Consider the following 57,671-nt stretch of genomic DNA (forward strand, 5'->3'; position numbering starts at 1 on the left):
TTGTTTTTTATGCGCCGGTTTTCGGGGCAATGTCGGTTAATTATACGACAATGTTTACCCGGAAAGTATACATTCTGACGCATTATTTTCAAACCGCATTAACGGAAAAGTATCCCGTTCCCAGGGCAACACTCCCCGCCCGGATTCGTCAGAAGATTGGAAATCAGACGACGGATCGGATCCCCAACGAAATTTCAGAAATTTATTTTAACGGATTGAATTACAACCCCCGCCCGGTTATTCAATCCTATCAGGCTTACAACTGGTATCTCGATACGAAGAATCGGGAGAAATATCTATCCAAAACCGCTCCTGACTGGATTGTCTACTCCTACGAAAGTATTGACGGGAAATACCCGCTTGCGGATGAGACGCAAACGCTGTTGGCGGTGTTGCAACGCTACCGCGTGGCCGACGAAGCCAATGGTTGTCTTTTTCTGAAAAAAACGGATGATATCCGGGCGTTGCAACTTGTCAGAAAAGAAACCATCGGGCTGCGGATGGGTGAACAACTCCATTTTTCGGGAGGAGACTCCCTGTTGCACGTCATCTATACCAAAATTCACTATTCCCTGTATGGAAAAATCCTGAATGTCCTTTTCCAGCCTCCACAACTGACTATGACCATTGGGGCAGAAAATAACCGGGCCGTTACCTACCGGGCGGTGCCGGTGTTACTGGAGAAGGGAATGGTGGTGAACGCCCGGGTCGATCATCTGGCGGATGCCAAAGAGTTTCTGGAAACGTCACAGGTTCGTAATAAACGGGTTACTTCTATTGCGTTTAATGAAAAAATCCGGTGGAAACCCGGATTCGACCCGGTTATTGAGGTGACTCGGCTGTCCTATCGCCTGAAATAATGAGGTTCTGCGGGGAGCCCCCAGCGACCGGAATCCAGCCCCGGCGGCTCAGTTCCGCGCCCAGAAAATGAAATCGGTCAACGGGGCCTGGTCGAGTTGCGGGCGAATCAACTGGACAATCTGCCCGCGGTGGTAGGCGGCATGATGGCTCAACTGCGTCAGAATGTCGATCAGGGGACTTTTGAAAGGCTGGCCGGTTGAGTTGGTATACGAAATAATCCGGTTCAGGTTGTCGTCCGATTCACTGTTCAGGAGGGATTTCAAGCGCTGGAAATTTCGGTCGGAGGTTTCGCCCATCCAGGCAATCGGAATGTCTTCCCAAATGGCGACGTAACTGATCTCACCCGTTATCCGCGACAGCCAGATTTGCTGGGCCGACAGAATATGCCCCATCAGTTGCACCGCCCGAAGCGGAGGACTGGCCACGCTGTCGAGCGCATCGATCACGGTTCGGTTGGCCCACTGCTCGTAGTCAACCAGGCGAATCAGGTAGTTTTTCATCCGTAGCCGGGTGTTTTCCGCATTAGTCAGCACAAAAATACGAAATGGATTCCTTTTTACGGCGTCATCAGGATACTCGCCAGATTGGACGTTGGTCCCCGCCGAATCGCTTCGTACAACGCATCGGCGATGTTCGTCCGCACGCCCATCGTAATGAGCTTGGTGTGGCTCCGGCTCGGATAAACGCGGTTTGACATGAACACGTAGGAGGTGTTGTATTGCGGGTCAACCCAGATAAAGGGTCCGGTAAAACCGGAGTGTCCGAAACTCTGTGGACTGGCGTATTTAGGCGCATTTCCCGAATATTTGAACGTCGGCTTGTCGAAGCCCAAACCGCGCCGACTTCCTTTTTCCGGGAATTGATAGCGCGTAAATTCCGTGATGGTGGCCGGACTGACGAACTGCTTACCACCGTAATACCCCTTCTGCAAATACATCTGGACGAGTTTCATCAAGTCGTTGGACGAGCCGAACAAACCGGCATGGCCCGAAACACCGCCGAGCATGGCCGCTCCCTCGTCGTGTACGCGGCCCCAAACCAGCGTTTTGCGAAACACCGAATCGTATTCCGTCGGCACCATACGCGGCAGGGGATAAAACCGCAGCGGGTTGAACGTCAGCGTGGTAGCCCCCAGTGGTTCGTAGACATTCTGCTTCAGATAATCTTCAAAGGGTTGGTGCGTCATTTTTTCAACAATCTGCGGATACAGGATGAACGACAGATCGCTGTAGACGTAATCTTTTTTGGCACTGACCGGCGAGTCGCGAATCGTTTCGAAAATGGTTTTCCGGTATTTTCGGTGCATGAACAGATTATCCGTAATCTCTACTTTGTACGGGCCGTGTTTTTCGTCGTCAAACGTATGGTCTTTCCAGGTACCGTCGGGATTTTTGGTTGCGGTCCAGAAAGCAATGGAAGCCTTTAAACCCGCCTGGTGGGCCAAAACGTCCCGCCAGACCAGATTGGCCTTGTTCGAATGTTTGAAATCCGGCAGGTAGTCGCCCATGGTTTTGTTCAGATCGAACTTGCCTTCGTCTACCAGCCGCATCAGTGCCAGCGTCGACGTGCTGATTTTGGTTACGGAAGCCAGATCGAATAAATCGTCTTCTTTCGTCGGGGTCAACCCTTCGTAGGTGTGCGTTCCGTAGGCTTTCCGGAAAATTACCTTGCCGTCTTTCGCCATTTCTACGACGCAACCCGGTGTTGCTTTTTGCTCCATTGCTACTTTCACCAGCGAATCGATCTTGGCCGTCAGGAAATACGAATCGACGCCGACTTCTTCCGGAATGGTGTATTTCAACCGGGCAATGGCGGGCGTGGTAATGCCATCGTTCAGTTTGAATTGCGAATTGACCGTAACGGGCAGTTTGCCTTTTGCCGGAATGGCGCCAAAAATCAGTTGGGCGGCCAGTTCTTCCGTAAATTGAGTAAGCTGGTAGGCCATAATCAGACCTTTGGCTTTGTCCAGCCCTTCGAGTTTATCCAGCGCATAGGGGTTGCCAAAGACCGAGACGACGGCTTTGCCGGTTTCGCACAATTCTTTCAACAGCGCGACGGTTTTGGGCGTAACACCGTATTGAACCGCCGGGCGAATGTTGCTCAGATGTACGCCTACGAGCAGCAAATCGTACTGTTTCAAGTCGTTCCGAATCCGCTCAACGGTCGTATCTGCCGTTGTAGCTGCCAGATTGAAATGATCGATGGCCGTATAATTGGCGAGCATTTTCTGAAAATAGGTTTCGTTCGGGGCATCCAGCGAAACGGAGGCAATCCGTTTGGTACTCAGATTCAATACCGGAATGATGGGTTCTCCCGACGGTTCTTTGTCGTTTTTCAACACCGTCAGGGCTTCTTCCGTCAGCAGGCGATTAATCAGATTGGACTCAGGTTCGTTCAATTCCCGAACAAGGTTCATCAGGTTGACGGGTTTGTACCGATCCAGCCCGGCCCAGGCTTTGGCCGCCAGCACCTTGCGACAGCGGGCGTCGACGTCCGCTTGCAAAAGTCGCCCGTCGGCAATGGCCTGTTTGATCTCCGCAATGGCACGTGGGATGTCGAGGGTGTATTCGAGCACGTCCATACCCGCTTCGATGCCCATTCGGTCGGCTATCCCGGACGGAAAATATTTCGTAACGCCCTTCATATTCATGGCGTCGGAAAAAACCAGACCGCCAAAACCGAGTTCGTTTTTCAACAAGTCAGAAACCACCCGGCGCGAAAGCGTGCTGGGCAGGTTGGGCGTGGAGTCCAGCGCCGGAATGTTCAGGTGAGCAATCATGACCCCGGAAGCCCCCGCATCGATCAGTTTCCGAAACGGAAACAGTTCCAGCTCGTCCAGTTGCTGGCGGTTTTTCGAGATCAGGGGCAGGTCGTAGTGCGAATCCGTACCGGTATCACCGTGGCCGGGAAAGTGTTTCAGCGAGGTCAGCAAACCGTTGTCCTGCATGCCTTTCATGTAGGCCAGCGCCTTGCGGGCCACCGATTCTTTGTCTTCGCCAAACGAACGGAAGTTGATGACCGGGTTGTTGGGGTTGTTGTTGACATCGGCTACCGGGGCAAAATTGATGTGAATGCCCATCCGCTTGCTTTGGCGGGCCACGGCGGCACCCATTTTATAGATCAAATCGTCGCGTCCCTGAATGGCCCCCAGCGTCATTTGATAGGGAAACCGCACGGTGCTGTCGAGCCGCATACCCAATCCCCACTCGCCGTCGATGGCAATGAGCATCGGGACTTTCACGACGGTTTGCAGCCGGTTGACCAGCCGCGCCTGCCGGATCGGGCCACCCTGAAAGAAAACCGCCCCGCCAATCTGATGCGTTTGAATCAGTGCCATCAGCGAATCTTCGTAGCCTTTGCTGCGGTTGGAAAAACCGGCTACCATGATCAGTTGGGCAATCCGCTGGTCGGGCGTCAGGGCGTTAAAAACCGAATCGACCCAGCGCGGATTTGCTTTCAGAAAGGATGGAACCGTCTGGGAATAAGCGGATTGAAAGGAGACTAGAAAACAGAGCGTACAAGCCAGCAAACGTAAGCGGACGGAGAAAAGCATAAGCGATGGATTCCTGTTGATACAACGGTTCAGCAAAAGTAACAAAATCAGGGGCTTATTTGCTGCGGTTGTTGCGAGCCGCCTGCGCCTTTTGCGCCTGTTCACGTTCGTATTCCTGGCGGTGGCGTTTTTCGGCCGAGAGGTTGCGGTATAAGCCGTTCAGAACGTAGATGTCGTCCACTTCGTCGATGAGCAGGTGCAACTGTTCGCGTATTTCGTTGATGTTCATGCTTCTATTTCGCTAGCCCTCGGATTGCATTCGGGGTTATCCAGAGGCAACCCCTTCGGGGTTGAAGTCTGGCGATAAATAAATGGATGTTTACACATAGAACGCTGCTTCATTCATTTTGTCACGTTGCTCAGTGAAAAAAGAAGTATCCCAGCGCAATTCCGGCGATGACACCGGCGGCATCGGCAATGAGTCCGGCGACGATGGCATACCGGGTTTTCTTGATGCCGACCGACCCGAAATACAACGCGACGATGTAAAACGTCGTATCGGCGGCACCCTGAAAAATGCAGGACAGCCGACCCACGAACGAATCCGGGCCGAACTCCTTCATGGCGTCGATCATCAACGCCCGCGACGCGCTGCCGCTCAGGGGCCGCATGAGTGCGACGGGTAAGGCATCCGTGAAATCCGTGTTGACGCCCGTCAGTCCGATCAGGTATTTCATCCCGTCCACAATGTAGGCCATTGCTCCGGAATTCCGCAGCGCACTGATGGCAACCAGCATCCCGACCAGATACGGAATAATTCGGACGGAGGTTTCAAAACCGCCTTTTGCGCCCTCGATAAACGTGTCGAAAATATCGACTTTCTTTCGCATCGCACCGAGCAGAAATGCCACGATGATCACAAACAGAATGACGTTACCGACGACTTTCGAAATCTGCTCGATTTCCTCCTTCGGCAACGACGACAAATACCACAACGCCAGCGCGAGAAAAGCCGTGATTCCGCCCAGCCAGCCCATCACCAGCCCGTTAAACAGGTTGATCCGTTGTTTCAGGGCAACCAGAAACATACTGAAAACCGTGGCTACATACGTCCCGATCAGGCAGGGAATGAAAATATCGGAGGGGTCTTTGGCCCCCAGAATGGCCCGTTGCGCCATGATCCCCAGCGGCACGATGGTCAGCCCGGACGTGTGCAGCACCAGAAACATGATCTGGGCGTTGGAAGCGGTTTCTTTCTCCGGGTTCAGTTCCTGCAAACTCTGCATGGCTTTCAGACCAAAGGGCGTGGCCGCATTGTCGAGCCCGAGCATGTTGGCCGAAAAGTTCATGATCATCTGCCCGTTGGCGGGGTGGTTTTTCGGCACTTCCGGGAAGAGTTTGTTGAAAAAAGGGCCGATGATGCGCGCCAGAAAATTGATGGCTCCGGCTTTTTCACCAATGTTGAGCAGACCCAGAAAAAAAGTCATCACGCCCGCCAGGGGCAGGGCAATGTCCATCACCGCCGTCTTGGAGGAATCGAACAGCCCCTCGACAATGACTTTGAAAATCTCGGTATCGCCCAGAAAAATTAATTTAAAGAGCGCAATCAGAAAGGCAATCAGAAAAAAAGATACCCAGATGTAGTTGAGGGCCATGTTTACACGTTGTTCGTAGCAAAATAGGGGGTTTTTCGTTATTTCGCAACGAATTAACGCTGGTTCCCTCTGATGTTCTCTGATTAACTCTGAGAAACAGTTAAAAGAGTTGTATCGCAGAGTTAAGCAGAGAACATCAGAGTTTATCAGAGATTGTATAATGAGAAACCTCGCTTTGTTTCTTTTGTTATTTCCCCGGCTTCTTCTCGCTCAGGGGAAGCTGGAGCAGGCCATGATTCGGCAGGGGTTGGTTGATATTCAGACGGTTGATCGAACAATTCTGGTCGAGTTGAAATATTCTACGACCGATAATTTTGTAGGGAAAGACGTCTATGGCGATCTGACGCGGGCGTATTTGCAACCGATGGCGGCTCAAAAACTGGCGAAAGCGAGCAAACTTCTCCAGCAAAAACACCCGGATTTGCGCCTGTTGGTCTACGATGCCACCCGGCCCCGCTCAGCGCAGTGGGATTTGTGGAATACGCTGAGCCACCTGCCGCCGAACGAACGGGGGAAGTACGTTTCCAACCCGCGCAACGGCTCGGTTCATAACTACGGCTGTGCCGTCGATCTGACGCTGGCGACCCAGGCCGGAAAACCGCTTGATATGGGAACAAAATTTGATTACTTCGGCGAATTGGGACATCCCGATAAAGAACTTCAGCTATTGAAAAAGGGGAAACTGACCCAAAAACAGGTGGAAAACCGGCGGCTGTTGCGCTCGGTAATGCGAACGGCGGGCTTCTCGTCTCTGAAAACCGAGTGGTGGCATTTCAACGCCCTGTCCCGCGCCGAAGCCAAAAAGGGATATAAAATCGTGGAATAAGGCGGAAACCGGTGGCACCTAAACGCTGACCCGCCAGGTTTTGATCAGTCCGTGCATATCGTTCATCAGCAGCAACTCGAAAAGTTTTACCGTTGCGGCTGCATCGCCGTCGGCGCGGTGGCGGTTTTTGACCGGAATTTCGAGCGAACGACACAATTTACCGAGGCTATACGAAGGCAATCCCGGGAAAATCCGGCGGCTGAGCTGCACGGTGCAGAGCCGGTGACGCTCGAAGGGCAAGCCAATCCAGGCAAATTCTTTTTTCAGAAAACCGTAGTCGAACGGCGCATTGTGGGCCACAAAAACCGCCCCTTCCGTTACCCGCGCAATGTGGTGAGCAACGTCGGCAAAGTCGGGCGCTTCCTGCACCATCTCGTCCGAAATACCGGTCATGCGGGCAATAAAGGGCGGAATGGGGCAGTGAGGGTTCAAAAGCGAATGAAAGCTATCGACTACCTCAACACCATCATACCGAAAAATGGCCACCTCTGTCAGACGGGTTTGTCCACCGATTCCCCCCGTCGTTTCTACGTCAACAATTGAAAACATCGTTTCGCAAGATACACTATTTTCTTTTTTCAGTAAGATTTTGGGGAAGGATGCCCGAAAATAAGGTTGCAAAAGGAGGACGTTGCGAAAGTGACTCCCTAATGCTAAACAACCTGCCATGAACCGTCGCGAAGCACTTGCCTCCCTCGGGCTGTTGACCACCAGCCTGAGCACCTCCGAACTCCCCGAAACCTACCGGCGAAAACGCGTGTTGCGGGTGGCGCATCTGACCGATATGCACATGATGCCCCGAGCCAATGCCGAAGTCGCGCTGGCGAAGTGTTTGCACCGCCTGCAGTCGATGAAAGACCGCCCGGCGTTTATTCTGAACGGGGGCGACACGATCATGGACGCCCTTTCGCGGGATAAAAGCACCGTGCGGAAACAGTGGAACGTCTGGAACCGGATCATCAAAGCGGAAAATTCACTGCCCATTCATGCCTGCATCGGCAATCACGATGTCTGGGGCTATAACGGTTCCCAAAAAGATCCGCTCTACGGCAAGGCGTGGGCCGTGGAGCAGTTGGGACTGGCCAACCGGTATTACAGTTTCGACCACAGCGGCTGGCATTTTGTGGTCCTGGACAGCACACAACCCCGGCCGGAAGGCGGCTGGTATACGGCCCGGCTTGACGAAAAGCAGCGCGACTGGCTGGAAAAAGATCTGCGGAAAACCGATACGAAAAAACCGGTGCTCATTCTGTCGCACATTCCCATTCTGTCGGCGTCGGTGCTTTCCAACCAACGGGTGCAGAAAAACGGCCGTCGGGAAATTTCGGGCGGTTTGCTGCACACCGACGCCCCGGATTTGATCCAGTTGTTTCACAAACGTTCCAATGTAAAAGTCTGTCTGAGCGGCCACACGCACCTGCTCGACCGGGTCGATTACAACGGTGTGACGTATCTCTGCAACGGCGCACTTTCCGGCGACTGGTGGGACAAACCGACCTACCACGAAACCCGCGCCGGTTATGCCCTCATCGACCTGTTCGACGACGGTTGGGTCGAGCGGACGTATGTATCTTATTGAAAAGGTGGCTTTCAGTTCTTCTCCAGCTTCTTCAGTTCCTTCTGAATATACGCTTTCGACAGCCAATTGGTCCCGATCATCACGCCTTCGATGTTTTTGGTCTGGCTGATGTCTTTCAGCGGGTTGCCACTGAGCAAGACCAAATCCGACACATTACCGGTTTTGATGACGCCCGAATCCGGTTTTTTGAAGTACGAAGCCACATTGACGGTTCCGGTGCGCAGGGTTTCGTAGGGCGTCAAACCGGCTCCGACGAGGTACTTCATTTCGTGGTGAATCGAAAAACCGGGTACGTTGAAAACCTGGGGCGCATCGGAACCCAGGAGAATATCGACGCCGTTTTTCTGGCATTCGTAGAGGATTTTCCGGCGCATCTGGATGTACTTTTCCGCGCGTTCTTTCGTGAATTTCGGGTTGTTGTTGTAGTTGTTTTTGGTTCTCGTCCAGTTCTGCACCTCCTCCGGTTTCATGTATTTCATCTCGGGGTCCTTCGTGAATTCTTCCGCCGGCAGGGGCGAAAGCCAACGCTCGGCGAGGGCTTCGGTCGGAACCACCCGAATGTTCTGGTCGCGCAGGCCTTTCACCAGTTTCGGGATCATCGCCGGGTCGGCGCGGTAGCCAATCCAGGAGCCGAACAAACCGGTTTCCTGCTCCACCAGCGTGTCGGAACCCGGCGTAATGGCTTCCATAAAACTGTCTAAATGATCGATGGAAGAATAACCCGCGTCGATCGCCATCCAGGCGCCGACATTGAACGAAACGTGACCGACAAACGGAATGCCGACTTCCTTGGCGGTTTTGGCAATGGCTGGAAACGTTTCTTTGGTTAAACCGGGGTGCAATTTCAGAAAATCATACCCGGCGGCTTTCTGGTCGCGCACCATCTTGGCCCCCTGCTCCGCCGACTTGACGGTTTGCCCGCTGAACGACGGGCCGGACGCGTAAAAATGAGGTCCCAGAATGTCACCGCTGTTGATTTTGCTGCGGAGTTCGAGGTGTCGGGGGTGGCCCAGCATCCCGCGAATGGTCGTAATGCCGTTGGCCAGATACAACATCAGCACTTCCTTCATTGGCTCAATGTCGTCGATGGGCGGCACGTGGGCGTGGATTTCGGCCCAGCCGGGCGTCAGGTATTTTCCTTTGGCATCGACCACCTGGGCGTCTTTGCTGTATTTCACTTTTCCTTCTGCGCCCATTGCCGTAATCCGGCCATTTTTGACCACCACGGTCTGGTTTTCCAGAACCCGTTCCTGATCCATCGGAATAACGTTGACCGATTTAAACACGATTTCTTTCTGACGATTGCTGACCAGTTCCTGCGCAAAAACCGATGGCGTCAGGAGGATGAGGAGAAGTGACAAGAGGCTGCGCATGATCTGACCGGGTTTGGAATAGCTGGATAGGGGAACACTGGCCGGTGAGTAACCGATCAGGCGTTTAAAGTACAAAAGCGTTCGGAGATTTTGATAAACCGCCGAACGCTTTTTGCACTTTAAACCCGGATTTGATGGAGATGAACTGTCAGGCCGTTGCCTTTTCCGCTTCAAAACCCGTTGAAACCGTCACGTCTTTCCAGGTTTCCAGGTCGTTTTGAACCGCGTTGATTTTTTGGTATGCCAGATCATACGCGTCCTGACCCAAAAATAAATGCAGGGGCGGATTGGCTTCTGATGCGATCCGGATCAGGGCGACAACGGCTTTTTCGGGATCGCCCGGCTGGTTGCCGTTGATCTGTTGTTGGTGGGCCTGCTGCGAATTTCGCACTTCCCTGTACGCGTCGATCTGGTTTTTAGGAACCCCTAATGAGTTGGAAGTCAGAAAGTCTGTGCGGAAATAACCGGGTTCGACCACGGTAACGTTAATGCCCAGCGGTTTGGCTTCGGCCGCGAGTGATTCCGAAAACCCTTCGACGGCAAACTTGGTGGCGCAGTAAATCCCGAAACCGGGGAAGGCACCCGTAAAACCGCCAATGGAGGAGATGTTGATGATGTGTCCCGATTTCTGTTCGCGCAGATAGGGCAGGGCTTTCCGAATGACGTTCAGGGAACCGAAAACATTGACGTCAAAATTTTCGCGGGATTCCTCGTCGGTCAGTTCTTCGATGCTGCCGAGCAAACCGTAGCCGGCATTGTTGACCACCACATCGATTTGACCAAACTGATCGACGGTTTTCTGAATCGCTTCGGCCACGCTGGATTCGGTTTTCAGATCGACCGCCAGGGGTAGAAAACGGTCGTCGGTTGGGCCAACGGCCCGGCGCAGATCGTCCAGATTCCGGGAGGTGGCGGCTACCTGATACCCATCTTTTAACAATTGTTTTACCAGCGAAAGTCCCAGGCCTTTCGAGGCTCCGGTAACAAACCATACTTTTTGCGTGCTCATCATTTTGTTTGTTTTATGATGCAGCAAAAGTAGGCCGGTTTGGCAGGCCGGGCATTGCGGTTTTCAAACCGATCCTTGCGAAATTCAAACAGTGCGAAAGGCCGAGGGCGTCAGGTGGGTGTGTTTCTTGAAAAAGTTGTTGAAATGGGCCGGTTCTTCAAAACCGAGGGTATAGCTGATTTCGGAAATATTCCAGTCGGTGTGCTTCAGTAACGCCTTCGCTTCACTCGCCAGGCGTTCGGCGATGTGGTCGGTGGTCGTTTTGCCGGTGGTTTCGCGGATGGAGCGGTTGAGGTGGTTGACGTGTACGGCAAGCTGGTCGGCAAAATCCTTCGCCGACCGCATCCGGAACCGTTGCGAAGGCGATTCGATGGGAAACTGCCGTTCGAGCAGTTCCGTGAAAACGGCCGTAATCCGGGATTTTGCATCCGTATGCTGGTAGAGTGTTTCGGAGGGCTGCATTTTCAGCGCATAATGCACCAGTTCCGTTACGTAGTTTCGCAGCAGGTCATATTTATACAGATAATCCGAATTGATTTCAGCAAGCATTTTCCCGAATAACTGGCTCACCTGCTCATCCTGAACGATGTTCAGAACGTAAGCCGGTTTGCCGCCAATGGCATACATCGGCAGCTCGTTCAGGTTGCCCCGTATTTTTTCGGTAAAAAACGCTTCCTTGAAAATGCAGAAAAAACCGCTGGTATCCTCCGACAGCGATTCCCAACTGTAGGGCACCTGCGGGTTGAAAAACATCAGGGTCGTTCCGTTGACTTCCAGGCTTTTATCCGCGTAATGATACACGTTCCGGCCCCGGATCAGCGTGACTTTATAAAAATCCCGGCGGCTGTACTGGACCGGTTCTTTCCCTTCGCCAATGCAATCTTCCAGCCTGAATACGTTGAAATGCCCCCTGTCCTGTTGCAGGTTTTCGGGCAGCCAGTTGAACTTGATCTGATAAAAATCTTCGAGCGATTCTGGTTTTGACATAGTGCGAAGTTACAAAATTCAAACCAGATTCAAAATTAGGAGAGTTGCTTAGGATTGCCTGGAAAGTCAATGTCGATCCTTGGGTGGTGTAGACACTGCCCGAGGATTGGAAAGAGAAAAAGGATGAGTTTTACGGACAGGTAATCTTATAACCCGTAATTACTACGTCCGTACTGGTTAATTCGTTAGCTGAATTATATAGTTTTCTGAACCCTACACGATTTTTGACGTTTCCATTCTGATCATAAATATATTTATAATCAGTGATTGAAGAATACCCTGTTCCACTTGACTTTCCAATATTGAATTTTTCCTTAATAAGCAGATTACGGTTTCCTTTTCCGTTAAATATAGGGTTCGGGCTCGGTATTTTATTAGGCTGCGTTAAATCATATTCGTATTCGTAGGTTTGCTCAGTACCAGACTCTGTTCTTACGGCCTTTGTTACATTACCATCCGTAATGGTTTTATATAAATGCCAGAGATAAGCGTCACTATAATAAATTTGATAACCTTCAGAATCAAACTTACTCAAAGCGCTTGAAAAAAAACCTTGCGAATCTAGATTGAAGATATTCGTAGCCGACATGGAGTAAGGTAAGTCGGGGTCCGGAATACTGGTCCATTTGACAGCATTCGGCAGGTATTCGTAGAGAGAAGTAAACTTATGCTGATCGTCATATTGTTCAATCATTCGTCCTTGTTGGTCATACTTATAAAAAAGAGATGAGGTAGTTTTTATAGGGATTTTTTGACCTTCAATCTCCAGAATCTCTTCTAGATTAGATCCATCCATAACTTGGTATTGTTCAGAAACTTTAACAAGTAAACAGTTTGAAGTTAAAGGTTGCAAATGATCTTGCACCGTACAGGAACTAAACAAAAGAACAAAGCTTGCCAGCAGCAGGCAGGATTGAGTAAAGAGTTTCATCGTAATCTTGGAAATGAGTGTATGATAGACGAAATGACAATTCTTCGGTAAAGACACCCAAAATGCGTAGAACGTTGGAAATGCCTTGAGAAAAATAATGCATAAAAATGCAATGTTATTAGGACGCTGGAAAATCAAATAAGTAACATCGTTTTCTGTTTTTTTTCCGGGGGAAATGATCCTGGGTTGACAAATCCAGTAGAATACGGTAGCCGATTTGCAATCGGCGTTTTTACAATTTAATTGGTTTCAGGAGTAGAAACGTGGCCTTCCCCATTTTCTCAAAAAACACCCATCGTTTCCCCATGAAACATCTCCGTATCTTTCTCCTGACGGTTTTTCTGGCCACCAGCGTTGCCCTCCGCGCCCAAACCATCTGGACCGAAACCGCACCCGGCGTCTGGAAATTGTCAGTTGGCAAGCCGGAAGCCTATAACCTGCTCACGGCAGCCGGTGTTCAGCCCAACCGGGCTGCGCTCGAAAAATTGGGCAAAACCGCTTTCCCATTGCCCAAAGACGATATTTCCGTTCGGGTTCTGGATGGAAAAACCTATCTGCGGTTTCCGCTGGAACTCGGGGAACAATTGTACGGTTTTGGCCTGAACTTCCAGACGGTTCACCAACGCGGCAAGATTCTTACCCTGCACATGGATCATTATGGCAACCGCGACAATGGCCGAACGCACTCACCCACACCGTTTTACGTTTCGTCGAACGGCTACGGGGTTTTCATCAATTCGGCCCGATACATTACCGTCTATGCCGGTTCAGGGGTTCGACAGGATAGCAAAAATCCGCCCCGGGCCCAGGACCGGAATACCGACAAAGGCTGGTCGGCGCACCCGTATTCCGATGCCGTCGAACTGCTGGTTCCGGCCGAGGGGGTTGAGGTGTACGTATTTGGCGGTCCCAAACCGATGGAAGTGGTGCAGCGATTTAACCTGTTCAACGGGGGCGGTTGCCTGCCCCCGCGCTGGGGCCTGGGGTTTACACAGCGCGTTCACCGGCTATACACCGCCGATAGCGTCAGGAAAGAAGCCGCCGAGTTTGAAGCCCGGCAGTATCCACTGGATTTCATCGGGTTAGAACCCGGCTGGCAAAGCAAATCGTATCCCTGTACCTTCGAATGGGACAAAACCCGGTTTCCCGATCCGGCCGGTTTTGTAAAAGACATGCTGACCAAAAATGTCCGGATTAACCTCTGGACCAACCCTTACGTTTCGCCCGACGCGTCGATTTACGCGCAGATCAAACCGTTTACCGGCTCACACACGGTTTGGGTGGGAGCCGTGCCCGATCTGACGATTCCGCAGGCGCAGGCGATTTACTGGCGTCAGTTTGATAAAGATCACGTCGGAATTGGCGTAAGCGGTTACAAGATCGATGAGGTCGATGGCAACGATTCGTGGTTGTGGCCCGATGTGGCCACGTTTCCGTCGGGGATCAGTGCGGAGCAGATGCGGCAGACCTACGGCTTGCTGGTGCAGAAGCAAAGCACGGATTTGTACCATGCCCGCAACACCCGAACCTACGGACTGGTGCGGGCGTCCAACGCGGGCGGTTCGTCGTTTCCGTACGTGATTTACAACGACAATTACAGCCACCAGGATTTCATTACGGGCCTGATCAACAGTGGTTTTGCCGGGGTGTTGTGGACGCCGGAAGTTCGTGCGTCCAAAACCAGTGAAGAATGGTTGCGCCGGTTTCAGTCGGTTTGTTTTTCGCCGATGGCAATGATCAACGCCTGGGCCGATGGCACCAAACCGTGGTCGTTTCCGGACGTGGCCGGGCAGGTGAAGGCTGTGGCCCAACTGCGGATGCAGATGATGCCGTACTGGTACACCGAATTTGCCAGGTACCACTATGAAGGCATTCCGCCGTTCCGGGCATTGAACCTGGAAGACGGTTTTATCGAGAAGGTGGAAAAGCAAACCACCGTGACGAACCTGGGCGAAAATCCATATCAGGAAGCCAGTACGAAGGAAATTAAGGACCAATATATGGCGGGCGATCAGTTGCTGGTGGCACCGATGTTTACGGGGCAGACGTCGCGGAAGGTAATTTTACCGAAGGGCAACTGGTATGATTTCTACACCGGGCGGTTTGCCGGTGCCGGTGAGGTGATTACGGTGACGCCGGGCCTGGACAAGATTCCGGTTTTCGTGAAAGATGGTGGTATTATTCCGATGATGCCTCCGCTCTTGCATGCGCCCAAACCGGGTCAGAAAGTCGACCTGGAAATCCGTCATTACGGCCAAAAACCGGCTCAATACCGACTCTACGACGACGATGGCGAAACCTTCGATTACGAAAAAGGCCAGTTTAGCTGGCGACTGATTGAGGTTGAAAAGCAGAAAAACGGCACGCTGAAAGGCCGGATGTCGGCGGCTGAAAAAGGAAAACCGGATACGGTGGGGAAGGTGACGTGGCGGTTTATGACGGATTGAGCGACAGCGCCGGGTTTTGACGAGCGTTTTTCATTTGAATTGGGATGTCTGTTTTGGATAATTCAAAGAGAATGGCTCAAGCGGTGTTTCGGTGAAGATGCTCAAACCGCGACCTGTGATTCCGCAATGGTTTGAAGGAAAACGAAGCTCCGACCAACCATTTTTAGCCGTTTAAGTCGTCAGAATCATCCAATAATCAATACACCTCCATCTCCGGCTGCACATCGCGCGCCCAGCTGTTGATGCCACCCTGGAGATTCATGAGGTTGGTGAAATTGAATTCTTTTTGCAGGTAATCCACCACATACTGGCTGCGGATACCGTGGTGGCAATAGACCACCACCGGCCGGTCGATGGGGATGCGTTTGACATTGTTGGCGATGATATTGACCGGAATCAAAACCGCATTATCGAGGTGGCAAATGTTGTATTCGGGCCGCTCACGCACATCCAGCAGGAAAATATCTTCGTCCTGTGCCAGTCGCTCGGCCAGTTCAGTGGCGGTGATGGTTTTGCGAACGTCGGTTTTGACGGCAACCCGCTGGCCTTCTTCCCAGGCGTTTTGGGCCGCAGCTTCGGCATCGAGCCGACGGCGAACGCGGATTTTCTGGAACGACATCGCCAGCAAATCCACCATCAGCAATTCTTCGTTCAGCAGGTGGCCGATACCGGTGATGAGCTTGATCACTTCATTGGCCTGATAGGTGCCGATTACCCCCGGCAAAACCCCAATGACCCCCGTTTCGGCGCAATTCGGAATCTCCATCTGATTCGGGAACTCGGGGAACAGACACCGGTAGGAGGGACCGCGCCGGACTTCTTCGGGTTGTACGTCCGACGCGGCCAGCCGGGCGTTCAAAACCGCAACCTGGCCCTCGAAACGGTGAATGGCGCCGTAGATAAACGGTTTCTCCTGCATCACGCAGACGTCGTTGACCAGATAACGAACGGTAAAATTATCAGTGCAATCCACCACCAGATCATACTCCTCGATCAGCGAACGCGCATTGGAACGGTCGAGTGCATACGCATAGGAGTTGAAACTGATTTCGGGATTGATTTTTTTGAGTGAATTTACGGCAATCGTAGCTTTGGGTTTGCCCACCTGCTCGGTCGTATACAAAACCTGCCGTTGCAGGTTGCTGATGGCAACCGTGTCCGGATCGATGACGCCAATCGTGCCGACGCCGGCCGCCGTCAAATACAACAATACCGGGCAACCCAACCCGCCTGCGCCCACAACCAGCACACGAGCCTGTTGTAATTTCAGTTGGCCTTCCACGCCAATTTCGGGAAGATTCAGGTGTTTTTCGTAACGGGCGTATTCTGCAGGTCGGAGCATAGTCGATTTGTTGTTGAGTTACCGCACTACATTTTAAACGAAAAAGCAATTCGATTTACATTTTGCGTTCATAATTTATTTTACGACATCTCCTTAAGTAGAATTCCTGACTTTGGACTTGCAAACCTGCTTAGGCGGTTTAACTTTGATACTCAAACCATTACCTTTTCGTCATGAAACAAAAACTTGGATTTACGGCCTTTGCCCTGATGCTCTGGATGGCATTCAGCGGTTTTTCGATCAAACCCAAAACCGTTGCCCAGATGACGACGGAATGGCAGCGTGCCAAAGAGTTTACGAAGGAATACCTGGACGCCATGCCGGAAGACGGGATGGGCTACAAACCGACGCCGGAAATCCGGAGCTTTGCAGAACAGATGCTGCACTTAACCGCAGCAAACTACAATTTCACGGCGGCAGCAACCGGGAAAGCCAACCCCATGCAGGGCAAAAAGCTGGAGACGATGGATGAATTGAAATCGAAAGCCGCCCTGACGAAAGCCGTCATGGACAGCTACGATTTCGTGCTGGAGGGCATTAAAGGACTGAGCGATGCACAACTGGCCGAAAATGTGAAGATGGGCCCGCGCGAAATGTCCCGCGAAACCGTGTTTGCCAAAGCCTTCGAGCATCAGACGCACCACCGCGGCCAAGCCACGATTTACATTCGGATGAAGGGAATCAAACCGCCGAATGAGAAGCTGTTTTAGGGGAAAATTTCAAATGTAAAATGATGAATGCTAAATGTAAAAGGGCCTGGTTATGAAGCCCTTTTACATTTAGCATTCATCATTTTACATTTGAAATTAGTTACTTTCTCGCCACCGCAATCTGCAACTCATCCAACTGCCCCTGGGCAATGACGGAGGGAGAGTCGATCATGACGTCGCGGCCCGAGTTGTTTTTCGGGAAAGCGATGAAATCGCGGATGGAATCGGCACCGCCGAAAATGGAGCAAAGCCGGTCGAAGCCGAAGGCAATACCGCCGTGGGGGGGAGCGCCAAACTCGAACGCATCCAGCAGAAAGCCGAACTGCGCCTTGGCTTCTTCGGGCGAGAAACCGAGCAGATCGAACATGCGCGACTGCAAATCCCGCTGAAAAATCCGGATGGAACCACCACCGACTTCGGTGCCGTTGATCACCATGTCGTAGGCATTGGCCCGCACGGCACCGGGATCGGTTTCCAGGAGTTGAATATCTTCCGGTTTGGGCGATGTAAACGGGTGGTGCATCGCAAACCAGCGTTTTTCTTCTTCGCCGTATTCCAGCAACGGAAAATCGAGCACCCACAACGCACTGAACGTGTTGGGATCGCGCAAGCCCAGACGGTTTCCCATTTCCAGACGAAGCTCGCTCAGTTGTTTGCGGGCCTTGTTGGTTTCGCCCGACATAATGAGCAGCAAATCACCCGGTTCGGCCTGGAACTGGACCACCCAATGTTTCAGATCTTCTTCCGAATAAAACTTGTCGACCGATGATTTGACCGTTCCGTCTTCGTTATACCGCACGTAAATCAATCCTTTTCCACCGATCTGCGGCCGTTTGATGAAGTCGGTTAGTTCGTCCATCTGCTTGCGCGTATAGTGGGCGCAACCTTTGGCGTTGATTCCGATCACAATTTCCGCCGAATCGAACACCACGAAGTTCTTGCCCGACGTCAGGTCGACGGTATCGAAAGCGCCTTTCAGTTCGACGAACGGCATCCCGAAACGCGTATCCGGTTTGTCGGAACCATACAGTCGCATGGCTTCGGCGTAGGTCATCCGGGGCACTTCGTCCAGCCCGATTCCTTTTACGGTTTCAAACAGGTGCCGGACCAGCCCCTCGAACATCTGAAGAATATCTTCCTGCTCGATGAACGACATCTCGCAGTCGATTTGTGTGAATTCCGGCTGACGGTCGGCGCGGAGGTCTTCATCGCGGAAACACTTGACAATCTGGTAATACCGGTCGAATCCCGACACCATCAGCAGTTGCTTGAAGGTCTGGGGCGACTGCGGCAGGGCGTAGAATTCGCCGGGATTCATGCGGCTCGGCACCACAAAATCGCGGGCACCTTCCGGCGTCGACTTGATCAACACCGGCGTTTCGACTTCGATAAAATCCTGGCCGTCCATATAAATCCGCGTTTGCTGGGCCATTTTATGACGCAGTTCGAGGTTTTTCCGAACGGGATTCCGGCGCAGATCGAGGTAGCGGTATTTCATCCGCAGGTCGTCGCCCCCGTCGGTTTCGTCTTCAATCAGAAACGGCGGCAGTTTGGCGGGATTCAGTATTTCCAGCTTTTCCAGCCGGATTTCGATGTCGCCCGTTGGCAGATTGGGATTTTTGGATTTGCGCTCGATCACTTCGCCGGTGGCTTTCAGAACGAATTCGCGGCCCAGCGTCCGAACCATCGCAATGGTTTCCGGGTCGGTTTTGCCTTCTTCGAGCAACAATTGGGTCAGGCCGTAGCGGTCGCGCAGGTCGATCCAGATCAGACCGCCTTTGTCGCGGATGCGCTGCACCCAGCCGCAAAGAATAACCTGTTTAGTAACGTGTTCGATGCGAATTTCTCCGCAGGTATGAGTACGTAGCATACTGCTAAAATGGTTCAATAAGCCGCAAAGGTAGCCAAAGTATGTCCGCCTATCAAGCCGATGGTAAAATCGATTACAACACTTCTGAATACAACTTCCAATACTGTTGGGCCGCCCGTTCCCAGCTAAACCGGGCGGCCTGCTGCCGGAGCCGGTCGGCGCGGAAGGGATTGGCGCGGAAATCGTTCAGGCCGTCGAAAATGGTTTCCGCCATCGACTCCGGTTCTTCCGAATCGAAATAATAGGCATCCTTCCCACCGATTTCGGGCAGACTCGTGCGTCGCGACAGGAAAACCGGCTTGCCATAACTCATGGCCTCGACCACCGGCAGACCGAATCCTTCGGAAAGCGACGGAAACAGAAACGCATCGCAGGCCTGATACAAGCCGTTTTTGGTCGCTTCGTCGACGGCACCGGTCATAATCAGCCGATCCGCAATGCCGAGTTGTTGCGCCTGTTTTCGCAGGTGGGTGGCATACGGATGACCGTCGGGTCCGGCCAGCACCAGTCGCCATTCCGGGAAGGCTTCGAGCAGCGGCAGGAGCGTGTGCAGGTTTTTCCGGGGATGAATGACGCCGACAAACAGGAAAAACGGAGCTGAAATGTCAACAGCCTGCGAAATGGAGCGATTGTGTGAGTTTCCGTTGTAGATGACGCCAAGCGGAATATCGGTCAGTTTGAGGTGCTGGCGGACGACCGAAGCCGTATACGCCGAGATCGTGGTCAGGGCCGAGGCCCGGTCGACTTTACGCTGTAGAACCGCCAGTTTACGGGCTTTTTTTGCGTCGTCATAATCCGGTCGTTCCAGAAAATTAAGATCGTGGATCGTCAGAATCAGGCGGTTTTTTTTCGAAGCGGGCAGAAACCGGGAATCCTGGTGCATACAATGCCAGATGTCATAGCGGCCGGGTGTATACCATTTCTGCCACCAGGTTGCCGTTTGGTAAGCGACATCCGGCCCGAAAATGCCCTGCTGCCCTTCCAGAACCAGAAACGTGAGCTGGGCGGAGTCGGGTCGCTGCCGCACCAGTTCCAGGCCCAGTTGCAGGCAGAATTGTCCCAAACCGCTGTTTAAATCCCGAAGACGTTCGGTATCGAAGAATAAATTCATGCTGTCAAATCAATTTACCAAACCGCACTTGCCGGACAAACCGGACCATGGAATCGGTGCCGCGAATGTCCAATCGTTGCCATTCGAACCGGTTGTTCACCGGAAAACGGTTCCGGCGGTTTCCGATCCGGAATGCGATCCGGATGCCCGCCTGTTGCATCGTATCCTGCATCGCCCGTTTGGTCGCCCGGTCTTTGGGCCGCCCACCGTAGGGATACGCAAAGGCCCGAATATACGGTATTCCCAGCGCATCGAAAGCCGATATGTTCTGAGTCAAATCTGCCTGAATATCGTTGATAAGCAGGTTTTTATAGTTTAGATGTTGATGGGAATGCAACGCAAGTTCGAACGTGGGGGCCAGTTGTTTAAGCTGTTCAGTGGTCATCAGGGGTTCGGTGCAGCCGTCCCACTGATTGCACTGGCCGACAAAAGCCGTGGGGACAAACAGCACGGCGGTCAGGTTCAGACGTTGCAAAACCGGCAGCGCGTACGTCAGGTTATTGACATACGCATCATCGAAAGTAATCAAAACCGGTCGGGGAGGCAACGGCTGTTTGTGATCGACCGAAGCCACAAGCTGTTCCAGCGTAATGGGTTGGTAGTGATGGTCCAGAAGCCATTGCATCCGCTGTTCGAACTGTTGAACCGAAACCGTTAAAGAATCCTGGTGTTCGGGGTCAATTTTGTGGAACATTAACACAGGTACCGCGTTCGAAGTGCGGAAAAAATACCACAGTATCCCAACCAGCAGAAGACTGGCTACCAGCCCGATCATAAATATTTTATGGTTTTCACGGATCAAAAATCACGATTATTTGCGTTATAAAACAAATTACTGACCAATTGTCCGCTTATTTCCGCCATATCGCTTTTTATCAGCCATAATGACGCTAAATACGGCCTGATCGAGTTAGGTACGTAATTTGTTTACTAAACAGTATACAACCAACCAGTACGATTATGAAACCGATAGAAAACACGCTGAAGGGAATGGGTGGGCAATTCGATTTGCTGAATACTCTGTATGGCGGATCGAGCATGACCCGTATGGAAACCGAGCAGGAGCCAGACCGCTTGCTGATCAAATTGTCGGCTCCCGGCGTTGGTCCGGACGCGTTCAATGTTCTGATCGATGGCAAAAAACTGGTTCTATATACTTTGCTCCAGCAAAAAAATCCCGTGGAAGGCCAGAGCCTGGCAGTACCGATGTTCTTGAGGGTGCTGGATATTCCGGACTTTGTTGACGCGGAACACATTGAAGCGGTTCAGGAGCAGGGCCATGTGGTGATCAATCTGCCGTTTAAGGACGGGCAGCACTTTCAACGAAAAGTAGAAATCCAGAATTTGTTTTGATAAGAACCAGAGAATGAATACACCCGGCGGTCAATCCAGAATTGACCGCTTTTTTTATACCGAACCGCGAATAAAATCTTCCAGCGCGTTCAAATGGTCGGTGAAGGCCTGGCGGCCGGCGGGGGTGGCGGTGTAGGTGGTATTGGGCTTTCGGCCCACAAACTGCTTTTTCACGGAGACATAGCCCTGCTCTTCCAGCGCCCGCAGGTGCGTCGCCAGATTCCCGTCGGTCATGTCGAGCAGTTCTTTGAGGGAATTGAAACTCAGGGTTTCATTCACAATCAAAACTGACATGATGCCCAGGCGGGCCTTACTTTCAAACGCTTTATTAAAGCCTATCAGGAACTCCATCAGCGCTTCAGTTCGTCTCGTTCATACTTGAGATACATCACGGTTCCATACACAATGTGCAGGATACCAAACCCAACCGCCCACGTCAACAGCGAATACCCCGTCCAGAACAACGCCACCAGACCCAGCATAATTTCGGACAAACCGAGGTATTCCACATCGCGGACGGTGTATTTACTGCCGCTGTAGAGTGCCATGCCGTAAAAAATGAGGGTGGTTGGAAACGTCAGCCAGATCAGGTTAAACCGGATCAGGGCCAGACAAAAAATACCGCCCGTGACCAGCGGAACGGCCAGCGCCCAAAGCAGCCGCTTCGAAATGCTGTTCCAGACGCCGTTGCCCTGTCGGCGGGCTTTGCGAACGGTAAAAAACACGCCCAGCAATAAGGCAGCCACCAGCACCAGGGCTCCATCAAGAATTAGAAAATCAACCATATCCTGACGATCCGGGCCGTTGAGCCGGGTGATGCGCTCGTAGCTCATCAGGGTCAGGTTATTGTTGTGCAGCCGGACGTAGGCGGCACCGGCACCGATGAGGGCTACGACACCCGCCGAAATGCCCGACAAACCGCTCAGCGACAGGAATTTTGAGGAGCGTTCCATCAGGCTCCGGATCTCTGTCAGGGTCTGTAAATGCTCGTGTGAATCGGACATTGTTAACTAATTAAGATGGTTATAATGGCTAGGAATGATTAAAATGGTTATATGGTTGAGGATGGTTTTATGGTTAAAACGGTTTTTAGGATCAGGGACGGTTTTCGTGGTTTGAGTATGGATAAGCTGGATAAAAAGCCATACTAACCATTACAACCATTCTTAACCATACAACCATTCACTCCAATTCATCATTTTCATCAATTTAGTGCCAAAAATCAAGATACCTACTACAACCGCGACAATTACTACCAGCAACACGGCACCCGCCGACAGATCCTTGACGGCTTTGATCATCGGGTGATGGTCGGGCGAAACCACATCGGCGAGTTTTTCAAGGGCCGTGTTGAAGGCTTCGGCTGCCAGCACCAGACCCACCTGCGTGAGCACCAACGCCCATTCGACGCGATCCAATCGGAGCCAGATTCCGGCAATAACGACGGCCAAAGCCGCCAGTAAATGAATTTTAGCATTATTCTCAAACCGGAACAGGGCGAGCAGACCCTCGGCGGCAAACCGAAAGCTTCGCAAATTCTTCCGAACATCAATCCAGCGGCTCATGCGTTCGGCGTTGAACGTACTGGGTGAAACCCGTGTAGAGCGTCACCAACGCAAATGTATACGAAAGTGTGAGTTTCAGTGCAAACGGATTGACTAAGCTTTTGCCAATCAATTGGGCCAATTCCAGCGGATCGGTGAACAAATCCCAGCTATTCAGGCGGATATACCGTCCGAGGTAAACACCAAAACTGGTCAGCACCAAACACCCGATCATGACCACCCACGTCTGTGTTCGACCCAGTCGCTCGCCGAGCATCCGGTGAACCAGCAGTTGGGAATACAGGCCCGCCAGCAGACCCGTGAGGGCGCACCTGAAAATCATCATCGTATCGAACCAGACGGTTTCTTCCGAAACATGGCGGACGTGGAATAGATCGGTGATGATGTAGGGGGAATTGGGCAGGAACAGCAGCCACAAGACCAGCCCCGGCCAGAGCGTCCATTTCGGCAACTGGCGGTCTTCCAGCCCTTCGCGCAGAAACAGAGCCACAAAGAGGGGAATCCAGGCCAGAAACAGATTCCAGCTCAGCATTTTGAAAAACCAGTAATTCTGGCGGACCACCACCATGGCGATGCTCATGACAGACAGCATGATCAGCATCCGCAGGCCTTCGCCGGAGCGGTAAACGGAAAGTAGTTTGTTCAACATACCATGAAAGAACTTTGAACTACAAAGTAGCAAATTGAAGTGATGCGGGGCAAGGGAATGGGGGAAAATATTTAGGAATGGAGGATTTTTGCGATTTGTTGCCTGAACCAGCGGAATTAGATAGTAACGCGGATCTGACGGATTTGAACCGATTAAAATCCGTTTTGATCGGTTCAAATCCGTCAGATCCGCGTTACTATCCAAAAAACCGCCAAACCCTCCCAATCGCTTCGTAACTTTGTCAAAAATAATCCCAATGCAAACCAACCTGAATCAACAACTGGAAACGATGCCTGTCCGGCGGCAGGAACAATTGCTGGCTTTCGACCGTCTGCTCACCATCATGGACGAACTGCGCGAACAATGCCCCTGGGACCGCAAGCAAACGATGGACACGCTCCGGCATCTGACCATTGAAGAAACCTACGAACTTTCCGACGCTATTCTGGAAAAAGACCTGCCCGAAATCCGGAAAGAACTGGGCGACGTGATGCTGCACCTGGTTTTTTACGCCCGAATCGCTTCGGAGCCGCAAGCCGGGGCGACGTTCGATATCGGCGACGTTCTGAACAGTGTGTGCGATAAGCTGATTTCGCGCCATCCACACATTTATGGCGACGCCAACGGCAAGACCGTCGTGGCCGACACGGAGGAGAAGGTGAAGCAGAACTGGGAACAACTGAAGCTGAAAGAAGGCAATACATCGGTGTTGGCGGGGGTGCCGGGCTCGCTGCCGGCTCTGGTGAAAGCCATGCGGATTCAGGAAAAAGCGCGGGGTGCCGGTTTTGACTGGGAGGAAAAACAGCAGGTTTGGGAAAAAGTGGAGGAAGAAATGCAGGAGTTTAAAGATGAATTTAATGCTGAAACCGACGAGATCATCGACCGTGAACGCGCCGAAAAAGAATTTGGCGATGTGCTGTTTTCGCTGGTCAATTACGCCCGCTTCATCGACATCAACCCCGAAACCGCCTTGGAACGCACCAACAAGAAGTTCATCAAACGCTTTCAATACCTCGAAGAACAGGCCCGCAGCAACGGCCAGCAACTGAGAGATATGACGCTGGAAGAAATGGAAGTGTATTGGCAGGAAGCCAAACAGTTTACATAAAGTTTACGGAATTAAGAATAGATTTTACTTAAAAAGTGACATTTGTCAATTTTGAAATTATTATAAGAAAAGGGCATTACTTTCTTCAAAACCGTACGTCTCAGGAGTGTTAGAATTCGGATTTCGAACAGCTAAACTTCTGTGCTATGAAATACGGTTATCTACTTTCCGCCGGGCTTTTCGCTCTATTGAATTTTTCATCTGCTGTTGCGCAGGATCTGGATTTTAATACAACGATGCCCCTCTACCCAGATGGTGCTGCCTCTCATTCTTATATGGGCATTGGTACACCGGCAGTGAATGTGGATATTAGTGTAAGTGGTCCAGGGCAATTTTCTAATGCTTCACCGAATCGGACAGGTACGGGTTTATCGACACCCAGCGTGGATTTTAATAGTCCAAGTGAAACCAAAAATTATAGTTTTACATTCGGTGATCCGGTTACCGGTCTGGAATTTTCACTAATCGCGCTTCAGTACAAAATTGATTTTACCAATCCTCAAAGTTATTACCAGGACAAAATAACGATTATTGCCGTTGATGAGTTTGGTAATTCGGTCACACCAGTCATTCCAGCCGGAACGGGATATATTGTCAATGGCAATGAAATTCTTGCAAATACCCCTAGTCCTTCTGTCGATGTCAATAAGGTCCGTTTTCTTACTAAAGTTAAAACCGTCACCGTCGTATTCGGGAATGGGCCGATGGCAGGTGCTGATCCTAGGCCACAAGGTTTCACCATCGGTGACATGGACTGGTCCGGCGTCGTCTTGCCGGTTGAACTTGCTTATTTCCGGGCCAAATCCATCGGCAGTGTCGTTCAACTGACGTGGGAAACCACTTCGGAGCGCAACGCCCGCTATTTCTCCGTTGAACATAGCTTAAACGTGACTGCCTTTACGCCGATTGGTCGGGTGATGGCCAGCGGTGATGCAACCCGCCCACAGTTCTACTCCTTTGTGGATGACCAGTCGCACCAGATGACCAATTATTACCGGTTGAAGCAGGTCGACCGGGACGGTTCGACGTATTATTCCAAAATCATTGCCCTTCGGCACGACAACCGCCTGCCCGACCTTGCCGTTTATCCCAATCCGTCCGATGGTCATTCCGTGGGCTTGCAATGCAACGAAGTCGATCCGGCCACCTTGCAATTGACCGACCTGACCGGTCAAAAAATAGCTTTTCGACTGGTAGAACCCACCACGGGTCAGATTAGGCTGCTGCCTCAAAAACCGCTGAAAACCGGGGTGTACATCCTGCACGCACCGGGTCTGAAGGCTGTGCGTATGCTGGTTCAATAATCAAGTACAATCCAATTCATTTCTCACGCTTTTTAAGACACCACACCATGCGACATTTTTTACGATTGATCAGCCTCGCAATTTTTATTTTCTTCACGCCAAAACCGGTATCAGGACAAACTATTTATTCCCAAGATTTTACATCCGGACTAGGCGGGTGGACCGCCAGCAACTCAACTGCAATCAGTGTAACGACAACGTCCGCAAGCTCCGGTTACACCACACCCATCGCGGCTTCGGGGGGCAACAATCTATCCTTTGGTGAATGCGGAGGAAACACGGAACATACCGCCACATCGCCAGCCATCAGCACCGTGGGGCAGACCAACATCATGGTCGGTTTTGGTCGCCGAAAAACGAACGCGTTTGGTCCGCAGGTGGTCATTTTTGAATTCAGCACCGATGGGGGAACAACCTGGACCAGCATCTCCTCCGACGTTTCGAGTGTGGCAACGACCACCTGGGGACTATCGGTTTTTACGTTGCCAGCTTCTGCCGAAAACCAGGGTAGTCTGACTTTTCGGCTCCGGTATACGCCCCCGGCTGGGGCATCCTGTGCGACCGCCTTTCGAATCGATGATTTTACGGTAAGCTCGAATGGCACCCTTCCGGTTGAATTAGCCTATTTTCGGGGTACGGCAGAACGCAGCGGCAATCGGCTTACGTGGGAAACCGTCTGGGAGCGGGGAGCCAGCCATTTTGTGATCGAACGCAGTGCCGATGCCAAAGAGTTTGGTGCGATCGGGCAGATAACAGCCGTTGGCAATGCCGCCAGGAAGCGGTTGTACACGTTTACCGATGGCGAACCCCTGCCCGGAACGAGCTATTATCGGCTTCGGCAGGTCGATCACGATGGAGCATTTCAGGTTTCCAAAATGGTTTTCGTCAGCCGTTCCGACGCGTTGTTTGTGGTTGGCGATAATCCGACCTCCGGAGACGAAATCCGGCTAAACGTCTCCAATGTCGATCCGGCCAGTTTGCAGCTCCTGACCACCACCGGCCAGTTCCTTACGTTTCAGGTGATTCAGTTGTCCGACACCGATTGGCGGGTTCATCCGGCTGTTCGGTTACAACCGGGTTTGTATCTGCTCCGTGCCGGGCAACAGAACCAGCAACGGACCGTTCGGGTTCTGGTTCGATAAAACCGCTGTTGGAAAACCGGTAGCAAAACAGTGTATGTCTGGGCGACCCCGTCTAGGCGACCCCGTCTGGGCGGCCCCGCCTTCAAGACCTTGCTGATTTTTGTTTTCCGTACTCCCTTTTCTTTTTACTTTGCAGAATGAGTGAGAAACGCTGGCTATACCGACCGGTTCCGGAGTCACCGGAAGAGTTACTGGCGGTTGAAAATTTGACTCGCGAGCTGAAAGTAAATCCGTTTATGGCCATGTTGCTGGTCCAACGGGGGGTGCATACTTTTGACCAGGCCCGCACCTATTTCCGCCCCGAACTTCCGCATCTCCATGACCCTTTTCTGATGAAGGACATGGACAAAGCGGTTCAGCGGTTGCAAATGGCGATGGTCAGGGAAGAAAAGATTCTGGTCTATGGTGATTATGACGTGGACGGAACGACCTCGGTGGCGTTGTTCTACGGCTTCATGAAAACCCTTTATCCTCATCTGGATTATTACATTCCCGATCGGTATAAAGAAGGCTACGGTATTTCGTCGCAGGGCATTGAGTGGGCGGCTGAAAACGGTTTTTCGCTGATTGTCAGTCTCGATTGCGGCATCAAATCCGTTGATCGGGTGGACGAAGCCCTGGAAAAAGACATTGAGTTCATCATCTGTGATCACCACCGCCCCGGTGCCGAACTGCCCCAGGCTGCGGCCGTGCTCGACCCCAAGCGTTCCGATTGCGAGTATCCCTACAAAGAGCTGACCGGTTGTGGCGTGGGCTTCAAATTGCTTCAGGCCTTGTGTATATTCAAAGGAATTCCGCTGGATCGTTTGTTCGACTATCTGGATTTGCTGGCAATCAGCATCGCGTCGGACATTGTGCCAATTGTGGGCGAAAACCGGGTTCTGGCGTATTACGGGCTGAAAAAACTGAATGCTTCCCCCGGTTTTGGCCTCCAGGCGCTCATCAAAGTGGCCGGGTTTAGCTCCGAACTGGACATTACCAATGTGGTATTTGGATTGGGGCCGCGAATCAATGCCGCCGGACGCATCAAGCACGCCAAAGCCGCCGTCCAGTTGTTGCTGGCCGAAACGGAGGAAGAAGCCACCGACTTCGCATTTGCCATCAACGAACACAACAACAGCCGCCGACAATACGACTCCAGCATTACCGAACAGGCGCTGGCCATGATTCAAGGCGACGAATGGCTGCTGAATGCAAAAAGTACGGTGCTTTTTAATAACACCTGGCATAAGGGCGTAATCGGCATCGTGGCCTCGCGCTGCATCGAAAAATACCATCGGCCGACCATTATTTTGACGGAGTCGCACAACCGGGCGGCTGGCTCGGCGCGGTCGGTGCCGGGATTCGATGTTTACGAAGCCATTGAGGAATGTTCCGACCTGCTCGAACAATTTGGCGGTCACACCTTTGCGGCCGGTTTGACGCTCAAGCTGGAGAACATCAAAGCGTTTCAGCAGAAGTTTGAGGAAGTGGTAACCCGGCGCATTCAGGCGGAGCAACTGGTTCCAATGATTGAAATCGATTTGTCGCTTGATTTCGACGCCATCGACCAGAAATTCTATAACGTTCTGAAACAAATGTCGCCTTTTGGGCCGCAAAATATGGCCCCGGTTTTTTCAACCAGCGAGGTGTTTCTGGTGGGAGAACCGTATATCATGAAGGAAAAACACCTGAAAATGACCGTGCAACAAGCCGGTTCGTACCAGCGGTTTACGGCCATCGGTTTTAACATGGCCCACCACGCCCTTTTTCTCCGGCGCGACCAGCCCTTTTCCATTTGTTACCAGATTGAAGAGAATAATTATAACGGGAACAAATCGTTGCAGTTATATTTGAAAGATATTAAGGCGACCGTGGGCGTTAAGCAATAGACAACGTCAGTCGCTGGGAAAACCGGCGACAAACGGAGCACGAAAACCATGATTCTTCGAACCGAAAACTTAGTTAAAAAATACGGCTCCCGGCTGGTCAACGACCGCGTTACCTACCAGGTCGAACAGGGCGAAATCGTCGGGTTGCTTGGCCCCAACGGTGCGGGCAAAACCACTTCCTTTTACATGGCGGTGGGCTTGATCAAGCCGAATAGCGGCAAGGTGTATCTGGACGATCAGGACATTACAAACCTCCCGATGTATAAACGTGCCCGGCTGGGAATCGGCTATCTGGCGCAGGAAGCATCGATTTTTCGGGATTTGACGGTGGAAGAGAACGTGTTAGCCGTGCTGGAAATGACTGACCTGTCGCGGCAGGCGCAAAAAGACAAGGTGGAGCAGTTGCTGGAAGAATTCAGTCTGACGCACGTCCGGAAAAACAAGGGGAAAGTGCTGTCGGGGGGCGAACGTCGTCGTACGGAAATTGCCCGGAGTCTGGCTGTCGACCCCAAATTCATTCTGCTGGACGAACCGTTCGCCGGGGTCGATCCCATTGCCGTCGAGGATATTCAAAGCATTGTCGCCCAGCTCAAACACCGGAACATCGGCATTCTGATCACCGACCACAACGTCAACGAGACGCTCTCGATCACCGACCGGGCCTATCTGCTGTTTGAAGGAAAAATCCTGAAACAGGGAACCGCTGAGGATCTGGCCAATGACGAGCAGGTCCGGCGCGTGTATCTGGGGCAGAATTTTGAGTTGAAACGGAAGGTTTGAAGAGGTTGGTTACACAGAGTTGATCAGAGGAAATCAGGGTTTATCAGAGAAAAAAACGCTGCAGAACTCTGATTTCCTCTGATCAACTCTGTGTAACAACTTCCTCAACTCAGCACCTCCCGCAACACCGACAGCGACTTGATTTCGCCCAAACCGTCGATGTGAATCTGGTAAAACGCCACCAGAGCGTCCAGCAACTCGGCACGAGTTGACCGGGAAATTTTGATGGGCGTTGCCAGCGGCTGGCGCAGGAAGTGATTCAGGGCTTTTTCGGCCGCATCGTCGGGCAAAAACGGGTATTTCTGTTCCTGCAATTGCCCTTCAAACTCAAGAGCGCTGGCCGGACCAAACCCCAGAAAAGACGCCAGTTTCAGTAAAAACGAAAGGTGAAAATTCTCGTAATCGGTTTCCACTTCTTCCAGGTACAGAATACTGTCCACTAAAAAATAATACAAAGCCGGATTGCTGGCTTCTTCTTTCAGCGTCTTGGTCAACATTTCGCTGACAAACAACGCCATGCTGGATTTGGCAATATCGAACGGGAGGTGCTGAAATGGGAAATTGACCTTCACCTCCGAAAGCCGGTGCAAATCTTTGCCGGGTTTGTAATAAACCACCATGTCCAGCAAGGTTAAAGGCTGAAAAAAGGCGATTCGGTTGGTTTTGCTTTTGGCCGACCGCACCCCGTTGACGAGGTAGCTGTGGAGCCCAAATTCTTCCGTGTAGATGCGGACAATAATCGACGTTTCGCGGTAGCGAAAATAACTCAGAACGATGCCTCGGGTTTTGTGGAGCATTTTTTCAGTAAAAAGTTCTCAGCCGGTAATGGGTGTGGAAGGGGAGAAGGACCGGTAGAGCGCTGCTAATTTCATCCTAAATTAATGCCTTTTGCGCGATTTTCCATCCGGAATTTCGTAAAATCCTCCGTAAAAATGTCCATTTTTGCGGTCTTTAAGTCAACACTCAATTCCTTGATCCTTCATGAAACTGTACCGCACCCGCCAGGGCATCGTAGTTGAAGATAACCGCACCGACGGACCATCCCGCTTTCACCGTGCGCCGAGCGACGACTGGGATTACCTCGTTAACCAGGATGATCTGTTCCAATATCTTCAACAGGAAGTGACTTCTACGACGGCTTCAGATGAATACCGTGTCTGGACCGAAACGCAATTGTTACCCCCGATCAGCCAGCAGGAAATCTGGGCGTCGGGCGTAACCTACCTCAAAAGCCGCAACGCCCGCATGGAAGAGTCGAAAGATGCCGGGGGCGGTGATTTTTACGAACGGGTTTACGATGCCGAGCGGCCCGAATTATTCTTCAAATCCACAGCCGCGCGAGCCGTTGGGTCGGGCGATGCGGTTCGCATTCGGAAGGATTCGATCTGGAACGTGCCGGAGCCGGAACTGACGCTTTTCATTACCTCGAACGGAAAAATCGTTGGCTATACCGTTGGCAACGACATGAGTTCCCGGAGCATCGAGGGCGAAAACCCACTGTATCTGCCCCAGGCCAAAACCTACGACGGTGCGGCTGCGATTGGCCCCTGTCTCTACGTTCCGGAAGCTCCGATTTCGCCCGAAACGATGATCAAAATCGAAATCCGGCGCGACGGAAAGGCGGTTTTTGACGAAAGCATTGCCATCAACCGCATGAAACGCCAGCACACAGAACTCGTTTCGTTCCTCTTTCGTGAAACTACTTTTCCCCATGGGTGTTATTTAATGACCGGCACCGGCATTGTTCCCGGCGATGATTTTACGCTGGCGGTGGGTGACGAAGTTCACATTACGATTGAAGGAATCGGTATGTTAGTAAATACGGTACAAAATTAGCAGCATGACTTTTCAAGCCATTAATCCGGCCACCGGCGAAGCATTAGACGGGGCCTTCAGTGAATCCACGAGTCAGGAAGTTGACCAGGCCTGCCAATTAGCAGCCGCAGCGTTCCCGGTTTACCGCAAACTCTCCGGCGAAGCCAAAGCGCAGTTTCTGGAACGCATTGCCGACGAAATCATGGCCCTGGGGCCGGAATTGCTCGAACGCGCCAACCTTGAAACCGCCCTGCCGCTGCCCCGCCTGACGGGCGAACGCGGTCGGACGACGGGCCAATTGCGGCTGTTTGCGCAATACCTCCGCGAAGGCTCGTGGGTAGATGCCCGCATCGATACCGCCCTGCCCGATCGTCAGCCGCTGCCGCGGCCCGACTTGCGGCAGATGCTGATTCCGCTCGGACCGGTCGGTATTTTTGGCGCGAGCAACTTTCCGCTGGCGTTTTCGGTGGCTGGTGGCGACACCACCTCGGCCCTGGCGTCCGGTTGTCCGGTGGTCGTGAAAGCCCATCCGGCCCACCCCGGCACTTCCGAACTGGTGGGTCAGGCTATTCGGAAAGCTGTTGAAGCCAGCGGATTGCCGGAAGGCGTTTTTCAAATGGTTCAGGGTACGGGTATTGACGTGGGGATGGCCATTGTGTTGCACCCGCAGATCAAAGCCATCGGGTTTACGGGTTCGTTTCGGGGTGGAAAGGCGATTTATGATGCCGCTGTCCGCCGTCCGGAACCCATTCCGGTTTATTCCGAAATGGGCAGTACGAATCCGGTATTTTTCCTGCCCGCCATCCTGAAACAGAAAGGACTGGATTTGGCAAAAGCCTACGTCGATTCGGTTACGCTGGGGGTTGGGCAGTTCTGTACGAATCCCGGTTTGGCCATTGTCAAGCAGTCGGATGGAGGGGATGCTTTTGTGAGTCAGGCTCGGCTGGCCATGTCGCAGACGCAGCCGACGCCGATGCTGACGAAAGGGATTTATCAGGCGTATACGGCCGGTATCGAAAAGCTCAACTCATTTTCGGGGGTTTTGATTGCCAGTAAATCCGTAACCGTAGTTGATGGTTTCGCGGCTGCCCAGCCGACGCTTTTGTCGACGACGGCTGATGCGTTGCTGGAAAATCCTGAACTGGCGGAAGAAGTATTTGGACCCAGCAGTTTGTTGGTCACGGCCGATACGAAAGAAGAAATGCTGGCGGTGGCGCAGGGGCTGGAAGGTCACCTGACCGCGACCGTATACGGAACACCCGAAGAATTGCTGGAATACGCTGATTTACTGGAAATTCTGGAACAGAAAGTGGGGCGGGTATTGATCAACGGTTTTCCGACCGGGGTGGAGGTGAGTCACGCCATGAACCACGGCGGCCCGTATCCGGCTACCACCGACGTTCGCTCGACCTCGGTGGGTACGAACGCGATCCGGCGGTTTGCACGTCCGGTTTGTTACCAGAACTTCCCGGATGCGTTGTTGCCCGATGCACTGAAAGCCGATAACCCGCTGGCTATCTTTCGATTGGTGGATGGAGAGTGGAGAAAATAAAAGTTGTTACGCAGAGTTAAGCGGAGGACATCAGAGGTACGCAGAGTTTTTTTCTCTGATTAACTCTGATGTCCTCCGCTTAACTCTGCGAAACAACCTTTAACGTCTCAAATTTCCTTCCCAAGACCGCCTGATCATCGACTTTCAGCCAGTCGCGGAGCAGCGTCGCGTAGATGCTCCGGAAATCGACGGTATACTTCAAATCCCCTTCATCCAGGTTCGTCAGGTTGGGTGCTTCGTTGAAAACCCGGCCTGGGGTGAGTCCTCCGCCAATCAGAAACAGGTTGTTGGCCGTGCCGTGGTCGGTGCCGTTGCTGGCGTTCTGCTTCACCCGGCGACCAAATTCCGAGAAGGTCATCAACAGCACGTCGTTTAGCTTTCCGTTGGTTTTCAAGTCTTTGGTAAAAGCCGCTACGGCTTCGGCATACTGACGCAACAGCCGTTCCTGCTGCCCCGGCTGGTTGATGTGTGTATCGAATCCCGAAATGGAAATGTAATAGACATTCGTGTTGACGCCCGACGTAATCAGTTCTGAGACGGTTTTTAGCCGGTTGCCCAACTCGCTGGCTGGGTAAACGGTTTTCGTATGCGTGACTTTCGACTTGTCGTAAATAACGTCAGCCGACGAAGCGGTTTCTGCCAGGGTTTTATACAGATACGAAATGTTCGGGTGCGAAGCTGACCGATTCGCATCAGGTTTCATTTTCGACAGCTCGGCTACCAAACCGCTGCGGGTCTGGTTGTAGAGTTTCTTCGGGTCGAGCAACGCCAAACCGTTCAGATCCTGTCCTTTCAGCGCCAGACTCAGCGTATCATCCACCTCGATCGCCCGGTGCGCAATGCAGTTGTTCCCCTGGCAGTTGGCGTCCAGATAGCGGCCTAACCAGCCCGTTGTCAGGTATTTATCCGAATCGCTGGCGGTTTGCCAGATGTCCATCGAGCGAAAGTGGGAACGGTCGGGGTTCGGATAGCCGACGTTGTTGACCACCGTTACCAAACCGTCATCATAGAGTCCTTTCAATGCTTCGAGTGCCGGATTGAAACCGATTTCGTCGTTGAGTTTCAATACCTTTTCCGGCGCGATGGCAATCGTTGGCCGTTCGCGGTAGTAAATGTCATTCCGAAAAGGGACGACGGTATTCAACCCATCGTTGCCGCCCGACAACTGAACGATCACCAGCGTTTTGCCCACAGGCTGGTTCAATCCCAGATGCTTGCTTTCGTAGGCTTTCAGGAAGCTGGGAATCAGCATCGTGCCCACTGTGGCAAACGCTGAATTTTTGAAAAATTTCCGACGGTGCATGGGTTGAATGGTTTAACACAATTGATATTCAGGTAAGGAGAGCAGCAGGGTTGTTAGGGTTCGGATTTGATCACTGCGGGGGGCTTCTTTTTTTACTTTTGTCAGAAGTAAATTCCGCTGCGAAGGACTCAGGGATTGCGGCAAAAAATACGAAGCCAGTTCGTCCAGCAAGTGTTCCTCGTTGCCTTTCTGGAAGGCTTTTTCGAAGGTCGGCCAGTCGATGGTGGAAGCAAACAGGCGGTTTACTTTTCGGGCGAGCAGGGCCGTATTCACATCACCGTCGTCTTTGGGGCTGATCGTCACTTCACCGGCTTTCAGCACCAGATCGGGGAGTTTCATCCGGAACAGCAGGCTCGAACTGTCGATCCAGTTGCGTCCGCCCGGCCAGCCTGCCACGTTCGGTGGATAAAGCAAAACCTGCCCCAACGTGCGCTGAACGTATAAAACTGGCTGTTTTTGTTCAAATTTAATCCCGAGACTGTGTTGCATGCCCGCCAGTAATTCCACTGGCGATTTGATGCGTACTCCGATGTGTTTCGGCTCATAAAACCAGTCGCTCGTGAAAAGGGTCTCCAGCAATCCGGCCGTGTCGTAGCCGCTCCGGTAAAACTGATCGGCCAGTTGACTGATCCGTTGCTGATCTGCCGAATCCGGGGCAATTTCGTCCGTAACCAGAAACCGGTAAAGTTTGGTCGTCACGAAGGTGGCGGTTTCTTTTCGTTCCAGCAGGAGTTTGATGATGTCTTCACCCTGGAAATTCCCGGTTTTTCCGAACACGGTTTTTTCGCCCTCGTCGTGTACATTCCGGCGAAAAACAAACTCCCCCTGTGGATTGAACCCCCAGCCGGTGAACGCCCGGGCTGCTTCTTTGATGTCGTGTTCGGTATAGTTGGCGCGACCGAGCGTAAACAATTCCATCACTTCTCGGGCAAAATTTTCGTTGGGCGCATTCTTGCGGTTTTGCTGGTTGTTCAGGAATTGCAGCATGGCCGGAGATTTTGAAACCGCCATCAGCAAATCGCCGAAGTTGCCCAGTGCCTTTTCACGAATGAGGTTCGTATACTGATGCACCATCCGGACGTTATTCTGATTGCGGCAGGCAAAATGACCGTGCCAGAACAGCGCCATTTTTTCCCGCAACGCACCCTGGCCCGAGGCCATTTGTTCCACCCAACGCACATTCAGGTCGCGGATGGCTTCCCGGTTTTCGCGGATGCGCTCTTTCAGCATCTCGCGGGTTAGCTGGCCTTCTTTAAACCGGTTTTTTAGCTCTTTTTTGTCGGGTTGGTCATCAGCAACTACCGACAGGGGAGTAAAGGCCTGGCTGTCGGTGAACAACTTGCTCACTACGTTTCGCAGCGGCTGGCGATCAGCCTCCCGCAGTTGGGCCGGGGTTGCGCCAAAACCCGCCCGCCAGAAGAGATGACGCTTGTTGACTCGCTCCTTCATACATCCGTGTTTTGGGTTTGGACAAATCAAACGACCAGAAGTTTAGTCTTTACCTGTTTTAGTTACAACCCAAAAAGGCATACCCGCTGGTTGCGGTTTTGTGGGAAGATATTAAAAGTTTCTGATCGCCCGAGCTTGTTGAAATGTACTACATATCTTTTTTTGTGATACCTTAGTTTTTCAAAAGGCACACCAACACGTGCGTAAAAAATGGAAAAAGTAGAATCTTCGCTGGGGATGTTGCCCATTATTTCAACCTCCATGGCGGATCAGGTTGAACTGCGGCTTCGTGAATACATAGCCAACAAAGCCTTTAAGCCCGGCGACGCGATTCCGAAGGAAATTGAACTGGCCGAAGCGTTGGGCGTCAGCCGGAATGTGGTACGCGAGGCCCTGAGCCGGTTTCGGATGCTGGGTATTATTGAAACCAAGAAACGCCGGGGGATGATTCTGGCGCAACCCGACATTTTGAGCGGGCTGGAGCGCATGATGCAGCCGCACATGCTGGGAGCCGACACCCGCAAGCAGATTTTTGAGTTCCGGCTGGTGCTGGAAGTAGGGCAGGCGGCTTTGCTGTTTGCCCGCAAAACGGAAGAAGGCATTCAGAAACTCCAGGAGGTGGTGAAGCGGGAAAGTCAGGTGAGTTCAATTCCGGAAAAGGTCGAGTGTGAAATCGCTTTCCACTCCACGCTCTACGAAATGGCCGGGAATGAAACCATCAAGCGGTTTCAGGCGATGCTGATGCCGGTTTTTGAATATGTGGTTGAATACGAAACCAGCCACCAGTTTCACGCCGTCGGCTCTGTCACGCACCAGGACCTGATTAACATCCTGAAAACCGGCACGCCAGCCGAATTTGCCAGTGGCATGTTGAAGCACCTGGAACCGCATTTTGTGCTGCTCTCCTGAAAAATTGTACTTCCAGTATATGGGATACGCTTTTCTGCTGTTTATTTAAAATAAATCTAAATTAAGTTGTTACGTACGCGATTAGGGTTTTTCTTTGTCACTATTAATAACAAGTCTAGTTAATAATAGTCCGAAAGCCTATCCCGTAACTTGATGACAAAACAGCTATTTTTCGCACTCTTCAGTTTAACCTGCTCATTCGCCTGGGCGCAGAAGGCCCAGATTCGCGGCAAAATCGGGGAAAAAGACAATACCGTATCGGTGAGTTATGGCTCGCTACAACTTTACGAAAAGGGTGTTTTCGTAAAAGGGGTGGTTGCCGGTGAGAACGGAGATTATCTTTTTGATAAACTGAGCAAAGGGTCTTATACCCTGAAAGTGAGCGGCATCGGCTACGAAAGCCGGGAACAGGGACCTATCGTTATCGAACGCGATAATCAGGTGATCAGTCTGAACATGGATCTGCTGCCCGCCGTATCACAACTTTCGGAAGTCGTGGTCAAAGGTGAGATTGGTGTGACCCGGATCGAACCCGGCAAGATCGTTTATCAGGCAGCGGATTTGCCGATTGCCAAAGGATCTTCGGTCGGCGATATGCTGCGGCTGATGCCGTCGGTTGCGATGGGAGGCCCTCCGGGGGTGCCGCGCGACATTCGCTACCGGGGCCTGGAAAAATCGTATACGCTGGTGCTGATCGACGGGAAAAATGCGGGGATTACAGGAAATAACCGGGAAGTCGTGCTGAACCAGATTCCGGTTTCGGCCATTGAACGCATCGAGATTATTGCCAGTCCGGGCGCTCAATACGACGGCGACGGCATGAACGGGGTCGTCAACATCATTCTCAAGAAAAATTCGCGCTACGGAACCCACGGCCAGGCGATGGTCGGCATTAATAGCCTGGGCGGTTACAACGCTTCATTGCAGGCTTCTCACAAGTTTGGCAAAGGCGAGTTCTACGGAGCCTATGACCGCAACGAGGTGTTGCTCACCGGGGATAATTCCATGACGGAAACCAACCGGGTGACGGTGTTGAAAAGTGGAACGGTGACGGGTTATCAGGACATTTTTTCCAGGGAAAGCCGCCAAATAACGAGTGATAACATCAAACTGGGAACCCGCTGGGATTTGTGGAAAGGCGCCGATCTGAAAGCCGAATACGTGCGGGGATGGCAGCGGGAGCTTAAAATCAAAACCCAGGATACCAAAGTATTAAAAGCCGACCGCTCCTTTTCGAGCCGCACCCTGCGGACGGAAGATCAGACGGAAGACTGGAGTTTCAACGAATACATCCTGAATTTTTCGCAGAAACTCTCGCCCAAAAGCCGGTTAACGGTTTCGTATAACCACGTCGATGGCGATTATCCCAAACCCAAATACCAGACCGATCAGAAGTTGAACGGCGAGGGATTACCGTCCGATACCAAACCGGCGAAAACCAATACATACGAGAACAATTACGACCGGAATGACTTCGTTCAGGCCGATTATTCACTGCATACCAATCACATTGTCAGCTGGAATGCCGGTTTGAAATACAGCAGCCGCGTTCGCGAAAACATTCAACTGGTCGACAAGTTCGACTACGCTAAAAACCAGTTCCTGCGAACCCAGAGCCCGGCCAATAACTTTACGAGTTCTGAGAAAATCATGGCCGGTTATGTGCAGTCGGCCATTACCAAAGGCCGGCTGCGGAGCGTGATCGGCGTTCGGGCGGAGTATACCGATTTTCACAATCAAACGCTCGAACAGAGCTATTCGACCCACGGCAATTATTTTATTCCGCTGCCCAGTGCGTCGTTTATCTTCAATCTGGATACGACACAATTCATCAAATTTTCGGTGGATCGGAAAATCCGGCGGGCCAGTTTTAAGGACCTGAGTCCGTTTGTCGATAGCTCGGATGTGGCTAAAATCAAAACCGGGAATCCGTTGCTGCGGCCGGAAAAAGCCTGGGGTTTTGAACTGGGCTACATGAAAACCGCAGCAAAATGGAATGTGGGCGTGAACCTTTTTCGACGTCAGATCGACGGCCTGATCCAGAAAGTGTTGTATGATGTGTCGCCGGGCGTGGTGCTCGAAAAACCGGACAATTTCAATGCCGCCTATATTCAGGGCGTCGAGTTGATAGCGGCCGTTAAACCGCTGTCGTTCTGGAGTATCAACGGAAGCTATTCCCGGTTCGACTCCCAGTTAAAAGACGAAAACCAGGGTGGGGGAGACGCCATCAAAGACCAGTTTGACTGGTGCGCCAAGCTGATTTCGGACCTGACGATCGGACGCAATACCTTTTTTCAAGTGGCCTGGAACGGCATTGGTCCCAAGGTTTCCAGCCAGAAAGAAGAAAAGACGCTGGCGTATTGGGATGCTAGCTTATCCCGGTATTTCGTTCAGAAAAAAGTGGTGCTGAGCGTCCGCGTGATGGATGTATTCAACACGAACAACAAGCAGACCATCGAGTATACGACCGCCCAGACCAGCGAGAAAATCCAGGATATTCCGGGCCGTCAGGTTTTCCTCAATCTTTCGTACAGCTTCTGATATGAAAACAACAGGTTCGTTCAAACGGCTAAGCGGTCAACTCCACCTGTGGCTTGGGCTGGCGTCGGGGATCGTGGTTTTTGTGGTGAGCATCACCGGTTGCCTCTTCGTTTTTGAAGAAGAAATCCGGAACATCACCCAAAAGGAATTTCGCTTTGTCGAACCGCAGAACCGGCCTAGGATCTCGCTGGCACAGGCAACAGCGATTATTACGCAGCAGTTTCCCGACCAGAAAATCGAGCAGATCCGCTTGTTTTCGGCTGCCGACCGAACCATCATTGCCAAACTGGTCGACAAAAATGCCGTGAGCAAAAAGAAACCGGGCAAAGAGGACGAGGAAGAGTATGAAGGAAAGAAAGTGGTCGTTTCGCTGAATCCGTATACCGGCGCGGTGCTGGGGCCGTGGAACATGGATCAGGATTTTCTGCACACGGTTGAAAAAATGCACAAGACCCTGCTGCTCGGAGAAGTTGGCAAATGGATTATCAAGGTAAACATTGTGATCTTTCTGGTCATGCTGATTTCGGGGCTGGTGTTGTGGTTTCCACGGAAGAAAAATCAGGTTAAAACCGCTTTCACACTGAAGTTTGATGCCAAATGGCAGCGGATCAATCACGATTTTCACAACGTTCTCGGTTTTTACTTCGTCTTTCCGCTCCTGCTGATCACCCTCACGGGAATCTGGTGGGCCATAAAACCGTCGCAGAAACTGGTGTATGCGGTTTTGGGCGATACCAGAAAAGAGATGAAAAAGCCGGTTTCCGTTGTTCAGCCGGGTCGGGTGTTCAGTCCGGTGCAGGCTTTTGAAACCGTCGCGCCCCACCATCCCGGCTGGAACGAAGCACACATCAATTTTGCCAAACATTCAAAAGATGCGGTCAAGGTCAATCTGCGGTATCCGTACGAGATCGTTAAAAAACAGAATGTGTTCGAATTTGATCAATATTCCGGGAAGCTGATGAAATCGGAGCTGTTCAACGACTATTCGGCCGCCGACAACGTCAAGCACGCCAACCGGGATCTGCACACCGGGCAGGCTTTTGGCTTATTTGGCAAGATTTTGATGTTTCTGGCCAGTCTGTTTTCGGCCACCCTGCCCTGGTCCGGTTTCCTGATCTGGTACCAGAAAAAATACAAAAAACCGGTAGCCAGGCCCCGGCGGGTTCCGGTTCCGGCCAGTCAGGAAGTGAAGCGAAAACCAGTTTATCAACCCCGCGTTCCGGTGAAAGCGTGACAAGTCTTTGGGAAATTGCCCCAGAAACGGCCGAGAGGCCGTTTTTTTGCGTTTAAACCGGGCACTTCCAGGCCCGTTATCCGGATTGCGGGACCCGGTATGGCTCGTTCACTACCCGCTGTGAGTTACCGTTGAAAGCCTGAATCGGGCGGTTCTACCTTTGTTGTGTTCAATCAGTCACACACCAACCAACACAACCAATCAGAATGAACCAATCGATCAGACTACTTACCTTTTCACTTTGTTTTTCAGCGTTGACCGGATTGGTATCCTGCGAGCGGGAAACGCCGGTTTCTCCACGTCAAGCCGCAACCGAACAACCCCAAACCGTTGGCCTTGACGACGAAATTCTGGTGGTGGCGTCCAAAAAATACACTCTGGTAAAACACGGCACGAAAACGCTGGCCTATGCTACGGACGGGAAGTTAAAGAAAGTCACCTTCAGCCCCGGCCATTACATCGACTATACCTACCAGGATGGGGAGTTTCGGCGGGTGTTTACCAAAGAGTACAATGACAACAAGCTGGATGTGGCAACGACCTATTATATCCACCGGGCACAGGTTGCCGGAGGTTATTCGTACGAATCAAGTCCGCCCGCCGGGGCCTACTATAAAAATTATCCGGATCAGTGTTATCTGGTTAGCACCGAGAGGTATATGCACTACAAACAGGGGGATGAAATCATCAAGACAGAACACCTCTATACCTACAATGACAAAGGACAACTGGCGAGGATGGATTTGAGTAACTTTCAGGGCACGTATTATCCGAATAAACGCATCGACTTTGCCTACAATGCTGCCGGTGATTTAACAAAGGCGACGGAGTTCAATGCCCAGAATGTGAAAATCCGTGAATCAACGTTCGAATACACGGCCTTTGGCGATCCGATTCAGAACGACCGGAATGCGCTAAACCCGGAGGAGATGCAGGTGGATCCGTATGTGACGGTTTTTGGCCAGTATAGCAAACACCTGGCCCGGGGCAAAAAACGGGAAGCTTTTGCGCCGTATAGTTTGCTAAGCAATACGTATTACCAGTACGCGATCAATGGCGATGGGTACGTTACAAAACAGGATACGTATAACCTTATGAACGCTCAATTGATCCTTTCCACGCCTTTTGAGTATACAGTTACGTTTCCCCGGATTGTGCTGTAGAAGGGGGGATGGAGCCGGGTTTCTGAGCGTTTAGGTCGACAACGATTTCGCTGTCGACCTAAACGCTCAGGAACCGGTTATGATTGGAAAACTGATCAATCTTTGTGTCCCTTAGCTATTTATCCTGACTCCTTCTTTCCAAATTCCTACAATTGATAATGTGTCCGAAATGTTTTCTGTTGGATTTCCTTTTACTAATACCAAATCAGCTCTTAACCCTTCAGTAATTTGTCCTCTGTCAGTCAAGTTAAATCTTCTTGCAATTACGGATGTCGCTGCCTTTAAAACGTCAATTGGAGTTAAGCCTGCTTCAACTAATAACTGCATTTCATGATGAACACTTACTCCGTGAGCAAGACCACCTAAATGGGCCATTGGTACCGATACATCTGTGCCAACAAGTATATCCACGCCCGCATCATGCAAGTCTTTTACATTGTTAAAATTATCTTCCATTTTACCTGATGGGAAAGTATTGAAACAAGAACACATTGTCATTTTCCAATCTTCATTTAATTTGCTTTCTACTCGTTCATCATGTGCTATATGGCAAGCTGATTTGCCGATAATGGATGAATTTAATACCAAACAAGGCGTTACAAAAATACCTTTATCAGCAATGGACTTAATTAACTCAGGTGTCCAGTCTGGTCGGTCGATAAATAAATGGGCTAAACCATCTACACCCACTTCAACTGCTGTTTTTGCAGCTTCTGCTGTCAATACATGTGCTATGGCTATTTTGCCTAATTTGTGAGCTTCGTCAACCGCTGCTTTTAAAACTTCAGTTTTTATCATCGGCAAACCTGGTGCATTCATTACCGTTCCTTCTTCAATCATTATTTTGAAGTAATCTGCTCCATTTTCCATTTGTTGTTGCACAAACTGCACCGCACCGGTTAGGGTTGTAACATCCGGTTTATTCCCGTCTTCGTTTTCCCTTTCCGCGAAGGCAGCTATAAACTCCTTTTTCTCTTCTTCCGTCATTTTCTCCATCTTTTTCAAGATAAATCCTGGTATGCCTTCTTCTTTAGGAATTAATTCATCGGGATGTCCTCCGGGCGCAGTCAATGCCATACCCGATGAGCGAACATCAGCAATCATACTTTTATTTTTGAGTTGTAATTCACGACCTTTTTTTGTCATTCCACCTTGCATTTCCAGTTCGGTGGTTATACCAAATCGTATCGCTTCTTTTAGTGAGTCTTCTGACGTGTGAACGTGGGCATCAATTAAGCCGGGCAATAATGTGCATCCGTTTCCGTCAATAATTTCTGCGTCAGAAGGCACTTCTTTTGAAATACTGATGATTTTTCCATTTTCAAATACTACGGTTTTTTGCCCTAATACTTCATTGCCGTCAAATACATTGGTGTTGACAATGGCCGTTTTATTATTCTGTATCATTTTGTTATTGTTAAATTAATGATGCAAAATTATTTCTTCGGCAAGGTTGAAAATTGTATAAATCGGTCGTTTTCGTTTTTGCTCAGTTCCCGTGGTGTCACACCGGCGAACTTTCTGACATTTTTAATAAAATGGGACTGATCCGTGAAGTCCTGTTCGGGAAAAAGCTTGCCTTCTTTGAGTTGCCGGAAAGAAGCCCTGAACCGCAGAATCGTGCAGTACGCTTTGAGGGAGATGCCGAATCGCTGGTTGAAATACCGGTTTATTTGTCGGCTACTCCAGTTCACGGTTTCAGCAATCTCCTGAATCGGGATTGAGCCATCAGAAGCATACATGAGCGCAAAGAGGTTTTGCTTTCGGGGGTCTATATCGGCGGGTAGCTGACTGATAAAATGGTTGCTAAGGACACCACAAAAGTGATCGAATGCCTGGAAGTCGCGGGTCGTAATTCCGAAATAATCCGGCGGTAAACGGTACACTGAATCGACCAGCGTGGGAAATTTTCGATCAAAAAGGTAGTCAATAGCGAGTAATTTGAAACTAACGGCAAAAAAGCGGCTTCCCGGAGTCAGGCTCGCGTGCGAAGGCTCGCTTCCCAGTCCCAAGAGGGTAAGTTCATACGGTTCCTGAAAAGAGAAAAAGAGGTCAATTCTGCCATCCGGCACAATGATCACCGGTTTTTCCTGATCAGAATGATTGGACAGCATCCAAAAGCTATCGACGAAATCAGAAAGCGGGGCATCCGGTTTGATTTCCTGGTAGTCAATTCCTGTCATTGTCGGCATGGTCGTATCAAGTCGCCAAGGGCGGCCATATGACCGTTAACCTACCGGAAAAAAACTAAAAAAACGTAGGTCGCCCGGAAAATCGACTCATTTCCCGGATCAAAGTTTGCCAAGCGGTTTCGGACGAACTTCGGGGTGTCGCCCAGCCCAAACGCCAGTTCGTCTGCGAAGTGAAAACCGGCTGGCAGGCTACTTACCGATTCAGACCCGGCAACTGTCAACCCGAAGACCCCCGTTGTTGATTCCGGTTGGGAGGGCGTGGGAAGCACTGCTACTTTTGAGTAAGCCATTCAATCAAAAAATCCATAGCGGGTCGAAATCTGACAGGATGACCTATGGAGTTGATAGTAAGTAGTGTGTATTTTGTAGTGTTTAAAGCGCCCGGCCCTGGCCGGGCGCTTTTTTGTGCCGCTGGATAAGAACCGGAAGCGACTTGCCGGCGTATTTCAGCAAGTTATGGGCCGGAAACGACCAGTTATTTATCCGTTCTTTCAAAAGAGCGCAATTAGCTCTACTTTCGATTAACAAATTCACGATAGCTTTAAGGACATCAACCAGACTAAATGTGTCAAAACATGAGAAACACAAAACGGCAGATCACGAAAGAAAGGCGTTAGAAGAAGAGCTCGAAACTGAACGGGTCATCAATTTTTTTGCGATTTCACTCATTGATCAAACAACCGTCGAAGAGGTGCTGTGGGACGTTGCGAAGAACTGCATCGCCCGGCTTAACTTCGTCGACTGCGTGGTTTATCTGCTGGATGAGAAACGGAACGTGCTGGTGCAAAAAGCCGCCCACGGACCCAAAAATCCCCGGTCGTACGAAATTTTCCAGCCCATTGAAATTTCCATCGGGCAGGGAATCGTAGGCTCGGTGGCACTGACGGGAAAAGCCGAGATCATCGGCGATACCTCGCAGGACCCCCGCTACCTCCGGGACGACGACATGCGGTATTCCGAGATCACCGTACCGATTCTGCTGGAAGGGAAAGTGATCGGTATCATCGATGCCGAACACCCCGACAAGAACTTTTTTCAGCCCCGGCATCTGCACATCCTGACGAGCATTGCCCGTCTGTGTGCCCAGAAAATCCGGCGCGTGCAGATCGAACAGGCGTATCAGCAAACCGAGCGGCAATTGCTGGAAAATAACAAACGGATTGCGGAAACCAAGCTGCTGGCCCTGCGGATGCAGATGAATCCACACTTTGTGTTCAACAGCCTGAATGCCATCAATAAATTTATTCTGCAAAACGAGGTGGACGAAGCTTCGCTGTATCTAACCAAGTTTTCGCGGTTGATGCGGCAGATGATTGATAACACGCAAACCGAGTGGGTGTCGTTGCGCAGTGAACTGAAGGCCTTGCAGACCTACATCGAACTGGAACAATTGCGGAGTGATAATACTTTTGACTTTTCACTGGTGATCAACCCCGCCATTAGTCAGGACACCGTCCACGTGCCACCATTGCTGTTGCAGCCGTACGTCGAAAATGCGATCCGGCACGGCTTGTTGCAGCAGAAAGCCGAAAAACCGTTGTTGCAGATCGATTGTCAGCAGGTGGCCGGTTTTCTGGTGATCTGCATTGCCGACAACGGTATTGGCCGCGAAGCGTCGAAACAGTCGCAGGGCAACGGACTGATGGCCCACAAAGCCCACGGCAGCCGGATTGCGGAAGAGCGGTTGCAGATTGTCAATGAAATTTACGGCGTCGATGCCCGGATCGACGTGGCCGACCTGGTCGATTCGGCGGGTGTATCGGCCGGAACCTGCGTTACGTTTACCATGAAACTCAAATAACCATGACAGCCATTATTGTCGATGACGAAAAACATTGCCGGGACGTTCTTGCTCTGTTGCTTCAGCGGTTTTGCCCGCAAGTGCAACTGCTGGCGTCCTGTGTAGACGGAACCGAAGGCTATCAGGCCGTTGAAATGCACCACCCGGATCTGGTTTTTCTGGACATCGAAATGCCCGGCATGAGCGGATTCGACATGCTCGAAGCCTGCCGTTTCAATGCATTCGACGTTATTTTTACAACGGCCTACAACGAATACGCCATCAAGGCCATTCGGCACAACGCGCTGGATTACATCCTGAAGCCCATTGACAAAGATGAACTGGTGAAGGCCGTTCAGAAGGCCCAACAGGAGCGACTGACCCGCACCCCGGCCAAAGTCGAGAGTTTTGTCGACTACCTGCACCGCCAGAAAACCGGTGACCGCATCGCGCTGCCCACGCTCGAAGGACTGCAAATCATCAACAGCGAAGAAATTTACTACTGCGAATCGGACGGCGGTTACACCCGGTTTTTCCTGACCAATGGCAAGATCGTTTTGATTTCGAAGACGTTAAAGGAGGTTGAAGATGTGCTGGAAACCAAGGGGTTCTGCCGCGTTCATCACGGTTACCTCATCAACCTGCGTTACGTTCAGCGTTACATCCGGGGCGATGGGGGCGAGGTGATCATGGAAAACAACAAGAACATTCCGGTGTCGCGGAACAAGAAACAGGAGTTTCTGAACTTGCTGGAAAAGATTTAAGGACGGTTTTCGGGCCACGATGACCCGTTGATATACAATCTACCGAGTTTATTCCGGTTTCGGATGGCCCACAGACGTCGGCTGGCCGAAACCGGATATTTTTGTAATTTGCTCCTGAATCCTAACGCCTTACCGAAAACCATGAAACGAAGTATGTTGTCGGCCCTGCTGACCGGGCTTGCCGGTGTCGCTTTCGCCCAGACGCCTTATCCCACCATCGGTTCCATCGAACGACTCGACCCCAAACTGGATGCGCTGATTGCGAAAGACGCCCAAATGGACGTGCTGGCTTCCGGCTTCGTCTGGTCCGAAGGGCCGGTCTGGGTCAGGGAAGAGGGCGGTTATTTGCTGTTCTCGGATGTGCCACAAAATACGGTTTATAAATGGACGGAGAAAGACGGTTGTCTGCCGTTTATCAAACCATCGGGCTACACCGGCGTTGGTCACTACAGCGACGAGCCCGGCAGCAACGGGCTGGCTCTGGACGGCAAGGGAAGACTAATTTCGGCGGAGCACGGCGACCGGCGCGTCTCGGCATTGGTACTCAGTGGCGCATCGGGCGGCAAGAAAACGCTGGCGGACCATTATAAGGGCAAACGTTTCAACAGCCCCAACGATGTGGCTCCGCATTCGAATGGCAGTGTTTATTTTACCGACCCGCCCTACGGTTTGCCGGAACGCGAAAAAGACACCAAAGCGCGGGAACTGGATGTTTTCGGCGTCTACCGGGTGGAACCCGACGGCAAAGTGACTCTGCTCATCAGCGACCTCACCCGCCCGAACGGAATTGCCTTTTCGCCCGACGAAAAAACGATGTACATTGCCCAGTCGGATCCGCAAAAACCGTACATCATGGCCTATCCCGTTCAGACCGACGGAACCGTGGGCAAAGGGCGGATTTTTTACGACGCCAGTGAAGGAATAAAACAAAAACTGCCGGGTTTGCCTGACGGTCTCAAAGTTGATAAAGCCGGTAATGTGTGGTCGAGCGGGCCGGGTGGCATACTCGTCGTTGCACCCGACCGGGCCGATGGTCCCGGCAAGCTGCTGGGCCGGATTCGGACCGGCGTCGCCACGGCCAACTGCGCTTTCGGCAACGACGGTTCAACGCTCTACATTACCGCCGACATGTACCTCATCCGGATCAAAACGCTGACCAGAGGGTTCTGAAAACCGCCCTCGATGCCCTCGCTGTGACCCCGGCTTTTATCCGGGGTGCAGGTGAGCCAAGTACTTTATTCTTAACTCTTCACTCATAATTCTTCACGCTGTTCTTAATCTCGCTATATTTGTACTGTAGCTGGTATGAAAGGTGTAGTGAGGATTTCTGGGTTATAAGGTTATGATTGAGAACAGAAAATACATTGTCATCGGCGTTTTCTGTCTGGTTGGGCTGGTCTATCTGTCGCGTTTGTTTTATCTGCAAATCCTGGATGACAGTTATTCACTGGAATCGTCGAGTAACTCCATAAAACGGGTCATCGAGATCCCGTATCGCGGTCAGATTTACGACCGGAACGGGAAATTCATGGTCTATAATACGCCGGTGTACGACCTGTACGTCACCCCCCAAAAAGTACAAATTCCGGATACCGCAGCCTTCTGTCACTTGCTGAGCCTGGAGCGCACGGAATTTGACAGCATCATGGCGGCAGCCAAGGCGCATTCTTACCGAAAACCGTCGTTGTTTTTGCGGCAGTTGTCGAAAGAAGATTTCGCCCGGATTCAGGATGCGCTGGTCGATTACCGGGGTTTCGAGCACGTCACGAGTTCGATGCGGACATATCCGGCCCACACCATGGCGAACGCGCTGGGCTACGTCAGCGAGGTCAGCCGCAAGCAGCTCGACGAGCAGGAAACACCGTATTACCGGCAGGGAGATTACATCGGCCGCAGCGGTCTGGAAGAACAATATGAATCCGTTTTGCGGGGACAGCGGGGCATCAAATTCGTGATGCAGAACGTCCATGGTGTGGTGAAAGGCTCCTGGAAAGACGGCGCGTTCGATTCGCTGGCCATTGCGGGGAAAAACCTGCATACCGGGATCGACGTCGAAATTCAGCAGTATGCCGACACGCTGATGCAGAACAAAGTGGGTAGTGTTGTCGCCATCGAACCCGCAACCGGTCAGGTTCTGTGTATGGTTTCGGCCCCAACCTACGACCCCAATGCCTTATCGAGCCGGTTTTTCTCCAAAAGTTATTCCAAACTGGCCAAAAATCCCTACAAACCGCTGATCAATCGCCCGGTGATGGCGAGTTACCGGCCCGGATCGACCTTCAAACTGATTCAGGCGCTGGTGGCTCTGCAAGACGGTGCGGTGTCGCCCGGTTCGATTTTCAGCCACACCGGTTCGCCGATGAAGTGCCACTGCAACCGGTCGGGCCGACTGAATCTTTCCGGTGCGGTGCAATACTCCTGCAACCCGTATTTCTACCACGTTTTCCGGCGGTTGCTCTACAACAACGCCGAGCGCAACACCTTTAAGGCGTCGGCGATGGGCTTGCACCACTGGCACGACAAGGTGGCGAAGTTTGGAATCGGGAGCCGGTTGGGCATTGATTTGCCGAGCGAATTGAGAGGGAGTTTGCCGGATGCTGATTTGTACGACAAACTCTACGGCGAAAAGCACTGGAAATTTTCGACGGTGTATTCCCTCAGCATCGGCGAAGGCGAGTTGCTGATCAACCCGTTAAAAATGGCCAACGTCGCTGCGATTATTGCCAACCGGGGCTGGTACTATACACCCCACATCGTGAGCGGCATCGGTGAGCCGGGAAAAGGCATCGACCCGAAATACCTCGAAAAACACGATGTCGGTATTGATCCACAGCATTTTGAAATCGTTGCCGAAGGCATGCAGGGCGCGGTTGAACACGGCACTACCACCTTGGCCGCCGTGATTCCGGGCATTACGATGTGCGGAAAAACCGGTACTTCCCAAAACAAGAAAGGAAAAGACCATTCCATCTTTGTGGCCTTTGCGCCCCGCGAAAATCCGAAAATCGCCATTGCGGTTTTTGTTGAAAATGCGGGTTGGGGCGGCATTGCTGCAGCCTCGGTGGCTTCACTGGTGATCGAAAAATACATCAAACGACGGGTTGATAACCACGCGCTGGACAAGAAAGTGAAGGAGGCCAATTACCTGCCTGCGATTACGCCACCTAAAAAACCGGCACCCAAAAAGTTTGTAGAGCCGCCAAAGGACAGCACGGCCAAACCAATGATCGTGAAAACGGTTCCTGCCCGACCGGTGGCACCTGCCCAACCGGAAATCCAATCGCTGGCTTCCCGGCCGGTGACTACCAACGGAAATTAAGTATTCATCGTCTATAAGCAGACCGGCGACCCGGTCATCATACCTTTGGTTTCGAGAGAACCACAAATTACGCAAAACATCGATTGGGTAACGCTCATGCTGTACATCGCCTGTGTGTTGATGGGCTGGCTGAACGTGTACGCGGCTGTCTACAGCCCCGAAACCCAAACGAACCTCTTCGATATGTCCACGGAAGCGGGTAAACAATTGATGTGGATTGGCACAACGGTATTGCTCATTATTGCCATTCTGGTCATCAACTACCGGTTTTGGGATACCTTTGCTTTTGTCATCTACGGCATAACGATCCTGTTGTTGTTATTGGTGTTGGTAGCGGGGTCCAATGTCAACGGTTCGCGGTCGTGGTTTAAACTGGGGGGCTTTTCTCTTCAGCCTGCTGAGTTTGCCAAACTGGGTACGGCTTTGGCCCTGGCGCGGTATATCGACTATCCAAACGTTAACCTGACCAAACTGAAAGACCAGCTCTCGTGTGCGGGGATTATTGCCCTGCCGGCTTTGCTCATCATTGCGTCGAACGAAACCGGCTCAATGCTGGTGTTTGCCTCCTTCATCATCATGCTCTACCGCGAAGGGCTGCCGGGATTTTATCCGCTGATTGCCATTGTGATCGTGACCTTGTTCATCCTGACGCTGATTGTACCGAAACTCATTTTGTTTGGGGCTATTCTGGCCCTCGGTCTGCTGGTTTTCTTCCTGACTCCCCGCTACCAGCGTTCGGTGCAGAATGTGATGGTCATCGGCATCACGGCGGTTTCGATGATTGCCATTGTGGCCGGTGTCGATTTTTTTGTGAACAGTGTCTTGCAAAAACACCAGCAGAACCGGATCAAAGTATTGGTCAACCCGGCGGCCGATCCGCTGGGCGTGGGCTGGAACGTGACGCAGGCCAAGATTGCCATTGGTTCCGGGCGATTACAGGGGAAAGGTTTTCTGGAAGGAACCCAAACCAAACTGGACTTTGTACCCGCACAAAGTACGGATTTTATTTTCTGCACAATTGGTGAAGAACACGGTTTTATCGGAAGTGCAGTGGTGTTAATTATGTTCGTTTTTCTATTGTGCCGGATTGTAATCCTGGCCGAAAAACAACGAACGCGCTTCGCCCGGGTGTACGGGTATTCGGTGGCGGGTATTCTCTTTTTTCACCTGATGATTAACATCGGGATGACCATCGGCCTGATGCCGGTCATTGGCATTCCGCTGCCGTTCTTTAGTTACGGCGGTTCATCACTCTGGTCGTTTTCGATTCTGCTCTTTATTTTCCTGAAACTGGATTCCCGCCGGGTGGGCATGTTTACGCGGTAAAGGAACAAGGTAATTTCCAATGAAAAATGATGAACGCTAAATATAAAAGTGTTTCAAAATGCGCACTTTTATATTTAGCGTTCATCATTTTTCATTGGAAATTACTTTTACTAAACAACTTTGACCGCAATCCGGTGGCAGGCGTTGTTGCAGTAGCCTTCCGGATTCCATTGGGGCATCACCATCGGCTGCGAAACGCCCGCATCGTCGACGGCCCGTGCCCAGATTTCGTAGTAGCCTTTCTGCGGAAGTTTGAGCTCTGCCGTCCACTGCTGCCAGGCCAGCCGGTTTTTGGGGTTCTGGAGTTTGCAGGGTTGCCACGTACTGCCGAAGTCGAAGGAAACCTGCATGGTTTTCACCGCCCGGTCGCCCGCCCAGGCGTGGCCGCGCAAGCTGATCGACTGACCCAGATCCACCGTCGCCCCGGTTTTTGGAAATGTGATGAGGGATTTGACCGGCATGGATTCGATAATTTTGAACTGATTTTCCGGCGGATCGACACCCGGCTGAACCGGATCGATCGGCACTTTGTAGCTTTTTCCGGTCATTTTCGCCCCATCGTGTACCTTGTTACGAATGGCGATGGTGTGTAGCCACTTGCCCGAAGCCGAAGCCGGCCAGCCACCAATCACCAGCCGCAGCGGGTGGCCGTGCGTCAGCGGAATGTCCTTCCCATTCATGGCCCAGGCCACCAGCGTTTCGTCTTCCAGTGCTTTTTTGATCGGAACACCCCGCGAAATCACCGGTTTGGTCGGGTCCTGACTAATGTGTAAATCTTTCCCGTAATACCCAATGTAAACCGCATCCTCTTTCAGACCGACATCCGCCAGAATGTCTTTCAGCCGGACGCCCGTCCACTCGGCACAGCTTACGGCACCGTCGCTCCACTGGTTTCCGGCGGTTTGGGGGGCGTATCCTGCCCGGCCATTGCCAGCGCACTCGAGCACCAACTGGTAGGTATAGGTTTTGAATTTTTTCTTTAAATCGCTGAGAGAATAGGTTTTAGCCGCCTTTACGGATTCGCCGTTGATGGTAAGCTTCCAGTTGGCCACATCGATGCTCTCGGGAATCAGTCCATTGTTTCGGATGAACATTTTATCGGCGGGCGTAATGGCATCGTCGAGCAAATGGGCGGGCGGTTCAACGTTCCACGGTTTGTCGTTCAGCACGATCAGGTCCTTGTTTTTAGTCAGCATCGGGTTAGGTTCCTGAAAAGCAAGCGGGAGGTAACCGGTTGGCAGGCGGTCGGCGAAGGCAATTTTGGTGCCCAGCATCCCGGCCATTGTGGCCAGCGTACTTTTTTTGAGGAAACCCCGACGGTTGAAGAGCGATGATCGATTCATGAACGCAAGTAAAAGGATTGGGTTGAATAGCTCAAAAGTAGCAAAAAAAGACCTACAAGGGGCTTTAATCCTTGCAGGTCTATAAAATTAGTATTGTAAGCCGGATATTACACGACGGCTTCGCGGTGAATGATCGCACCCCGATCCGGTCCGGTCGAGATAAAGCTGATCGGCAGGCCCAGTTCGGCTTCTAAAAAGTCGATGTAGTCAGCCAGTTCGGTCGGCACTTCTTCGTACGTATGAAAGGTAGCCAGATCGGTTTTCCAGCCTTTGAATTCCTTATAAATCGGAACGACGGCCGTATCACACAGGTCATAAGGCAGTTGTTCCGTAACCGTGCCGTCCGGCAACTGGTAATGCGTACAGATGTTGATGGTGTCGAAAATGTTCAGAACATCGACCTTCATCATGATCAGTTGCGTCACGCCGTTGATCATGATGGCGTATTTCAGCGCGGGCAGGTCGAGCCAGCCACACCGGCGGGGGCGACCCGTCGTAGCGCCGAACTCCCGGCCTTCTGCCCGCATCCGTTCGCCGGTTTCGTCCGACAATTCGGTGGGGAAGGGGCCGCTGCCAACACGGGTGCAATAGGCTTTGAAAATACCGAACACCTCACCAATTTGCCGGGGCGCAATGCCCAGGCCGGTGCAGGCACCCGCTGTCATCGTGTTCGAACTGGTTACGAAAGGATAGGAGCCAAAATCAATGTCGAGCAGCGATCCCTGCGCACCTTCCGCCAGCACTTTCTGGCCCGCCGTCAGTGACCGGTTGACCTCGTATTCGCTCTCAACCAGTTGAAACTGCTTCATAAACTCCACCGCTTCGAAGAATTCCGTTTCGGCCTGTGGCAAAACCGACTGGTAATCAAACTGATGGTGATCCAGCGTAATCTTGTGGAGGTCAACCAGTTTGGTGTATTTGGCGCGGAAATTCGGCGAAAGCACATCGCCCACGCGCAAGCCCTGACGGGCTACTTTGTCCTGATACGTAGGACCGATTCCGCGCAGGGTCGAACCGATTTTCGATTCGCCTTTGGACAGCTCATAAGCCGCATCCAGCAGGCGGTGGGTCGGCAGAATAATCGATGCTTTCTTGGAAATAAAGAGGTTACGCGTCAGATCGAGGTTGTATTTGGCTAAACCGTCGATCTCTTTCCGGAACACGATCGGGTCAAGAACGACGCCGTTTCCGATGATATTTTTAATGTCTGTCCGGAAAATTCCCGACGGAATCTGGTGCAGGACGTGCTTATAACCGTCGAATTCCAGCGTATGACCGGCATTCGGTCCACCCTGAAACCGGGCCACCACTTCGTACTGCGGGGCCAGTACATCCACAATTTTCCCCTTACCTTCGTCGCCCCATTGCAGGCCGAGTAATACATCTACCATAATAAAAATTTAAAAATGACTGCGTTCATCGAGTTATATTTTAGTCGTTGAAACGAAGTGTTTGGGCGTTATTTGCCCATAATTAGTAATGACTACGACACCAGTGGTTGTCCGCCGTGTTCCTGAAGATCTTTTTCCTCCTCGCTTTTAGACCGGTTTTCGCAGTGGTCGCGCTGGCAGCTTCCGTAGAAAATCAGCGAATGGTGCATTACGTTGAATTTCAGCATATCACCCACCAGCGACTGAATGTTCTGGACGCGGGGATCGCAAAATTCCATCACGTGGTGACAATCCGTACAGATAATATGATCGTGCTGCTTGTAACCGTACGACTTCTCGTATTGCGCCAGGTTTTTTCCAAACTGGTGTTTGGTTACCAGATCACAGTCCACCAACACATCGAGGGTGTTGTAAACCGTCGCCCGGCTGACCTGGTATTTCTTGTTTTTCATCGAGATGTAGAGTTCATCGACATCAAAATGATCTTCACGGTTATAGATCTCTTCCAGAATAGCGAAGCGTTCCGGGGTCTTCCGCAAGGCTTTGCTTTCTAAATACGCCGTAAAAATTTTCTTTGCGGCATCGAGGTTGGCTTGTTTCGCTATGGGCATAACTTCACATTTATGAATTCCGGAGTTCGGCGTGTTGAGCTTAAGAAGCTGGTAGTAAAGTATATACGAGACTATTTACCCCCATATCCGTTCCCTCCAAAATCCCAGAACTCGCTAATGCAGTACAAAATTAATCAAACCGGGCTACTTTCACGACTCCATCGACTTTTTCGAGTTTTTTCATCAATTCTTCGAGGTGACGGGTGTTGTGAACGTATAACTTCAGGGTGCCTTCAAAAATTCCGTCTTTCGAGTCAATCGTGATCGACCGGATGTTGATGTGCAGTTCGTTGCTGATGATTTTGGTCACGTCGTTCACCAGGCCCACGCGGTCGGTGCCCGTGATCCGCAAACCGGCCAGAAAAGCCAGGTCGCGTTGCGACGTCCACTTGGCTTTGATAATCCGGTTGCCGTGGTTCGACATCAGTTCAACGGCATTCGGGCAGGTGGTTCGGTGGATCTTGATGCCTTCGTTTACCGTCACAAACCCGAAAACGTCGTCGCCCGAGATCGGATTGCAACACTTCGCCAGCGTGTAATCGATCCGGTCCATGTCTTCGCCGATCAGCAGCATGTCGGCATCGGCCCGCTCGCCGTGGAGTTTCTTCAGTTCTTTTTCAAACTGTTTTCCGTCCTGAAGCGTATCGGTATTGAGTTTGTTTTGGCGGTTTTCCTTGGATTCCTTATCCGATTTGAACCGCTTCAGCTCCTGAACATCAATGTGTCCCTTGCCGACGCGGTAGAAGAAATCGTTGGACGTTTTGGAGCCGAAATAGGCCCGAAGCTGATTCAGCACTTCGTTCGTCATTTCCAGACGAAGCGTTTTCAGTTTCCGGGCCACGGCTTCGCGCCCGTCCGTAATGTGCTGTTTGTTCTCCTCCTTGATGAGGTCTTTGATCTTGGTTTTGGCTTTCGACGTCACCACAAACCGCAGCCAGTCCTCGTTCGGTTTTTGTTTGTTGGAGGTAATGATCTCGACCTGATCACCATTGTTCAGCACGTGGCTGAGCGGCACCAGCGTCGTGTTGACCTTGGCCGCCATACACCGCGCCCCTATCTGGGTGTGAATGTCGAAGGCAAAATCCAGGGCCGTGGCACCCCGCTGCAAAACCTTTAAGTCACCTTTGGGCGTAAAGACGAATACTTCCTCGCTGTAGAGATTGCTCCGGAAGTCGTCCAGAAACTCGATGGCCCCGGTTTTTTCGTTGCTGGCCGATTCGAGCATTTCGCGCACCTGACTAATCCAGGTTTCGATGCCGCGCCCGGTCTGGGTTTCATTGCCTTTGTATTTCCAGTGAGCGGCATAGCCTTTCTCGGCGATTTCGTTCATGCGCGCCGTCCGGATCTGCACTTCGACCCACTGCCCGGCTTTGCTCATGACTGTGGTGTGCAACGACTCGTAGCCGTTGGCGCGGGGGGTGCTGATCCAGTCTTTCAGCCGGTCGGGGTTGGGCTTGTAATGATCCGTCACCACCGAATACGCCTGCCAGCAACCGGCTTTTTCGCTTTCGGGCGGCACGTTCAGAATGATCCGGATGGCAAACAGATCGAAGATTTCCTCGAACGGTTTTTTCTGTTTGCTGAGCTTGTTGTAAATGGAATAAATGGACTTGGGGCGGCCTTTCACCACAAAATCGTAGCCCATTTCTTTCAAATCTTCCTCAATCGGCTCAATAAAGCGGGCAATGAAGCGATCCCGGGCGGTTTTGGTTTCCCGCAGTTTCCGGGCAATGTCTTTGTAGGCTTCCGGTTCGGCGTATTTTAAGTACAAATCTTCGAGTTCCGACTTGATCGCGTTCAACCCCAGGCGGTGGGCCAGGGGTGCGTAGATGTAAATCGTTTCGGAAGCAATTTTGAGTTGTTTGTCGCGGGGCATCGAGTCGAGCGTCCGCATGTTGTGCAACCGGTCGGCCAGCTTGATCAGGATCACCCGCACGTCGTCCGACAACGTCAGCAGCATCTTGCGGAAGTTTTCGGCCTGTTGCGAAGTGCCGTATTCGAACTTGCCCGAAATCTTGGTCAGGCCGTCGATGATCCGGGCCACCTTCGGACCGAAGAGCCGGTCGATGTCGGCAATCGTCATATCGGTGTCTTCCACGACGTCGTGCAGCAACGCGGCAACGATGGAGGTGGTCCCCAATCCAATTTCTTCAACGGCAATCTGGGCAACGGCGAGCGGGTGATAGATATACGGTTCGCCCGACCGCCTGCGCATGCTCTGATGGGCTTCCAGGGACGTATTGAACGCCTTTTTGATCAATTTGGCGTCATTATCCTTCAACATCGGTTTCGCTTCCCGCAGTAACCGGCGGTAGCACTTCAAAATTTCTTTCCGTTCCTGGTCAAGGTCAATGACCGGTTCAGCGGTTATGTCCATAGGGGTGCGTCCTTCTTCTTGGGTTATAAGCTGCATCACTTTCGGCTACAGGATATACATTAATATTAGAAAACTGGCTCAGCAAATCAAAGGAATAGTTAGAAAAAATAATCCTCGTTCAGGAAGTGGTTGTTCAATACAGAAATCATTTGTACTTTTGCAGGCCAAAAATAGTTTGGGAGTTAGAACAGGACGGGCTTCGGGCGCGAATAAAGAATGCTTCATTTCCCTAACGACTAAAAAACCAAACTAGATATTCGCGGGCGTGGCGAAATTGGTAGACGTGCCAGACTTAGGATCTGGTGCCGCAAGGCATGGGGGTTCGAGTCCCTCCGCCCGTACGGTTTAATTTCGAATGAGTGAATGCGTGAATGCGTGAATAAGCCATCCAAGGGCTGTTCCGGTAAACATTCACTCATTCACTCATTCTTACATTCAAAATTATTGCCTCGTGGAAATTGCATTAGAAAAATCAACGGAAACCAACGCTTCGCTGAAAATCAAGCTATCGAAAAGCGACTATCAGCCGGAAGTAGATAAGAAATTGAAAGACTACGGACGTCGGGCCAGCATCAAAGGGTTTCGTCCGGGCAAAGTGCCGACGTCGTTGATTCAGAAAATGTACGGCAAAAGTGT

General features: G+C 51.6%; 49 protein-coding genes and 1 tRNA gene (2 of these 50 only partly in view). 24 read left to right on the top strand and 26 right to left on the bottom strand.

The annotated features are described in order from the left end of the window. Positions 1-860, top strand: the 3' portion of a protein-coding gene (locus ACO064_RS22495) for a hypothetical protein (RefSeq protein ID WP_421829469.1). Its footprint begins 907 nt before the window's first position; the window shows 860 of its 1,767 coding nt (coding positions 908-1,767); the start codon falls outside the window, past its left edge; the stop codon is at positions 858-860. A gap of 48 nt (positions 861-908) precedes the next feature. Here ACO064_RS22495 and ACO064_RS22500 read toward each other — a convergent pair whose 3' ends face one another. From ACO064_RS22500 to ACO064_RS22515, 4 genes are all read right to left on the bottom strand, one after another. Continuing rightward, complete coding sequence (locus ACO064_RS22500; RefSeq protein WP_421829470.1) at positions 909-1,361, bottom strand: DinB family protein; 453 nt, start codon at positions 1,359-1,361, stop codon at positions 909-911. 56 nt (positions 1,362-1,417) lie between these two features. Continuing rightward, positions 1,418-4,414 carry a glycoside hydrolase family 3 N-terminal domain-containing protein gene (locus ACO064_RS22505; protein ID WP_421829472.1) on the bottom strand — a complete coding sequence of 999 codons (2,997 nt, stop codon included), beginning with the start codon at positions 4,412-4,414 and terminating at the stop codon, positions 1,418-1,420. A gap of 55 nt (positions 4,415-4,469) precedes the next feature. Beyond that, positions 4,470-4,643: a hypothetical protein gene (locus ACO064_RS22510; RefSeq protein ID WP_421829473.1), complete on the bottom strand. Its 174-nt coding sequence runs from the start codon at positions 4,641-4,643 to the stop codon at positions 4,470-4,472. Positions 4,644-4,773: 130 nt separating this feature from the next. Next, positions 4,774-6,009, bottom strand: a complete 1,236-nt coding sequence (locus ACO064_RS22515; RefSeq protein WP_421829474.1) for a nucleoside recognition domain-containing protein — start codon at positions 6,007-6,009, stop codon at positions 4,774-4,776. Positions 6,010-6,169: 160 nt separating this feature from the next. Here ACO064_RS22515 and ACO064_RS22520 point away from each other — a divergent pair, with 160 nt between their 5' ends. After that, positions 6,170-6,835 carry a M15 family metallopeptidase gene (locus tag ACO064_RS22520; protein ID WP_421829475.1) on the top strand — a complete coding sequence of 222 codons (666 nt, stop codon included), beginning with the start codon at positions 6,170-6,172 and terminating at the stop codon, positions 6,833-6,835. Positions 6,836-6,853: 18 nt separating this feature from the next. Here the strand turns inward: ACO064_RS22520 and ACO064_RS22525 are convergent, their stop codons facing one another. Next, entirely contained in the window at positions 6,854-7,384 is a 531-nt protein-coding gene (locus ACO064_RS22525) for a PolC-type DNA polymerase III (protein WP_114403925.1), read from the bottom strand. Between the two features lie 118 nt (positions 7,385-7,502). On the opposite strand from ACO064_RS22525, the gene ACO064_RS22530 reads away from it, so the two are divergent. After that, entirely contained in the window at positions 7,503-8,414 is a 912-nt protein-coding gene (locus ACO064_RS22530) for a metallophosphoesterase family protein (RefSeq protein ID WP_421829477.1), read from the top strand. 11 nt (positions 8,415-8,425) lie between these two features. Here the strand turns inward: ACO064_RS22530 and ACO064_RS22535 are convergent, their stop codons facing one another. The 4 genes from ACO064_RS22535 to ACO064_RS22550 form a co-directional block, all read right to left on the bottom strand. After that, complete coding sequence (locus ACO064_RS22535; protein ID WP_421829478.1) at positions 8,426-9,787, bottom strand: amidohydrolase family protein; 1,362 nt, start codon at positions 9,785-9,787, stop codon at positions 8,426-8,428. Positions 9,788-9,935: 148 nt separating this feature from the next. Next, positions 9,936-10,796, bottom strand: a complete 861-nt coding sequence (locus tag ACO064_RS22540; protein WP_421831051.1) for an oxidoreductase — start codon at positions 10,794-10,796, stop codon at positions 9,936-9,938. An 84-nt stretch (positions 10,797-10,880) separates the two neighbouring features. Beyond that, positions 10,881-11,783 carry a helix-turn-helix domain-containing protein gene (locus ACO064_RS22545; RefSeq protein ID WP_421829479.1) on the bottom strand — a complete coding sequence of 301 codons (903 nt, stop codon included), beginning with the start codon at positions 11,781-11,783 and terminating at the stop codon, positions 10,881-10,883. A gap of 130 nt (positions 11,784-11,913) precedes the next feature. Further along, positions 11,914-12,714: a hypothetical protein gene (locus ACO064_RS22550; protein WP_421829480.1), complete on the bottom strand. Its 801-nt coding sequence runs from the start codon at positions 12,712-12,714 to the stop codon at positions 11,914-11,916. A 305-nt stretch (positions 12,715-13,019) separates the two neighbouring features. Between ACO064_RS22550 and ACO064_RS22555 the strand changes: the two genes are divergently transcribed. After that, complete coding sequence (locus ACO064_RS22555) at positions 13,020-15,161, top strand: TIM-barrel domain-containing protein (RefSeq protein WP_421829481.1); 2,142 nt, start codon at positions 13,020-13,022, stop codon at positions 15,159-15,161. A gap of 196 nt (positions 15,162-15,357) precedes the next feature. Here ACO064_RS22555 and moeB read toward each other — a convergent pair whose 3' ends face one another. Further along, a complete protein-coding gene (gene moeB / locus ACO064_RS22560) occupies positions 15,358-16,503 on the bottom strand; it encodes a molybdopterin-synthase adenylyltransferase MoeB (RefSeq protein WP_421829482.1) in 1,146 nt (381 codons plus the stop codon). Positions 16,504-16,712: 209 nt separating this feature from the next. Here moeB and ACO064_RS22565 point away from each other — a divergent pair, with 209 nt between their 5' ends. Continuing rightward, positions 16,713-17,213 (top strand): DinB family protein, encoded by a 501-nt coding sequence (locus ACO064_RS22565; protein ID WP_421831052.1) that lies wholly within the window; start codon positions 16,713-16,715, stop codon positions 17,211-17,213. 100 nt (positions 17,214-17,313) lie between these two features. On the opposite strand, the gene aspS is transcribed toward ACO064_RS22565, so the two are convergent. The 3 genes from aspS to ACO064_RS22580 all read right to left on the bottom strand — a co-directional run bounded on the left by aspS (position 17,314) and on the right by ACO064_RS22580 (position 20,888). Further along, complete coding sequence (aspS, locus tag ACO064_RS22570; protein WP_421829483.1) at positions 17,314-19,083, bottom strand: aspartate--tRNA ligase; 1,770 nt, start codon at positions 19,081-19,083, stop codon at positions 17,314-17,316. Positions 19,084-19,156: 73 nt separating this feature from the next. Continuing rightward, complete coding sequence (locus ACO064_RS22575) at positions 19,157-20,194, bottom strand: glycosyltransferase family 4 protein (RefSeq protein ID WP_421829485.1); 1,038 nt, start codon at positions 20,192-20,194, stop codon at positions 19,157-19,159. Between the two features lie 4 nt (positions 20,195-20,198). Then, positions 20,199-20,888: a polysaccharide deacetylase family protein gene (locus ACO064_RS22580; RefSeq protein ID WP_421829486.1), complete on the bottom strand. Its 690-nt coding sequence runs from the start codon at positions 20,886-20,888 to the stop codon at positions 20,199-20,201. A 266-nt stretch (positions 20,889-21,154) separates the two neighbouring features. On the opposite strand from ACO064_RS22580, the gene ACO064_RS22585 reads away from it, so the two are divergent. Continuing rightward, positions 21,155-21,547 (top strand): Hsp20/alpha crystallin family protein, encoded by a 393-nt coding sequence (locus tag ACO064_RS22585; RefSeq protein ID WP_421829487.1) that lies wholly within the window; start codon positions 21,155-21,157, stop codon positions 21,545-21,547. Positions 21,548-21,601: 54 nt separating this feature from the next. On the opposite strand, the gene ACO064_RS22590 is transcribed toward ACO064_RS22585, so the two are convergent. From ACO064_RS22590 to ACO064_RS22605, 4 genes are all read right to left on the bottom strand, one after another. Next, positions 21,602-21,898 carry a winged helix-turn-helix domain-containing protein gene (locus ACO064_RS22590; RefSeq protein ID WP_114403911.1) on the bottom strand — a complete coding sequence of 99 codons (297 nt, stop codon included), beginning with the start codon at positions 21,896-21,898 and terminating at the stop codon, positions 21,602-21,604. Continuing rightward, the gene (locus ACO064_RS22595) at positions 21,898-22,551 is read right to left on the bottom strand and encodes a hypothetical protein (RefSeq protein ID WP_421829488.1); all 654 of its coding nucleotides are present in this window, start codon (positions 22,549-22,551) and stop codon (positions 21,898-21,900) included. The genes ACO064_RS22590 and ACO064_RS22595 overlap by 1 nt, the downstream gene beginning before the upstream one ends. 162 nt (positions 22,552-22,713) lie before the next feature. Next, a complete protein-coding gene (locus tag ACO064_RS22600; protein WP_421829489.1) occupies positions 22,714-23,112 on the bottom strand; it encodes a diacylglycerol kinase family protein in 399 nt (132 codons plus the stop codon). Continuing rightward, positions 23,096-23,761, bottom strand: coding sequence for a DUF1361 domain-containing protein (locus ACO064_RS22605; RefSeq protein ID WP_421829490.1), 666 nt, complete (start codon positions 23,759-23,761; stop codon positions 23,096-23,098). Before ACO064_RS22605 ends, ACO064_RS22600 begins: the two co-directional genes overlap by 17 nt. Positions 23,762-24,017: 256 nt before the next feature. On the opposite strand from ACO064_RS22605, the gene mazG reads away from it, so the two are divergent. From mazG to lptB, 5 genes are all read left to right on the top strand, one after another. Continuing rightward, positions 24,018-24,869 (top strand): nucleoside triphosphate pyrophosphohydrolase, encoded by an 852-nt coding sequence (gene mazG / locus ACO064_RS22610; protein WP_421829491.1) that lies wholly within the window; start codon positions 24,018-24,020, stop codon positions 24,867-24,869. Positions 24,870-25,015: 146 nt separating this feature from the next. Then, entirely contained in the window at positions 25,016-26,173 is a 1,158-nt protein-coding gene (locus tag ACO064_RS22615) for a T9SS type A sorting domain-containing protein (protein ID WP_421829492.1), read from the top strand. A gap of 47 nt (positions 26,174-26,220) precedes the next feature. Further along, positions 26,221-27,315 (top strand): T9SS type A sorting domain-containing protein, encoded by a 1,095-nt coding sequence (locus ACO064_RS22620; RefSeq protein ID WP_421829493.1) that lies wholly within the window; start codon positions 26,221-26,223, stop codon positions 27,313-27,315. A 137-nt stretch (positions 27,316-27,452) separates the two neighbouring features. Beyond that, positions 27,453-29,186, top strand: a complete 1,734-nt coding sequence (gene recJ, locus ACO064_RS22625) for a single-stranded-DNA-specific exonuclease RecJ (protein WP_421829494.1) — start codon at positions 27,453-27,455, stop codon at positions 29,184-29,186. Positions 29,187-29,234: 48 nt separating this feature from the next. Beyond that, complete coding sequence (gene lptB / locus ACO064_RS22630) at positions 29,235-29,966, top strand: LPS export ABC transporter ATP-binding protein (RefSeq protein ID WP_421829495.1); 732 nt, start codon at positions 29,235-29,237, stop codon at positions 29,964-29,966. A 104-nt stretch (positions 29,967-30,070) separates the two neighbouring features. Here the strand turns inward: lptB and recO are convergent, their stop codons facing one another. Beyond that, the gene (gene recO / locus ACO064_RS22635; protein WP_421829496.1) at positions 30,071-30,763 is read right to left on the bottom strand and encodes a DNA repair protein RecO; all 693 of its coding nucleotides are present in this window, start codon (positions 30,761-30,763) and stop codon (positions 30,071-30,073) included. 184 nt (positions 30,764-30,947) lie between these two features. Between recO and ACO064_RS22640 the strand changes: the two genes are divergently transcribed. Both ACO064_RS22640 and ACO064_RS22645 read left to right on the top strand, forming a co-directional pair. Then, positions 30,948-31,802, top strand: coding sequence for a fumarylacetoacetate hydrolase family protein (locus tag ACO064_RS22640; protein WP_421829497.1), 855 nt, complete (start codon positions 30,948-30,950; stop codon positions 31,800-31,802). A gap of 4 nt (positions 31,803-31,806) precedes the next feature. Next, on the top strand, positions 31,807-33,333 hold the full coding sequence (locus ACO064_RS22645) for an aldehyde dehydrogenase (NADP(+)) (RefSeq protein ID WP_421829498.1): 1,527 nt from the start codon (positions 31,807-31,809) through the stop codon (positions 33,331-33,333). 79 nt (positions 33,334-33,412) lie between these two features. Here ACO064_RS22645 and ACO064_RS22650 read toward each other — a convergent pair whose 3' ends face one another. Both ACO064_RS22650 and ACO064_RS22655 read right to left on the bottom strand, forming a co-directional pair. Further along, on the bottom strand, positions 33,413-34,636 hold the full coding sequence (locus tag ACO064_RS22650; protein ID WP_421829499.1) for a DUF1501 domain-containing protein: 1,224 nt from the start codon (positions 34,634-34,636) through the stop codon (positions 33,413-33,415). A gap of 12 nt (positions 34,637-34,648) precedes the next feature. Then, positions 34,649-36,085, bottom strand: coding sequence for a DUF1800 domain-containing protein (locus ACO064_RS22655; RefSeq protein ID WP_421829500.1), 1,437 nt, complete (start codon positions 36,083-36,085; stop codon positions 34,649-34,651). Positions 36,086-36,295: 210 nt separating this feature from the next. On the opposite strand from ACO064_RS22655, the gene ACO064_RS22660 reads away from it, so the two are divergent. From ACO064_RS22660 to ACO064_RS22675, 4 genes are all read left to right on the top strand, one after another. Next, positions 36,296-36,994 (top strand): FadR/GntR family transcriptional regulator, encoded by a 699-nt coding sequence (locus ACO064_RS22660; RefSeq protein WP_138989570.1) that lies wholly within the window; start codon positions 36,296-36,298, stop codon positions 36,992-36,994. Positions 36,995-37,147: 153 nt separating this feature from the next. Beyond that, positions 37,148-39,535: a TonB-dependent receptor gene (locus ACO064_RS22665; RefSeq protein WP_421829501.1), complete on the top strand. Its 2,388-nt coding sequence runs from the start codon at positions 37,148-37,150 to the stop codon at positions 39,533-39,535. A gap of 1 nt (position 39,536) precedes the next feature. Continuing rightward, a complete protein-coding gene (locus ACO064_RS22670; RefSeq protein WP_421829502.1) occupies positions 39,537-40,769 on the top strand; it encodes a PepSY-associated TM helix domain-containing protein in 1,233 nt (410 codons plus the stop codon). Positions 40,770-40,975: 206 nt separating this feature from the next. Continuing rightward, a complete protein-coding gene (locus ACO064_RS22675) occupies positions 40,976-41,932 on the top strand; it encodes a hypothetical protein (RefSeq protein ID WP_421829503.1) in 957 nt (318 codons plus the stop codon). Positions 41,933-42,043: 111 nt separating this feature from the next. Here ACO064_RS22675 and ACO064_RS22680 read toward each other — a convergent pair whose 3' ends face one another. Together ACO064_RS22680 and ACO064_RS22685 are read right to left on the bottom strand one after the other, a co-directional pair. Further along, complete coding sequence (locus tag ACO064_RS22680) at positions 42,044-43,339, bottom strand: amidohydrolase family protein (RefSeq protein ID WP_421829504.1); 1,296 nt, start codon at positions 43,337-43,339, stop codon at positions 42,044-42,046. A gap of 29 nt (positions 43,340-43,368) precedes the next feature. Further along, on the bottom strand, positions 43,369-44,124 hold the full coding sequence (locus ACO064_RS22685; RefSeq protein WP_421829505.1) for a helix-turn-helix domain-containing protein: 756 nt from the start codon (positions 44,122-44,124) through the stop codon (positions 43,369-43,371). A gap of 565 nt (positions 44,125-44,689) precedes the next feature. Between ACO064_RS22685 and ACO064_RS22690 the strand changes: the two genes are divergently transcribed. The 5 genes from ACO064_RS22690 (at position 44,690) to rodA (ending at position 51,313) form a co-directional block, all read left to right on the top strand. Beyond that, entirely contained in the window at positions 44,690-45,925 is a 1,236-nt protein-coding gene (locus tag ACO064_RS22690; RefSeq protein ID WP_421829506.1) for a histidine kinase, read from the top strand. 2 nt (positions 45,926-45,927) lie between these two features. Beyond that, positions 45,928-46,668, top strand: a complete 741-nt coding sequence (locus tag ACO064_RS22695; RefSeq protein WP_150876007.1) for a LytR/AlgR family response regulator transcription factor — start codon at positions 45,928-45,930, stop codon at positions 46,666-46,668. Positions 46,669-46,809: 141 nt separating this feature from the next. Further along, complete coding sequence (locus ACO064_RS22700; RefSeq protein ID WP_421829507.1) at positions 46,810-47,838, top strand: SMP-30/gluconolactonase/LRE family protein; 1,029 nt, start codon at positions 46,810-46,812, stop codon at positions 47,836-47,838. A gap of 172 nt (positions 47,839-48,010) precedes the next feature. Continuing rightward, positions 48,011-49,987, top strand: a complete 1,977-nt coding sequence (mrdA, locus tag ACO064_RS22705) for a penicillin-binding protein 2 (protein WP_421829508.1) — start codon at positions 48,011-48,013, stop codon at positions 49,985-49,987. 96 nt (positions 49,988-50,083) lie between these two features. Next, on the top strand, positions 50,084-51,313 hold the full coding sequence (gene rodA, locus ACO064_RS22710) for a rod shape-determining protein RodA (protein ID WP_421831053.1): 1,230 nt from the start codon (positions 50,084-50,086) through the stop codon (positions 51,311-51,313). A 110-nt stretch (positions 51,314-51,423) separates the two neighbouring features. Here the strand turns inward: rodA and ACO064_RS22715 are convergent, their stop codons facing one another. From ACO064_RS22715 to ACO064_RS22730, 4 genes are all read right to left on the bottom strand, one after another. Next, the gene (locus tag ACO064_RS22715) at positions 51,424-52,656 is read right to left on the bottom strand and encodes a sulfite oxidase (protein ID WP_421829509.1); all 1,233 of its coding nucleotides are present in this window, start codon (positions 52,654-52,656) and stop codon (positions 51,424-51,426) included. 107 nt (positions 52,657-52,763) lie between these two features. Continuing rightward, positions 52,764-54,047, bottom strand: a complete 1,284-nt coding sequence (locus tag ACO064_RS22720) for an adenylosuccinate synthase (RefSeq protein WP_421829510.1) — start codon at positions 54,045-54,047, stop codon at positions 52,764-52,766. 92 nt (positions 54,048-54,139) lie between these two features. Then, the gene (locus tag ACO064_RS22725) at positions 54,140-54,658 is read right to left on the bottom strand and encodes a Fur family transcriptional regulator (protein ID WP_114409446.1); all 519 of its coding nucleotides are present in this window, start codon (positions 54,656-54,658) and stop codon (positions 54,140-54,142) included. A 130-nt stretch (positions 54,659-54,788) separates the two neighbouring features. Next, on the bottom strand, positions 54,789-57,035 hold the full coding sequence (locus ACO064_RS22730; RefSeq protein WP_114409445.1) for a RelA/SpoT family protein: 2,247 nt from the start codon (positions 57,033-57,035) through the stop codon (positions 54,789-54,791). A 259-nt stretch (positions 57,036-57,294) separates the two neighbouring features. On the opposite strand from ACO064_RS22730, the gene ACO064_RS22735 reads away from it, so the two are divergent. Together ACO064_RS22735 and tig are read left to right on the top strand one after the other, a co-directional pair. Then, positions 57,295-57,376 (top strand) — tRNA-Leu (locus tag ACO064_RS22735). 110 nt (positions 57,377-57,486) lie between these two features. Further along, positions 57,487-57,671 carry the 5' portion of a trigger factor gene (tig, locus tag ACO064_RS22740; RefSeq protein WP_421829511.1) on the top strand. 1,174 nt of this gene lie beyond the right edge of the window, so only the first 185 of its 1,359 coding nucleotides appear in the window; its start codon is at positions 57,487-57,489; its stop codon lies off the right edge, out of view.

It is taken from the genome of Larkinella sp. (genome assembly GCF_965227735.1).
Taxonomy (GTDB): domain Bacteria; phylum Bacteroidota; class Bacteroidia; order Cytophagales; family Spirosomataceae; genus Larkinella.

Excerpts from the sequence above, each read along its gene's own strand:
- ACO064_RS22500 (WP_421829470.1), bottom strand. The coding sequence starts at position 1,361 with ATGAAAAACTACCTGATTCGCCTGGTTGACTACGAGCAGTGGGCCAAC.
- ACO064_RS22505 (WP_421829472.1), bottom strand. The coding sequence starts at position 4,414 with ATGCTTTTCTCCGTCCGCTTACGTTTGCTGGCTTGTACGCTCTGTTTT.
- ACO064_RS22510 (WP_421829473.1), bottom strand. The coding sequence starts at position 4,643 with ATGAACATCAACGAAATACGCGAACAGTTGCACCTGCTCATCGACGAA.
- ACO064_RS22515 (WP_421829474.1), bottom strand. The coding sequence starts at position 6,009 with ATGGCCCTCAACTACATCTGGGTATCTTTTTTTCTGATTGCCTTTCTG.
- ACO064_RS22520 (WP_421829475.1), top strand. The coding sequence starts at position 6,170 with ATGAGAAACCTCGCTTTGTTTCTTTTGTTATTTCCCCGGCTTCTTCTC.
- ACO064_RS22525 (WP_114403925.1), bottom strand. The coding sequence starts at position 7,384 with ATGTTTTCAATTGTTGACGTAGAAACGACGGGGGGAATCGGTGGACAA.
- ACO064_RS22530 (WP_421829477.1), top strand. The coding sequence starts at position 7,503 with ATGAACCGTCGCGAAGCACTTGCCTCCCTCGGGCTGTTGACCACCAGC.
- ACO064_RS22535 (WP_421829478.1), bottom strand. The coding sequence starts at position 9,787 with ATGCGCAGCCTCTTGTCACTTCTCCTCATCCTCCTGACGCCATCGGTT.
- ACO064_RS22540 (WP_421831051.1), bottom strand. The coding sequence starts at position 10,796 with ATGAGCACGCAAAAAGTATGGTTTGTTACCGGAGCCTCGAAAGGCCTG.
- ACO064_RS22545 (WP_421829479.1), bottom strand. The coding sequence starts at position 11,783 with ATGTCAAAACCAGAATCGCTCGAAGATTTTTATCAGATCAAGTTCAAC.
- ACO064_RS22550 (WP_421829480.1), bottom strand. The coding sequence starts at position 12,714 with ATGAAACTCTTTACTCAATCCTGCCTGCTGCTGGCAAGCTTTGTTCTT.
- ACO064_RS22555 (WP_421829481.1), top strand. The coding sequence starts at position 13,020 with ATGAAACATCTCCGTATCTTTCTCCTGACGGTTTTTCTGGCCACCAGC.
- moeB (WP_421829482.1), bottom strand. The coding sequence starts at position 16,503 with ATGCTCCGACCTGCAGAATACGCCCGTTACGAAAAACACCTGAATCTT.
- ACO064_RS22565 (WP_421831052.1), top strand. The coding sequence starts at position 16,713 with ATGCTCTGGATGGCATTCAGCGGTTTTTCGATCAAACCCAAAACCGTT.
- aspS (WP_421829483.1), bottom strand. The coding sequence starts at position 19,083 with ATGCTACGTACTCATACCTGCGGAGAAATTCGCATCGAACACGTTACT.
- ACO064_RS22575 (WP_421829485.1), bottom strand. The coding sequence starts at position 20,194 with ATGAATTTATTCTTCGATACCGAACGTCTTCGGGATTTAAACAGCGGT.
- ACO064_RS22580 (WP_421829486.1), bottom strand. The coding sequence starts at position 20,888 with ATGTTCCACAAAATTGACCCCGAACACCAGGATTCTTTAACGGTTTCG.
- ACO064_RS22585 (WP_421829487.1), top strand. The coding sequence starts at position 21,155 with ATGAAACCGATAGAAAACACGCTGAAGGGAATGGGTGGGCAATTCGAT.
- ACO064_RS22590 (WP_114403911.1), bottom strand. The coding sequence starts at position 21,898 with ATGGAGTTCCTGATAGGCTTTAATAAAGCGTTTGAAAGTAAGGCCCGC.
- ACO064_RS22595 (WP_421829488.1), bottom strand. The coding sequence starts at position 22,551 with ATGTCCGATTCACACGAGCATTTACAGACCCTGACAGAGATCCGGAGC.
- ACO064_RS22600 (WP_421829489.1), bottom strand. The coding sequence starts at position 23,112 with ATGAGCCGCTGGATTGATGTTCGGAAGAATTTGCGAAGCTTTCGGTTT.
- ACO064_RS22605 (WP_421829490.1), bottom strand. The coding sequence starts at position 23,761 with ATGTTGAACAAACTACTTTCCGTTTACCGCTCCGGCGAAGGCCTGCGG.
- mazG (WP_421829491.1), top strand. The coding sequence starts at position 24,018 with ATGCAAACCAACCTGAATCAACAACTGGAAACGATGCCTGTCCGGCGG.
- ACO064_RS22615 (WP_421829492.1), top strand. The coding sequence starts at position 25,016 with ATGAAATACGGTTATCTACTTTCCGCCGGGCTTTTCGCTCTATTGAAT.
- ACO064_RS22620 (WP_421829493.1), top strand. The coding sequence starts at position 26,221 with ATGCGACATTTTTTACGATTGATCAGCCTCGCAATTTTTATTTTCTTC.
- recJ (WP_421829494.1), top strand. The coding sequence starts at position 27,453 with ATGAGTGAGAAACGCTGGCTATACCGACCGGTTCCGGAGTCACCGGAA.
- lptB (WP_421829495.1), top strand. The coding sequence starts at position 29,235 with ATGATTCTTCGAACCGAAAACTTAGTTAAAAAATACGGCTCCCGGCTG.
- recO (WP_421829496.1), bottom strand. The coding sequence starts at position 30,763 with ATGCTCCACAAAACCCGAGGCATCGTTCTGAGTTATTTTCGCTACCGC.
- ACO064_RS22640 (WP_421829497.1), top strand. The coding sequence starts at position 30,948 with ATGAAACTGTACCGCACCCGCCAGGGCATCGTAGTTGAAGATAACCGC.
- ACO064_RS22645 (WP_421829498.1), top strand. The coding sequence starts at position 31,807 with ATGACTTTTCAAGCCATTAATCCGGCCACCGGCGAAGCATTAGACGGG.
- ACO064_RS22650 (WP_421829499.1), bottom strand. The coding sequence starts at position 34,636 with ATGCACCGTCGGAAATTTTTCAAAAATTCAGCGTTTGCCACAGTGGGC.
- ACO064_RS22655 (WP_421829500.1), bottom strand. The coding sequence starts at position 36,085 with ATGAAGGAGCGAGTCAACAAGCGTCATCTCTTCTGGCGGGCGGGTTTT.
- ACO064_RS22660 (WP_138989570.1), top strand. The coding sequence starts at position 36,296 with ATGGAAAAAGTAGAATCTTCGCTGGGGATGTTGCCCATTATTTCAACC.
- ACO064_RS22665 (WP_421829501.1), top strand. The coding sequence starts at position 37,148 with ATGACAAAACAGCTATTTTTCGCACTCTTCAGTTTAACCTGCTCATTC.
- ACO064_RS22670 (WP_421829502.1), top strand. The coding sequence starts at position 39,537 with ATGAAAACAACAGGTTCGTTCAAACGGCTAAGCGGTCAACTCCACCTG.
- ACO064_RS22675 (WP_421829503.1), top strand. The coding sequence starts at position 40,976 with ATGAACCAATCGATCAGACTACTTACCTTTTCACTTTGTTTTTCAGCG.
- ACO064_RS22680 (WP_421829504.1), bottom strand. The coding sequence starts at position 43,339 with ATGATACAGAATAATAAAACGGCCATTGTCAACACCAATGTATTTGAC.
- ACO064_RS22685 (WP_421829505.1), bottom strand. The coding sequence starts at position 44,124 with ATGCCGACAATGACAGGAATTGACTACCAGGAAATCAAACCGGATGCC.
- ACO064_RS22695 (WP_150876007.1), top strand. The coding sequence starts at position 45,928 with ATGACAGCCATTATTGTCGATGACGAAAAACATTGCCGGGACGTTCTT.
- ACO064_RS22700 (WP_421829507.1), top strand. The coding sequence starts at position 46,810 with ATGAAACGAAGTATGTTGTCGGCCCTGCTGACCGGGCTTGCCGGTGTC.
- mrdA (WP_421829508.1), top strand. The coding sequence starts at position 48,011 with ATGATTGAGAACAGAAAATACATTGTCATCGGCGTTTTCTGTCTGGTT.
- rodA (WP_421831053.1), top strand. The coding sequence starts at position 50,084 with ATGCTGTACATCGCCTGTGTGTTGATGGGCTGGCTGAACGTGTACGCG.
- ACO064_RS22715 (WP_421829509.1), bottom strand. The coding sequence starts at position 52,656 with ATGAATCGATCATCGCTCTTCAACCGTCGGGGTTTCCTCAAAAAAAGT.
- ACO064_RS22720 (WP_421829510.1), bottom strand. The coding sequence starts at position 54,047 with ATGGTAGATGTATTACTCGGCCTGCAATGGGGCGACGAAGGTAAGGGG.
- ACO064_RS22725 (WP_114409446.1), bottom strand. The coding sequence starts at position 54,658 with ATGCCCATAGCGAAACAAGCCAACCTCGATGCCGCAAAGAAAATTTTT.
- ACO064_RS22730 (WP_114409445.1), bottom strand. The coding sequence starts at position 57,035 with ATGGACATAACCGCTGAACCGGTCATTGACCTTGACCAGGAACGGAAA.